General features: G+C 41.7%; 42 protein-coding genes. 13 read left to right on the forward strand and 29 right to left on the reverse strand.

Annotated elements, in window-relative coordinates; translation table 11 throughout:
- Positions 1–125: 125 nt before the first annotated feature.
- Entirely contained in the window at positions 126–1,430 is a 1,305-nt protein-coding gene (eno, locus tag HMPREF2918_RS07350) for a surface-displayed alpha-enolase (RefSeq protein ID WP_049475342.1), read from the reverse strand.
- Between the two features lie 211 nt (positions 1,431–1,641).
- Here eno and HMPREF2918_RS07355 point away from each other — a divergent pair, with 211 nt between their 5' ends.
- Positions 1,642–2,094 (forward strand): DUF1694 domain-containing protein, encoded by a 453-nt coding sequence (locus HMPREF2918_RS07355; protein ID WP_070595049.1) that lies wholly within the window; start codon positions 1,642–1,644, stop codon positions 2,092–2,094.
- A gap of 42 nt (positions 2,095–2,136) precedes the next feature.
- Here HMPREF2918_RS07355 and HMPREF2918_RS07360 read toward each other — a convergent pair whose 3' ends face one another.
- From HMPREF2918_RS07360 to HMPREF2918_RS07400, 9 genes are all read right to left on the reverse strand, one after another.
- Positions 2,137–3,252 carry a glycerate kinase gene (locus HMPREF2918_RS07360; RefSeq protein WP_070595050.1) on the reverse strand — a complete coding sequence of 372 codons (1,116 nt, stop codon included), beginning with the start codon at positions 3,250–3,252 and terminating at the stop codon, positions 2,137–2,139.
- A 14-nt stretch (positions 3,253–3,266) separates the two neighbouring features.
- Positions 3,267–3,905 carry a phosphoserine phosphatase SerB gene (serB, locus tag HMPREF2918_RS07365; protein WP_070595051.1) on the reverse strand — a complete coding sequence of 213 codons (639 nt, stop codon included), beginning with the start codon at positions 3,903–3,905 and terminating at the stop codon, positions 3,267–3,269.
- A 111-nt stretch (positions 3,906–4,016) separates the two neighbouring features.
- Positions 4,017–5,741, reverse strand: coding sequence for a septation ring formation regulator EzrA (gene ezrA, locus HMPREF2918_RS07370; RefSeq protein ID WP_070595052.1), 1,725 nt, complete (start codon positions 5,739–5,741; stop codon positions 4,017–4,019).
- A gap of 86 nt (positions 5,742–5,827) precedes the next feature.
- The gene (gyrB, locus tag HMPREF2918_RS07375) at positions 5,828–7,777 is read right to left on the reverse strand and encodes a DNA topoisomerase (ATP-hydrolyzing) subunit B (RefSeq protein ID WP_070595053.1); all 1,950 of its coding nucleotides are present in this window, start codon (positions 7,775–7,777) and stop codon (positions 5,828–5,830) included.
- Positions 7,778–7,789: 12 nt separating this feature from the next.
- Positions 7,790–8,353, reverse strand: coding sequence for an HAD-IA family hydrolase (locus HMPREF2918_RS07380; protein ID WP_070595054.1), 564 nt, complete (start codon positions 8,351–8,353; stop codon positions 7,790–7,792).
- Between the two features lie 165 nt (positions 8,354–8,518).
- A complete protein-coding gene (locus HMPREF2918_RS07385) occupies positions 8,519–9,070 on the reverse strand; it encodes a DJ-1 family glyoxalase III (RefSeq protein ID WP_070595055.1) in 552 nt (183 codons plus the stop codon).
- A gap of 19 nt (positions 9,071–9,089) precedes the next feature.
- Entirely contained in the window at positions 9,090–10,319 is a 1,230-nt protein-coding gene (locus HMPREF2918_RS07390; protein WP_070595056.1) for an FtsW/RodA/SpoVE family cell cycle protein, read from the reverse strand.
- Between the two features lie 33 nt (positions 10,320–10,352).
- Complete coding sequence (locus HMPREF2918_RS07395) at positions 10,353–11,333, reverse strand: YeiH family protein (protein WP_061590999.1); 981 nt, start codon at positions 11,331–11,333, stop codon at positions 10,353–10,355.
- 4 nt (positions 11,334–11,337) lie between these two features.
- The gene (locus HMPREF2918_RS07400; RefSeq protein ID WP_070595101.1) at positions 11,338–13,791 is read right to left on the reverse strand and encodes a bifunctional DnaQ family exonuclease/ATP-dependent helicase; all 2,454 of its coding nucleotides are present in this window, start codon (positions 13,789–13,791) and stop codon (positions 11,338–11,340) included.
- 118 nt (positions 13,792–13,909) lie between these two features.
- Between HMPREF2918_RS07400 and HMPREF2918_RS07405 the strand changes: the two genes are divergently transcribed.
- Positions 13,910–14,551, forward strand: a complete 642-nt coding sequence (locus HMPREF2918_RS07405) for an MBL fold metallo-hydrolase (RefSeq protein ID WP_070595057.1) — start codon at positions 13,910–13,912, stop codon at positions 14,549–14,551.
- A 70-nt stretch (positions 14,552–14,621) separates the two neighbouring features.
- Here HMPREF2918_RS07405 and ftsX read toward each other — a convergent pair whose 3' ends face one another.
- The 3 genes from ftsX to prfB all read right to left on the reverse strand — a co-directional run bounded on the left by ftsX (position 14,622) and on the right by prfB (position 17,373).
- Complete coding sequence (gene ftsX, locus HMPREF2918_RS07410) at positions 14,622–15,548, reverse strand: permease-like cell division protein FtsX (RefSeq protein WP_042759907.1); 927 nt, start codon at positions 15,546–15,548, stop codon at positions 14,622–14,624.
- Positions 15,541–16,233 (reverse strand): cell division ATP-binding protein FtsE, encoded by a 693-nt coding sequence (ftsE, locus tag HMPREF2918_RS07415; protein WP_003008021.1) that lies wholly within the window; start codon positions 16,231–16,233, stop codon positions 15,541–15,543. Before ftsE ends, ftsX begins: the two co-directional genes overlap by 8 nt.
- 44 nt (positions 16,234–16,277) lie before the next feature.
- Positions 16,278–17,373, reverse strand: a protein-coding gene (gene prfB, locus HMPREF2918_RS07420; protein ID WP_100209015.1) for a peptide chain release factor 2 whose coding sequence is annotated in 2 segments (ribosomal slippage) — positions 16,278–17,300 and positions 17,302–17,373 — 1,095 coding nt in all. Because the reading frame shifts where the segments join, the coding sequence is not laid out codon by codon here.
- A gap of 175 nt (positions 17,374–17,548) precedes the next feature.
- On the opposite strand from prfB, the gene HMPREF2918_RS07425 reads away from it, so the two are divergent.
- Positions 17,549–18,406: a metallophosphoesterase gene (locus tag HMPREF2918_RS07425; RefSeq protein WP_070595058.1), complete on the forward strand. Its 858-nt coding sequence runs from the start codon at positions 17,549–17,551 to the stop codon at positions 18,404–18,406.
- A 29-nt stretch (positions 18,407–18,435) separates the two neighbouring features.
- Here HMPREF2918_RS07425 and HMPREF2918_RS07430 read toward each other — a convergent pair whose 3' ends face one another.
- The 3 genes from HMPREF2918_RS07430 to HMPREF2918_RS07445 all read right to left on the reverse strand — a co-directional run bounded on the left by HMPREF2918_RS07430 (position 18,436) and on the right by HMPREF2918_RS07445 (position 22,498).
- The gene (locus HMPREF2918_RS07430) at positions 18,436–19,104 is read right to left on the reverse strand and encodes an MIP/aquaporin family protein (RefSeq protein WP_045759670.1); all 669 of its coding nucleotides are present in this window, start codon (positions 19,102–19,104) and stop codon (positions 18,436–18,438) included.
- 121 nt (positions 19,105–19,225) lie between these two features.
- Positions 19,226–21,910, reverse strand: coding sequence for a cation-translocating P-type ATPase (locus HMPREF2918_RS07435; RefSeq protein WP_070595059.1), 2,685 nt, complete (start codon positions 21,908–21,910; stop codon positions 19,226–19,228).
- 204 nt (positions 21,911–22,114) lie between these two features.
- Positions 22,115–22,498 (reverse strand): YwiB family protein, encoded by a 384-nt coding sequence (locus HMPREF2918_RS07445; RefSeq protein WP_024055047.1) that lies wholly within the window; start codon positions 22,496–22,498, stop codon positions 22,115–22,117.
- A gap of 115 nt (positions 22,499–22,613) precedes the next feature.
- Between HMPREF2918_RS07445 and HMPREF2918_RS07450 the strand changes: the two genes are divergently transcribed.
- From HMPREF2918_RS07450 to HMPREF2918_RS07465, 4 genes are read left to right on the forward strand one after another with little or no spacing between them, the layout of a single operon-like run.
- The gene (locus HMPREF2918_RS07450; RefSeq protein WP_013903868.1) at positions 22,614–23,924 is read left to right on the forward strand and encodes an HD domain-containing protein; all 1,311 of its coding nucleotides are present in this window, start codon (positions 22,614–22,616) and stop codon (positions 23,922–23,924) included.
- On the forward strand, positions 23,914–24,720 hold the full coding sequence (gene yidA, locus HMPREF2918_RS07455) for a sugar-phosphatase (protein WP_070595060.1): 807 nt from the start codon (positions 23,914–23,916) through the stop codon (positions 24,718–24,720). The genes HMPREF2918_RS07450 and yidA overlap by 11 nt, the downstream gene beginning before the upstream one ends.
- 3 nt (positions 24,721–24,723) lie before the next feature.
- Positions 24,724–25,935 (forward strand): aminoacyltransferase, encoded by a 1,212-nt coding sequence (locus HMPREF2918_RS07460; RefSeq protein WP_070595061.1) that lies wholly within the window; start codon positions 24,724–24,726, stop codon positions 25,933–25,935.
- A gap of 5 nt (positions 25,936–25,940) precedes the next feature.
- On the forward strand, positions 25,941–27,176 hold the full coding sequence (locus tag HMPREF2918_RS07465) for an aminoacyltransferase (protein WP_070595062.1): 1,236 nt from the start codon (positions 25,941–25,943) through the stop codon (positions 27,174–27,176).
- A gap of 76 nt (positions 27,177–27,252) precedes the next feature.
- On the opposite strand, the gene tpiA is transcribed toward HMPREF2918_RS07465, so the two are convergent.
- From tpiA to ftsW, 4 genes are all read right to left on the reverse strand, one after another.
- On the reverse strand, positions 27,253–28,011 hold the full coding sequence (gene tpiA, locus HMPREF2918_RS07470; RefSeq protein ID WP_070595063.1) for a triose-phosphate isomerase: 759 nt from the start codon (positions 28,009–28,011) through the stop codon (positions 27,253–27,255).
- 164 nt (positions 28,012–28,175) lie between these two features.
- Positions 28,176–29,372, reverse strand: a complete 1,197-nt coding sequence (gene tuf, locus HMPREF2918_RS07475; protein ID WP_003008055.1) for an elongation factor Tu — start codon at positions 29,370–29,372, stop codon at positions 28,176–28,178.
- Positions 29,373–29,651: 279 nt separating this feature from the next.
- Complete coding sequence (ppc, locus tag HMPREF2918_RS07480; RefSeq protein WP_070595103.1) at positions 29,652–32,477, reverse strand: phosphoenolpyruvate carboxylase; 2,826 nt, start codon at positions 32,475–32,477, stop codon at positions 29,652–29,654.
- Between the two features lie 38 nt (positions 32,478–32,515).
- A complete protein-coding gene (gene ftsW / locus HMPREF2918_RS07485) occupies positions 32,516–33,757 on the reverse strand; it encodes a cell division peptidoglycan polymerase FtsW (RefSeq protein WP_070595064.1) in 1,242 nt (413 codons plus the stop codon).
- 249 nt (positions 33,758–34,006) lie between these two features.
- On the opposite strand from ftsW, the gene HMPREF2918_RS07490 reads away from it, so the two are divergent.
- From HMPREF2918_RS07490 to HMPREF2918_RS07500, 3 genes are all read left to right on the forward strand, one after another.
- Positions 34,007–34,882 carry a GH25 family lysozyme gene (locus HMPREF2918_RS07490; RefSeq protein WP_070595065.1) on the forward strand — a complete coding sequence of 292 codons (876 nt, stop codon included), beginning with the start codon at positions 34,007–34,009 and terminating at the stop codon, positions 34,880–34,882.
- Positions 34,883–35,022: 140 nt separating this feature from the next.
- The gene (locus tag HMPREF2918_RS07495) at positions 35,023–35,496 is read left to right on the forward strand and encodes an aminoacyl-tRNA deacylase (protein ID WP_049507671.1); all 474 of its coding nucleotides are present in this window, start codon (positions 35,023–35,025) and stop codon (positions 35,494–35,496) included.
- A gap of 22 nt (positions 35,497–35,518) precedes the next feature.
- Positions 35,519–36,142: a histidine phosphatase family protein gene (locus HMPREF2918_RS07500; protein WP_049497414.1), complete on the forward strand. Its 624-nt coding sequence runs from the start codon at positions 35,519–35,521 to the stop codon at positions 36,140–36,142.
- 36 nt (positions 36,143–36,178) lie between these two features.
- Here HMPREF2918_RS07500 and lysS read toward each other — a convergent pair whose 3' ends face one another.
- The 4 genes from lysS to HMPREF2918_RS07520 form a co-directional block, all read right to left on the reverse strand.
- Positions 36,179–37,669, reverse strand: a complete 1,491-nt coding sequence (lysS, locus tag HMPREF2918_RS07505) for a lysine--tRNA ligase (RefSeq protein WP_003016025.1) — start codon at positions 37,667–37,669, stop codon at positions 36,179–36,181.
- A gap of 271 nt (positions 37,670–37,940) precedes the next feature.
- Positions 37,941–39,278, reverse strand: a complete 1,338-nt coding sequence (locus HMPREF2918_RS07510) for an ABC transporter permease (protein ID WP_070595066.1) — start codon at positions 39,276–39,278, stop codon at positions 37,941–37,943.
- The gene (locus HMPREF2918_RS07515; protein WP_003002759.1) at positions 39,278–39,973 is read right to left on the reverse strand and encodes an ABC transporter ATP-binding protein; all 696 of its coding nucleotides are present in this window, start codon (positions 39,971–39,973) and stop codon (positions 39,278–39,280) included. The genes HMPREF2918_RS07510 and HMPREF2918_RS07515 overlap by 1 nt, the downstream gene beginning before the upstream one ends.
- Entirely contained in the window at positions 39,957–41,114 is a 1,158-nt protein-coding gene (locus HMPREF2918_RS07520) for an efflux RND transporter periplasmic adaptor subunit (RefSeq protein ID WP_070595067.1), read from the reverse strand. Before HMPREF2918_RS07520 ends, HMPREF2918_RS07515 begins: the two co-directional genes overlap by 17 nt.
- A 179-nt stretch (positions 41,115–41,293) precedes the next feature.
- On the opposite strand from HMPREF2918_RS07520, the gene gorA reads away from it, so the two are divergent.
- On the forward strand, positions 41,294–42,643 hold the full coding sequence (gene gorA, locus HMPREF2918_RS07525) for a glutathione-disulfide reductase (RefSeq protein ID WP_070595068.1): 1,350 nt from the start codon (positions 41,294–41,296) through the stop codon (positions 42,641–42,643).
- 193 nt (positions 42,644–42,836) lie between these two features.
- Here the strand turns inward: gorA and HMPREF2918_RS07530 are convergent, their stop codons facing one another.
- The 3 genes from HMPREF2918_RS07530 to HMPREF2918_RS07540 form a co-directional block, all read right to left on the reverse strand.
- Positions 42,837–43,568 carry a cyclase family protein gene (locus HMPREF2918_RS07530; RefSeq protein WP_013903883.1) on the reverse strand — a complete coding sequence of 244 codons (732 nt, stop codon included), beginning with the start codon at positions 43,566–43,568 and terminating at the stop codon, positions 42,837–42,839.
- Between the two features lie 12 nt (positions 43,569–43,580).
- Positions 43,581–44,723: a 5-methyltetrahydropteroyltriglutamate--homocysteine S-methyltransferase gene (locus HMPREF2918_RS07535; protein WP_049515358.1), complete on the reverse strand. Its 1,143-nt coding sequence runs from the start codon at positions 44,721–44,723 to the stop codon at positions 43,581–43,583.
- Between the two features lie 161 nt (positions 44,724–44,884).
- Complete coding sequence (locus HMPREF2918_RS07540; RefSeq protein ID WP_049515359.1) at positions 44,885–45,097, reverse strand: YdbC family protein; 213 nt, start codon at positions 45,095–45,097, stop codon at positions 44,885–44,887.
- A 90-nt stretch (positions 45,098–45,187) separates the two neighbouring features.
- Between HMPREF2918_RS07540 and HMPREF2918_RS07545 the strand changes: the two genes are divergently transcribed.
- The gene (locus HMPREF2918_RS07545) at positions 45,188–45,520 is read left to right on the forward strand and encodes a hypothetical protein (protein WP_013903885.1); all 333 of its coding nucleotides are present in this window, start codon (positions 45,188–45,190) and stop codon (positions 45,518–45,520) included.
- 13 nt (positions 45,521–45,533) lie between these two features.
- Here the strand turns inward: HMPREF2918_RS07545 and HMPREF2918_RS07550 are convergent, their stop codons facing one another.
- Together HMPREF2918_RS07550 and HMPREF2918_RS07555 are read right to left on the reverse strand one after the other, a co-directional pair.
- Positions 45,534–46,820 (reverse strand): peptidase U32 family protein, encoded by a 1,287-nt coding sequence (locus HMPREF2918_RS07550; protein ID WP_003002878.1) that lies wholly within the window; start codon positions 46,818–46,820, stop codon positions 45,534–45,536.
- A 96-nt stretch (positions 46,821–46,916) separates the two neighbouring features.
- A complete protein-coding gene (locus HMPREF2918_RS07555) occupies positions 46,917–47,846 on the reverse strand; it encodes a peptidase U32 family protein (RefSeq protein WP_045759685.1) in 930 nt (309 codons plus the stop codon).
- Positions 47,847–47,975: 129 nt separating this feature from the next.
- Here HMPREF2918_RS07555 and HMPREF2918_RS07560 point away from each other — a divergent pair, with 129 nt between their 5' ends.
- Entirely contained in the window at positions 47,976–48,287 is a 312-nt protein-coding gene (locus tag HMPREF2918_RS07560) for a DUF3270 family protein (protein WP_070595069.1), read from the forward strand.
- Positions 48,288–48,447: the final 160 nt, after the last annotated feature.

Raw genomic sequence — 48,447 nt, forward strand, 5'->3', positions numbered from 1 at the left:
CTTGCTCGACAATCCAAAAATAATTGAGAGGCCAGGACTTTTGTCCCAGCCTCATTTTTGTTTACCCCAATCGCAAAAAAAATCCTTGAGAAAACTCAAGGATCTTTTTAGTCTAGTAAACTAGATTATTTCTTAAGGTTGTAGAATGATTTCAATCCACGGTATTCAGCTACTTCACCAAGTTGATCTTCGATACGAAGCAATTGGTTGTATTTAGCGATACGGTCTGTACGTGAAAGTGAACCAGTCTTGATTTGTCCTGCGTTTGTTGCAACTGCGATGTCAGCGATTGTTGAATCTTCAGTTTCACCTGAACGGTGTGATACAACGGCAGTGTAACCAGCTTCTTTCGCCATTTCGATAGCATCGAATGTTTCAGTAAGAGTACCAATTTGGTTAACTTTGATAAGGATAGAGTTAGCACATTTTTCTTCGATACCACGTGAAAGGTAGTCAGTGTTTGTTACGAAGAAGTCGTCACCAACCAATTGAACTTTACCACCAAGACGTTCAGTAAGAGCTTTCCAACCGTCCCAGTCGTTTTCATCCATACCATCTTCGATAGTGATGATTGGGTATTTGTTTACCAATTCTTCAAGGTAGTCGATTTGTTCAGCAGCAGTGCGGACAGCAGCTCCTTCACCTTCGAATTTAGTGTAATCGTAAACTTTGCGTTCTTTATCGTAGAATTCTGATGATGCACAGTCAAATCCGATAAATACGTCTTTACCTGGAACATAACCAGCAGCTTCGATAGCAGCGATGATAGTTTCTACACCATCTTCAGTTCCGTCGAAACGAGGAGCAAATCCACCTTCGTCACCAACGGCTGTTTCAAGACCACGACCTTTAAGGATTTTCTTAAGTGCGTGGAAGATTTCAGCACCCCAACGAAGAGCTTCTTTGAATGTAGGTGCACCAGCAGGTACGATCATGAATTCTTGGAAAGCGATTGGAGCATCTGAGTGAGATCCACCATTGATGATGTTCATCATTGGAGTTGGAAGAACTTTAGTGTTGAATCCACCAAGGTAGCTGTAAAGTGGGATTTCAAGGTAGTCAGCAGCAGCACGAGCTACAGCGATAGACACACCAAGGATTGCGTTTGCTCCCAATTTACCTTTGTTAGGAGTACCGTCAAGAGCGATCATAGCACGGTCGATAGCTTGTTGATCACGTACATCATAGCCGATGATTGCTTCAGCAATAATGTTGTTTACGTTGTCAACAGCTTTTTGAGTACCAAGACCACCGTAACGAGATTTGTCACCGTCACGAAGTTCAACTGCTTCGTGTTCACCAGTAGAAGCTCCTGATGGAACCATACCACGTCCGAAAGCACCTGATTCAGTATATACTTCTACTTCAAGTGTTGGGTTACCGCGTGAGTCTAGGACTTCGCGAGCGTAAACATCAGTAATAATTGACATTTCTTACTCTCCTTATTGAGTTATATTTTTTACTCCTCTATCATATCGTAATTAGGCTATTTTTTCAAGAAAAAACAAGGAAATCTACGAAAATTGAGAAGTTTTTAACAAGAAAACGGTTCCACTATCTTATTTTCTGCCATTTCCCCTCCTTATTTAATTTTTTAGCATTCTTCTATTCTTCTACTGCGCTTTATGCTATACTAAGCTTATGACAGATATTAATAAAACAATTTTAGAAAAAGCTGCTGGTCCTACTCGATTCAATCCGGATGAGCAGCGTCGATTTTTGGAGACTTATGAGGAGCGGGTGATTGCTTCATGCACCTTGGAGGAGGCAAGGGACAAGATGTACCTGGAGCAGTATTCGACAATCCTCACTGATATTTCAGATCGCTTTCATCCTGTTTTGGTCAAGATCTCCCCAACTTTAGATGAAGGCAGCCAGCTACAATATTTGAAAAAAACCAAGGATCTTGGACTTGTGGCAAGCATCGTTTCGGATGACTGTCGTCATTCTCCCTTTGGTCTCATCATCCATACTGACCACCCATCTGGAATTTCACCAACAGACATGAATCTCCAGTATCCAAATTTATTTGAAAAGAAAGAAGAGACTGCCAGTCCAGAAAAGAAATCATTTTGGAAACGTCTCTTTAGCTAAAGAAAAACCAATGGAAGGCAACATCTCCTTTCCATTGGTTTTTTAGTTTGCTTTTATTTTTAAAAGGTTCCCAATATTTCGAGCACAGGAAATCAGATTCCTTTCAGCATGAGCGAGTGCATCTGCTACCTCACAAGGACCAGGTACGATAGAGAAGGCAGCTTCAATGTGATGACTAGGAAAAGCAGGCAAATCCTCCTCTAAGCTACCACAAATAGCTATCACTGGGATCTTCTCTGGTGTTCGTTTGGCCACCCCGACAGGTGCCTTCCCAGAAAGGGATTGGAGGTCCATCCTACCTTCCCCAACGACGACCAGATCAGCTTTTTGTACTTTGTGATCAAAGTCAATCAAATCGAGGCTTTTTTCTATTCCTGATGAAATCTGACCTCCCGCAAAAGCAACCAAGCCAGCAGCCATGCCACCTCCAGCTCCGGCGCCAGCCATAGACAAAATTCGTGCATCAGCTAGCTGGTAAAAATCCTTCATGGCCTGATCAACAGCTGGAAACAGAAGGGGATTTAATCCCTTTTGCCCACCAAAGATATAGGTCGCTCCTTGACTGCCACAGAGAGGATTGGTTACATCCGTTAAGACTTGGAGCTCGATGTCTTCTAAAACTTTTGGAACCGCACTGGTATCTATTCTAGCCACACGACCGAGCGAAGCCCCGACAGGACGAAGCAGATGGCCTTGATCATCATAGAAGGCTACCCCTAATCCGGCTGCCATCCCAATCCCACCATCATTTGTTGCAGAACCGCCAATTCCCACACAGATCGTTTTAACCCCTTGGTCAACCAATTGCAAAATAAGTTCACCAATTCCTCGTGTTTCCAGTTCAAGAGGATTTCGTTTTTCAGCTGGAATGGAGCCTAAACCGACAAGTGAGGCCATTTCAAAAAAAGCCATCTCATCTTTTTGGTAGTAAGACATTGAAACAGGCTGTCCAAATGGTCCGGTTACTTGAGTTTGGTACTCCGTTACATCCAGAACTCCAGCTAGAGTTTCCATGGTGCCTTCGCCACCATCCCCAATTGGAAGGAGGTCAAAAGTTGCATCTGGTAGAGCCTCTTGAAATCCTTTTTTCAAGGCTTCTGCTACTTGTTTGGCAGATAAGGATTCTTTAAATGAATCCGGGGCTAGTAGGATATGCATGCTGTTTCCTTTCTTTACTGGTCTAGAATTTCAAGAACAAGGCTTAAATCCCTCTTCTCGATACAATATGGGGCTAGCTCAGCGACGATTGGCTTTGCCATAAAGGCAATTCCGATACCGGCTGTTTCAATCATCGGAAGATCATTGGCACCATCACCCATCGCAATCGTCTGACTTTGTGGGACATGATTTTCTTTCGCCCAGGTCAGGAGAGACTCTTTTTTCCTTTCAGGAGTTATAATTTCACCAAGGACTTTCCCTGTTAAATGGCCATCAGAAACTTGCAAACGGTTGGCTCGGACAAGATCAATTCCTAAAGACCTCGCGATGGGGTCAATGACTTCATGAAATCCCCCGGAAACAAGGCCAACCTTGTAACCTCTTTGATGCAGTTCCGTGATTAAGCTTTCAGCACCCGGCGTAACTTCCATCTGCTCCATAATTTTCGGAAAGATAGAGGTCTTTAATCCCTTCAATAAAGCAACACGCGCCTGTAAAGATGCTTTAAAATCCAACTCTCCATTCATTGCTTGTGCCGTAATCTCTGCTACTTTTTGTCCCACGCCAGCTTCTTGAGCTAGTAAATCAATTCCTTCTTGTTGGATCAAAGTTCCATCTACATCCATAACGAGAAGACCTGTTACTTCTTTCATCGCTTTCCTTTCTTATTTCTCCCTTACTATACAAAAATAGGGTTTAAATTTCAAGTTTCAATGATGATTTGAAGATAAAAAAATGACCTCCTGAAAGGTCATTTTCTGTTATTAGAAGCGAATTTGCTCCCGGGTTTTTTCATAGGAAGTAACAAAGCGATCAGTTACACCAGCTTCTACCATTTCCAAAGCATCTGAGATGACTTTGAAGGAAGCCGCATAGTCATATTCTCTTTCGAAAATATAAAGGGACTCATCAAAGGCTGCCTGTACATGATCATCAAATGAACGGTAACGGTTCGAGTATTGCAACAATTGTTCTGTCAATGTCGCATTTTGAACAATTCGATACGCCGCTTCTTCCAATTCATTCATATCATTGGTCAAGATTTCCAACAAACGATTGGTTGATTCGATGTTGATTTTATCCCCTTCCAACTCATCCATCAAAGCTTCTGTATTGTTACTTGCAGTGAAGAAAATTTCTAAGAATTCTTGAGGAATTCCTGGCAAGTTCCGTTTGTCCATATAGCGTTTAATGGCATGCAAACGGTTGGCATAGATGTTAACTTTTTGGCGAGCATTGGCATCGTCTTTTTCAACTTTTGAAAGGGAATCACTCAAGCCGATTTGCTCATCTTCGATTTCTTTCAAGCGAGCCTCAATAGCTTCTAACTCTTCTTCTACGATAGAATAAGCTTTTTGTGTTTCAGATGAATCTTTCAAGGCATCTTCTACCACATTTTCTTGTGAAGATAGCTCAGCTTCCAACTCTTTTAACTGTTGGCTGAAAGCTTCATTCAAGACGAATGTTTTACCAAGGCGTTCCACTTCTGCTGCAAGGTTGCTATTGTTATCTTTTGCGTGTTTCAAATAGCCAGGCAGTTGTTTCACTAACTTCTTCACAACTTTTTGTGATTCAATTTCACGAGTAAAGATGTGATACAATGCATCGATTTCTTCTTGAATTTGTTCATTTTCGTAAATGGCATTGTCCAATTCAAGGGCGGATACATTTGCCATATTGTTCTTCAAGGAAGCATGCAACTGTTGGAAACGAGATTCAATATCTGTTTCAGTGAAGTGGTAGCCAGATTCCAAAAGCTTGCGGTAGCCACTTTCCAAATCCTCTAATTGGTCTGGAAGTTTTGACTGAAGAGCGGTGACAATTTCTGGCACTCGCTCAACAATTTGTTTTAAGGCCACAATATGGTTCTCAGCTGTATCAAGGATTTCAGCTGCTTCAACAGGGTCACCTGAAGAATTCAAGGTGACAAATTGTGAAAACTCAGATTGAATATTTCCAATTTGTTTTTCAATTTCAAGAAGCGCACTGCCATAACGATCTGGGTCTGAAGTGACTTCTTTTTGAAGTTCCTCAAACATATCCAAGGCATGAACCACGCGTCCGCTATTCTTTTGTTCCTGCTCTTCCAGATCAGAAAGGGCTTTGCGAATCGCCTTGATATCTTCGTCGATCAATTGGATCTGACTTTCGATATTGTCAATGGCTTGTTTAGCCTTCATGAAACGGAAAGAATTATTATAGCCTTCCGCTTCAAACAGATTGTTTTCAATATCAGCAAATGAATTTAAGGATAAATCTACCCATTTTTGATTCCATTCACGAAATGCAATTTGACTTTGACCAATCAAATGCATGTTTTTTACGGCCTCTACTTCATCGTTGACCGGAAGGTTGTATAACTTTTCTTTTCGTTCTTCCAGTGCTGCCAGTAAGGCTTCATTTCGTTTTCTCAAAATGACTGCAACCACATATCCTACAATCAAGATAAGGGCGACAATAAAGATGAGAACAATTAGTCCACTAGACATATAAAAACTCCTTCATCGTATTACTTGAACGTAATCCTAGTAATTATACCATAAAATATCCATTAATGGGAAGCGTTCGGTGAATTTTATACATCGAGTGTACTATATTCAGCGTTTTCTTCGATAAATTTACGACGTGGTTCCACGCGGTCCCCCATCAACATATCAAAGATCTTATCTGCTTCCGCAGCATCGTCTACTGATACTCGTGCCATCAAGCGGTGTTCTGGATTCATGGTTGTTTCCCATAATTGGTGATCATCCATTTCTCCAAGACCTTTATAGCGTTGGATGGTTGGTTTTGAGCGACCTTCTGAATAACGTTCCAAAGCTGCAGCTAATTCGGCTTCTTGGTTGGCACCAGGTTGGATATATTCTTTGATTTCACTACCGACTTTGACCCCATAGATTGGTGGTTGCGCAATATAAACATATCCCGCTTCCAAGACTGGTTTCATATAGCGATAAATCAAGGTCAATAAAAGGGTTCGGATATGAGCGCCATCGACATCGGCATCGGTCATGATGACTAATTTTTGATAACGCGCTTTTGTAACATCAAATTCTGCACCAAATCCAGTTCCCATAGCAGTAAATAAACTACGGATCTCTTCATTGGCTAGAATTTTGTCCATACTTGCTTTTTCAACGTTCAAGATCTTACCACGGATTGGTAAAATCGCTTGGAATTCCCGATTTCGACCAGATTTTGCAGATCCTCCGGCTGAATCCCCTTCAACAATAAAGAGTTCTGTTTCTTGTGGATTATTTGAAGAACAATCTGCCAATTTACCAGGTAGGTTGGAAATCTCAAGCCCTGATTTCTTACGGGTCACCTCACGCGCTCGCTTAGCAGCTACGCGAGCTTTCGCTGCTAAAATCCCTTTTTCGACGATTTTCTTAGCAATTTGCGGATTTTCCAAAAGGAAATCAGAAAAGGCATCACTAAAGAGTCGATTGGTAATCTTAACAACTTCTGAATTTCCAAGTTTGGTCTTGGTTTGTCCTTCAAACTGCGGATTTGGATGTTTAACCGAGATCACTGCTGTTAAGCCTTCTCGAACATCTTCCCCAGTTAGATTGTCTTCGTTTTCTTTTAAGAGTTTATTTTTTTTAGCGTAATCATTGATCACACGAGTGAGAGCTGTACGGAAGCCCTGTTCATGTGTCCCACCTTCATGGGTATGAATGTTATTCGCAAAACTCATGACCGTCTCATGGTAGCCTGTGGTATATTGCATAGCTACTTCAACTGTAATATCATCCATTTCACCATCTGTGTAGATTGGTTTTTCAAAGATGACATCTTTGTTTTCATTGATGTATTCGACGTAACTAGAGATCCCACCTTCGTAGTGGTAATGCTTTTCTTGCTCTAAGCCTTCTCGCTTATCCGTCAAAGAAATACGCAAGCCACGATTCAAAAAGGCTAGTTCTTGAATTCGTTTATTTAATTTTTCAAAATCATACTCGGTGGTTTCCGTGAAGATTTCTGGGTCTGGAATAAAGTGAACAGTTGTCCCCGTCCGATCTGTCTCTCCGATGACTTTCAAATCATCCACAACGTGTCCACGTCGATACTCTTGGTAATGGATACTACCATTTTTATAGACGCGAACATCGAGGGATGTGGAGAGGGCATTGACAACGGATGACCCTACCCCGTGAAGACCACCAGATACCTTGTAGCCGCCTCCGCCAAATTTTCCTCCCGCGTGAAGCACTGTAAAGACAGTTTCGACGGCAGGTCGACCTGTCTTTTCTTGGATATCCACTGGGATCCCACGACCATCATCGACAACCGTGATCGAATTATCTGCTTCAATGAAAACTTCAATATGGCTAGCAAAACCAGCTAAGGCCTCGTCAATCGAGTTATCTACGATTTCCCAGACCAGATGATGAAGACCTTCTTTTGAGGTAGAACCAATATACATCCCCGGACGCATCCGAACGGCTTCTAGTCCTTCCAAGACCTGAATCTGACTGGCATCATATTCTTGCGCTTGAATTTCTTGCTGTTTATCCTCTGTCATAATTTCCCTTTTCTATTCAAATATAAACTGGTGTATGTGGGGCATGGTATCAAATAAATAGGTTGAAAGCCCTGCAGCCTTCCCAGCTTCAATATCGATCGGACGATCTCCGATGACCAGACCGTCTTGAATGCCATATTTTTCCTTCAAATAAAGCATAGAGGCTGGGTCTGGTTTTCGTGGAAAGCCCTCGTCTGCTGTTACAATCTCCGTAAAGTAGGGTGCAATGCCTGTCTGTTCAATAAGGGTCAAAACTTGGCGATCCCGATGAGATACCAAAAAATGGCGTCCTCCATGTGCTTGGATCTCTTCTAGTAACTCTTTTGCTCCCTCAAATAAGACCGGCTCTTGCAAGCCCAAGGCTTCTTTTTTCTTGTATTCCGTACGAAAATTGGAAATATGAGGGGCAAAGGTTTGAATTGCATCCTGTGTTGAGATTTTTAATGCTGCATAAACAGAATCATGATCGGCTTGGATGTGAAAGTCCTTCAATGTCGCTACAAAGGCATTTGTGGACGTTTCGTAATTATCCAATAGCGTCCCACCAAGATCCCATATAAAATCATGATAATTCATAGTCAATATTATACCACAAATGGACAAAAAAAATAAGCTAAAACCCTCATTTAGGGGGGATTTTAGCCATTTTTTACGGTCATTTCATTTTAAATCATAGAGAAGTCATTTTCCGTCATAGAATGGGATTTTTCACCAGAAAAAATGGTGTCCAAAAGAGCTTTGTTAAGCATCTGCAAAGACATCTTGATAGAGCATTCCTTGACGAAGGCTTTGGGCATCTCCTCCAAATTGCTCTACCAAGGCGTAGGCTAAGGCAAGTGCAGTTGAAGGACCACGACTGGTCAAGAGATTACCGTCTTTCACCACTGTTTCTTTCTGATAGTACCCATCTTGAATCTCTTCTTCAAAACCATCGTAACAGGTATAGTGTTTATCTTTTAAGAGGCCGGCACGTGCCAAGACAATTGGTGCTGCACAAATCGCAGAAATGATTTTTCCTTTCCTACTTTCTTCTTGGAGAGCTGCAATCAATTCCGGATTATCCCGCAAATTCGCAGCTCCTGGCATCCCACCTGGTAAGAAGATTCCATCATAATCTGACAGGTCCCCATTCCAGAGGCGATCGACTTCCACTGTGATCTGGTGAGAACCTGTGACCGTTTCTTCCATGCCAATAAGGTCACAGTCGATCCCAGCCCGTCTCAAAACATCGACAATGGTCAAGGCTTCAATTTCTTCAAAACCGTTTGCTAAAATCGTTGCTACTTTTTTCATTTTCATTCCTTCTTTCTATCTATTGCGCCTTTTTAAGGACTACTTTTTTACGGATTAGAGGCACTTCTTCTGGCTCTTTCTTTTTGCTACTATGATTATATATTGAGAGGACCAGACCAATACCAATCAGATTACTTATAATAGAGGACCCACCTTGTGAGATAAAGGGGAGGGGAATCCCCGTCAAGGGGAGAAGACCCGTTACTGCTCCAACATTTTCAAAAATATGAAAGACCAGCATCATAATAAATCCAATGGAAATATAGGTATAAAATTGGTTATTGGACTGGAGGGTAATTTTTAAAATGCGGTAAATCAGGGTCACATATAAAATCAACAGCACCAGAGCTCCAACAAAACCAAAGTCCTCTGCTACGACCGTAAAAATCATATCACTCTCCCGTACGGGAACCAATAAATTGGAGACATTAAAGCCTTGCCCAAAGAGACCACCACTTGCAATGGCTAGCTGTCCCTGCGCCTGCTGGTAGGTGGTGGTTTGTGCATAGTCAAAAGGATTTAACCAGGCTAAAATACGGTTCATCTGATAGGTTGGCATCCCTACTTGCTGGTGCAGAAAAGCCCGACCCCCTTCTGATAGAAAGAGGAAGAGAAAGCCTGCTAACCCACCTGCTAGAAGCAAGATGACCGGCAAGATAATTTTCCAGGAAACTCCTGAAACGAGCACTAAGCCCGCAAAGATGGCCAAGAATACTAAGGCCGTTCCCAAGTCCTGCTGGAGAGCCAATAAGGCAAATACCGGAATCGTATAGATGGTCAACTCTAGAATCAAAAACCAATCTTGTCGTAATAATCGCTCACGCCCCTTATTTCTTTGCAAAAATCGGACAATAGAGCGTGACAGCATCAGGATGAAGGGGATCTTCATAAATTCTGAAGGCTGAAATAAGGTGATATTTCCATAAGCCACCCAGTTTTTAGCTCCAGTCGAAGCTACCAAGTTGGGATTATAAAAAACAAGGGGAAGAACCATCAAGGCCAGGCCAAGCAGGTAAAGAAAGGGAGTGATTTTCCAAAGAAATTTCGTGCTAAAAATCGTCACAATCAGGCAAATGACACATCCCACACCAATCCAGGCCAATTGCTGCCCTAAAAAAGGCCACACCATTTGGGGATAGTCATGAGAAACTGCTACATAAACAGATAAAATCCCAATCATGAGAAGGGCGAAGACAATCCCAATGATCGAATAATCCAGGTGAATCGTCAAAAAATGATGTTTCTTCATTCACGTTCCTTTCTGTGAGAATCATCAAATCAATTAATAGAACAACATTTGTAGAATCAAGCTAGATCCTGCTACACAAAACCAAGCAATCAACCCTACTAGAAGGGGGGCTGCTCCTGCTGCACGGAACTGTTTCCAAGAAACCTTGCTTCCGATTCCGACCAAGGCCATGGCCATAAAGAGATGAGAAAGGTCCTTTAGGTAAGGAAGAACCACTTTAGGTACCAAGCCGATAGATGAAAGAATAGAAGCCACAATAAACCAAATGATGAACCAAGGAATAATTTTCTTTAACATTCCTTTGTTTCTTCCTTGTTGCTTGCTCCGATACCATTTTAAACCGATCAAGCCCAAACAAACTGGTACAATCATCAGGGCGCGTGTCAACTTAACAATGGTCGCCATTTCACCCGCCGCCTTACTATAAGAAAACGCTGCTGCTACAACTGATGACGTATCGTTAATAGCTGTTCCTGACCAGAGGCCAAATTGAAAATTAGACATATGCCATACATGCCCTAATACTGGAAAGATAAAGACAGCCAGAATGTTGAAGAAGAAGATAGTTGACATAGATAAGGCAATTTCCTCTTCGTCTGCTTCAATGATCGGAGCAGCTGCTGCGATAGCTGATCCACCACAAATAGCCGTTCCAAATCCAATTAAGGTCCGTAGGTGAGATTTCAGATGGAAGACTTTCCCAAAGATCATCGCTGCAAGAAAGGCAACTGTTATCGTTGGCAGACTAATCTTCAAAGAAGACAAGCCTGTAGAGGCAACCGTCGCAATCGGCAAGCTAAATCCCATGAAGATAATCGAATACTGCAATAATTTCTTACCGGACCAGTTCAGTCCTGGTCGTGAATTCTCCGGCAAATCTACTAATTCATTGAGGACAATTCCTAAAATCAAAGCAAAGACACTGGAGCCAATGATGGGAAAGAAAGTTCCCAAAAACATGGCGCAAAGAGCCAGTACAAATGCAATTGCAAGTCCAAATCCTTTATTTTTCATTCTCTCAATTCCTTTCAAAAAAGGCAGCTGCTTGCTCAACAAGCCGCTCTCTCACTGTCGTGTGAAGGGGCAACACTTGCTGCAAACCATCTAAAATTTGTTTTCCATATCGTTTGGTCACCACCCGCTGGTCCAATAAGAGGACCAACGATTCCTGGTCTTGAAAACGGCTGGTTCTCCCAATAGCCTGTTTGAGCCTTAAAATTGCGACTGGAAGGCTATAGTCATAAAAGGGATTTTTCCCCTGTTCTCTGAGTTGGGTATTCAGCTTTTGAACCATATAATCTTTAGGGTTGTCAAAAGGAAGGCGCGTGATGATTTGAATCACTTCTTTTTGTTGGGAAAAATCGACTCCCTCCCAGAAGCTTCCTGTTCCCAATAAAATAGAGCTTTCTCCTCGGTCAAATCGTCGCTTAATATTAGCTGCATCGCCATTTCGATACTGGGCCAAATGAGGAAACTTAAAGGCATTTGACGTCTCCAGTAACAATTCTTTTGAGGTAAACAAAAGAAAAATTGGTTTTCTTAGAGGAAGGAGTTCATCGATGAGCTGACAAATCTCTCCTGCATACTCCACGGAAGATAAAGAAACGACATCTGGAAAATCTATCGGCACCAACAATTCCTGGTGTTGTTTGACTGTTATTGGCACCCGGTAGATTTGCTGCTCTTGGTATCCCAAAAGGGCAGGTAAATGCACCTTTTTACTGATCGCGATCGTCGCTGATACAAAGAGCACGGGCACTTCTTCAGGCACAAACTCCTTAAAGGATAGCAAGTCCTCAACTCCTCCATGGAGACGAAGAATCTGGTGGCTTTCGACCACTTCCTTGTCCATCCAAAAAATCTGGTATCGCTCATCAAACAATTCCCTTAGATTCTCTAAAGATTCGTTTTTTAATTCCGATACATCCTGTCGAATTTTTGCCACTGTTTGATCTGATAAGATCGCTGTTTTTCCTTGTACAACTTCCTTAGAGCAGGCATTTAGTTCAAATTGAATACTCTCCAGCAACCGTCGCTGCAGAAGATCTTTTTCCTCTTCGATGGCATGTTGCAAGCTTAGAAGAAGAGATTGCAAGGTTTCTTCTCTCTGTGAAAACTGCTCTAAAGCAAAGAAGAGTTTTTGCGCTTCATCCACTACCAGAACAGATTCTTGAAGTAGACTCTTATCATACTCTAGACGAGTTAACAGATAGGCATGATTGGTCAGAATTACCCGGCTGGTTTTCACTTTTTCCTGGCCGAGGCGCCAAAAATCTTCCTGATAAAAAAGTGAACGCTTCGACAATTGACCATCGTGGCAAATGTCAGCTACAAAATGAAGATGACGATAGAGTTGGCCAATTTCACTGAACTCTCCCGTTTCTGTCATCGTCAGCCAAACCAAGAGTTGCATTTTAAAGCGTCGAATCATCCCGTTATCTGACTCACTCTGTAAGGCCTCATAAAATTTATCGAGTTGGATGTAATCCTTGGGACTTTTCAGGCTATGAAAGGGAATTTGGAAAAGATCTTGGATGGTCTTTCCTTCCTTCTTCATAATTTGATCCTGAAGAATTTTAGTGGGAACACTGACAAGAATGCGCTTAGAGGTTTTCGCCAAAAGCGTTAATAGATAGGCATAGGTCTTCCCGATACCCGTTGGCGCTTCAATAAAACTTGGAAGTGGCTGTTGCAAACTATCTTCGATATAGGCAACAAATTCTCTTTGTTCCGGATAAGCCTCCATTCCCAACAGCTGCATATTGAGTTCAAACTGTTCAGACAAATGACGACTTTCTAAAAACTGCTGTGGCTTGCGCAGATAGAGACCATGAACTTCTACTAAATGAGCTGGTAAAAAAAGGCTACTGTCTTCAAGCGCATCTTCTATTAAGAGTCGTGATTCATAAATCAAACAATCTGCCATCGAAAGAAGTTTTTCGATCAATCCTCTCGGTAAGCTCGCAATTTTCTCTCTCAATTTCAACAGTAGCTGGGCTGTTGCCATAGCATCCGCTAAAGCGGAGTGAGCATGGTGCAACTCAATTTCCAGTTCAGCTGCAAGCGCTCCTAAATTGTAGCGTTCTAAAGTCGGATAGAAAATTTGAGACAATTCAACCGTATCAATCCGAGGAGTCGTTAGCTCAAATCCTTCCCAAAAGAGGGCTTCTGCTAATAAATTCGCATCAAATTTGACATTATGGGCCACAAAGACGGCATCTTCTATTAATTCAAAAATTTCTTTTGCCACTTGTGCAAACTCTGGTGCTTTTTTCAAGCGAGCATCTGTCAGGCCAGTCAATTGTTTGATATGCTCATCCAATCGTTCATGGGGATTCACATCCGTCTCATAGGATTGCATAATCCTCCCATCTTCGATGATGACAATCCCAACCTGAATGATCTTAGCATTGCTTCCAGCACTGGTCGCTTCCAGATCCACAATGGCATATTTCCGTTTCTGTCTTGTCATAATACTTAAAATTATATCACGTTTGAGCAAGCTCTGCAGATTTTTTTCTCCTTTCAGGCTGACTTCAATCCTGTTATTTTCCTTACAATTTGATACACTATTCTAGAAAGGAGTCCTTATGAAAATCTATCGTACTGTTAATCCTATAGCTTATGAAAACACCTACTACCTTGAAAATGATCACTCCCTCATTCTTGTCGATCCAGGGAGCGACTGGGCGACTATTCAAAAACAAATAGATCGCATCGGAAAACCAATCGTAGCAATTCTTTTAACCCATACGCATTATGATCACATTATGAGTCTTGAAAAGGTTCGTCAGACCTATCATTTCCCACCTGTTTATGTCCATTCAGCAGAAGCCAGTTGGTTGTCTTCTCCTGTCGATAATTTATCTGGTTTGGATCGTCATGCGGATTTAGAAGATGTTGTATGCAAGGAGGCCGACTTCCTTTATGACATTCGCTCCGATTACCAAATAGCTGGTTTCCACTTTTATGTTCTGGAGACACCAGGCCACTCTGCCGGAGGGGTTTCCATCGTCTTTCCTCAGGATCACCTGGTTCTATCTGGTGATGCCCTTTTTCGCGAAACCATTGGACGGACCGATCTTCCAACAGGGAACGCAACACAGTTACTTAGCAGTATTAGAGAAGAACTCTTTACCCTTCCATCTTCCTATACCGTCTATCCTGGCCATGGCCCTGAAACTTCTATCGGTCACGAGAAGATGTTCAATCCCTTCTTTAGACAATCTTAAAGAATCATGTATCCTCCTTCCTGTCCTAATAAAAGGATACAAAAAAAGCAAGTGCGAACTTGCTTTTTTATTATATCTTAAGAAAACGTCTCATGGAGATTGAAGAACCAATCGCCCCAATCAAAATTCCTAATCCAAAGAGGCCACCGACCATGATCGGTACCAAGAGATGAGGGCTATAGAGATACAAGTTTTGGTCTGCCAAGTTATTGTTCATAGATGTATAGACAACATTATAAACATAAAAGACCAAAGCTGAAGGAACCAAGGCTCCCAAGAGACCGATCCAAGCACCTTCTAAAAGGAATGGTGCACGAATATAACCATTTTTTGCTCCTACCAGTCGCATAATCTTAATCTCACGACTACGTGAAATGATGGTAATCCGAATGGTATTTGAAATCAAGAAGACTGCGATGAAGATCAATAAAGCTACACCAATCAAGCCCCAGTTTCGGATAAAGGTTCCAAGAGCGAACAAACGTTGGGTATCGACCCCACCATCTTTAACCTCAGAAACTCCTTCAATTTTTTTGGCATCAGCAGAAACTTGCTTTACATATTTAGGAGCCGTTGTCTCTACATAATAAGCATCATAGAGAGGATTGGCATCTCCATCAAAAATCTTCCAGTTGTTTCCAGCCGTTTTGATCAGTTTATCATACTGTTCTTCCTTGCTAGAAAAATCAACCTTGTCAACATGCTTCATGGCTGTCAGAGCATCGTAGACCTTATGGTAGTTTTCATTGGTCACGGTTTGACCGTCTTTTTCAATCTGCTCGCTCTGATCTTGAATATCCTTGCGCATGTATACTACAACCCGCACACTGTTTTGAATATCATCTGAAAGCTTAATGGTATTGGCAATAACTGAGGCGAAAATAGCAACCAAGCTAAGGGTAATCATAACCGAGCTGACCGCTGCAATCGTCATCCAACCATTTCGTTTCAAGCTTTTAAGCGATTCGATTAAGTGTCGGAAAAATCTTCTAATCATCGTATCCGTACTCTCCTTCCGCTTCATCACGCACTACACGACCATTTTCAATCGCGATGACACGGTGACGTAAAGTATTTACAATTTGGCTATTGTGGGTCGCCATCAATACTGTGGTCCCTTGCAGATTAATCCGCTCCAAAAGATTCATAATTTCCCATGAATTATCTGGGTCCAAGTTCCCCGTTGGCTCATCCGCAATCAAGACTTTCGGATTGTTGACGATCGCGCGAGCAATCGCAATCCGTTGTTGCTCCCCACCGGACAATTCATTCGGGAATGAGCGGACCTTGTGTTTCAATCCGACAAGATCCAAAACTTCCATCACACGCTTTTTAATATTGCGACGGCGCTCACCGATAACTTGCATTGCGTAGGCAATATTTTCATAAACGGTTTTCTTTGGAAGCAATTTATAATCTTGGAAGACCACTCCCACATTGCGTCGCAACATAGGAATATCGCGTTTTTTGATTTTATCCAAATCAAAATCAGCTACTTTCAAACTTCCTTTATCGTGTTTGACTTCACGGTATAAAAGTCGAATAAAGGTCGACTTCCCTGCACCAGAAGGTCCTACGATGTAGGCAAATTCTCCTGGTTCAATTTGGACAGAGACCCCGCGAAGGGCCGTCGTCCCGTTGTCATACTTTTTGACAACATCTTTCATTTCAATCATTGACATGTAATGAAATTCCTTTCATTCTTTTCTGGTTGATTCCCTCGAGGTTATTGGAGACGCCATTTAAGGTAGGCATCGATAAAGCCATCGATATCTCCATCCATCACCTTGTCTACCTGCGCTACTTCGTAGTTGGTCCGGTGATCCTTAACCATGGTGTAAGGGGTAAAAACATAGGAGCGGATTTGACTTCCCCAGGTGATTTCTTTTTTATCCCCTTTTAGAGAATCCACTTCTGCTGCTTTTTTCTCTTGCTCTAATTGGTAGAGTTTAGCCTGCAACATCTTCATCGCACGATCACGGTTCCCGTATTGGGTTCGATCCACGGTGGATGCCACTACAATCCCTGTCGGAATGTGGGTCAAGCGCACCCCTGTAGAGACCTTGTTGACGTTTTGTCCACCAGCTCCACCAGAGCGGAAGGTGTCCATCTTGATATCATCATCACGAACTTCGACTTCGATAGTATCGTCTAATTCGGGCATGACCTCAACAGACGTAAAGGAGGTATGACGACGTTTAGCGGAATCAAATGGAGAGATCCGAACCAAACGGTGAACCCCCATTTCAGATTTCAGAAGACCGTATGCATGTGGCCCTTCAAAGGATAGAGTTACAGACTTGATTCCAGCCTCATCTCCAGCCTGATAGTCCAAGACTTCAACCTTGAAGCCATGAGCATTCCCAAAACGAGTATACATCCGAAGAAGCATGTCGCCCCAGTCCTGAGCTTCTGTTCCTCCTGAACCTGGGTGGATTTCTAGGATGGCATTATTATTGTCATAGGGTTCAGACAATAGCAAGGTCATCTCATAGCTGGTCATACGTTTATCCAGCTCCTCCAACTTCTCGATCAATTCTTCCTTGACCGAATCGTCTTCTGCCAAAAAGTCCAGTAAGATTTCTGACTCATCAAAGAGATCCACCATTTGATGGAAATTTTCATAAGTCTGCTTGAGTTCATTTAATTCTTGAGATGTTTTTTGCGCAGCAATGTTATCATCCCAAAAATCAGGTTCTGTCATTTTATTTTCTAAAATGGCAATTTCTTCTTCCAACGCCTCTAAGTCAAAGAGACCCCCTGAAAGAAGCTAATTTTTCACGATTTGCGTCAATTTTTTGACGAATTTCTGAAATGTCCATAAGTACCTCTTTCTATGTATCTAGTCTATTATATCATAACCTTCACTATTTTCCCACCTTCCAATATTGGATCTACTGGTTGACCACTGCCAAGCCAGCTGATTTTCAGCATTTTTTCTATTCATTTGTAACCTAATTGTTAGAAAAAAAGATCCTCTTATGCTAGACTGGTAGCATGACAACAGTAGCTTTTATGTCCGATTTACATATTGATTCAAACAACTTCGGCAAAGAAGAATTAGAGACCCTGATCACTCTTTTCAAGGACAAAAAAATTCAACATCTCCATATTGCAGGAGATATTGCCAACGGCTTTGAAAAGACGTCACAGGAATTTTTAGACCAACTCCGATGTCACCTTCCAGTGACCTTTAGCCTAGGAAATCATGATATGCTGGGCCTATCAGAAGAAGCCATAAGACCTTTTGAATTTCAAAAGATTCCCTTCTCCAATCATACGCTTCTTGCTTTTTCGGGCTGGTATGACTACAGCTTTGTTCCTACCGTCTCTCCCCAAAAACATCTCCAAACCAAGAATCTATTTTGGTTTGACAGACGCCTCCAACGAATGGGATCCGATCCAGCCATTACCCAACGTCTGTTGCAAGAGCTGGAACAAGAGCTCATGCGTATAGATCAACCCCTGATCATCGCCATGCACTTTGTGCCTCATAGTCATTTTCTTATGCGCCACCCTTATTTTGAACGCTTTAATGCTTTTCTAGGGAGCCAAGCCTTTCATGAACTGTTTAGACAATATCCTGTCAAAGAGGTGATTTTTGGTCATAGCCACCATCGAATGCCAGCAACAACCATTGACAACATCACCTATCATGCTAGACCTTTAGGCTATGTCCGAGAATGGGAGCTCTGCAAACAATTTTTCGAAGCTTTTCCTGAATATGATTTTTCAAAACGATACGATCCCTACAAACGCTATCGCAGAATCAAAGACCTCCCCGAATTTAAAGCATACAAGAAAAAACAGCTCGCTCATGAATTTTCTCAAGCCATGACGATCCTTGAACTATAAAAAAATTGGTTCCTTCGGAACCAATTTTTTTACTCTTCTGTATCCAAGAGATTTTTTGCAACGATTGCAGCCAGAACACCACCGACAATTGGAGCCAAGATAAAGATCCAAATTTGTTGAAGGGCTGCACCACCAACAAAGAGGGCAGGTGCCAAGCTACGAGCTGGGTTAACAGAAAGTCCTGTAATGTTCAAACCAACAAGAATAATCAAAGTCAAGCTCAAACCGATCACAAGACCAGCGATCTTGCCATTACCTTTGGTAGCTGATGTCACTGTCATGATGACTAAGATAAAGATAAAGGACGCAATCACTTCAAACAAGAATCCGCCAAATGGAGTCACACCCTTCGCTAGGGCATTTTCACCAAGACTAGCTGTTGACATACCTGAATTTGACAAGAGGAAGAGTACTGTTGCAGATGCGAGAACCGCCCCCACTACTTGAGCTGCAATATAATTAACCAAGTCCTTTGAAGACAAGCGTTTGTTCACAAACATGGCAATCGAAACAGCCGGGTTCAAGTGGGCACCCGAAACAGTCCCAATTGAGTAAGCTGCTGCAACAATGGATAAACCGAATGCCAAGGCAATTCCTAAATGTCCCAGACCTTCTGTTCCATTTCCAAAAACAACTGCGCCAGTCCCGATAAAGACAAGCATAAATGTGCCGATTACTTCAGCAAAAAACTTTTTCATAACTAAGTTTCCTTTCTTCAAACTGTTGACTAGTTTATCAAAAATCCACACGTACCTCAAGAAATATGCCCAGTCTATTTTGCCCGCAAAAAAAGCCATCCGAAGATGACTTTTTTTATGCTTAAATGGCATTTTTATCTTTTCCAAGTGCACGTTGAACGGCTTTGACAATCTCAACGAGAACAACAATCAAGAGCGAACCAATCATAACAGCTAACCATTGTGTCAAGCTTAAATGAGACACATGGAAGAGTTTGTTAAATCCAGGGACAATGATGGTCGCCATCAAGAGAACAAAGGCAACTGGAATCGACCAGTTAAAGGTCTTGTTCTTGAAGAGTCCCACTTTAAAGATGGATTGGTAAACCGATTTAACGTTAAAGGCATGGAGCAATTGGATCAAACCAAGAGTTGCAAAAGCCATAGTCAAAGCATCTGCATGGATTTCGGCACGAGTCGCATGTTCTGGATAGAGTATGGCCCAGCCATAAACACCAAGAACCAGCATGGTTTGGAAGACACCTTGATAAAGAATAGCTCCGAAGACTCCGCCATCAAAGAAGTTGGATTTACGTCCACGAGGTTTGTGGGTCATGACACCTGGCTCAGCTGGTTCCACACCAAGAGCGATGGCTGGAAGAGTATCGGTAACCAGGTTAATCCAGAGAAGATGTACTGGTTGAAGAACATCCCATCCAAAGAGGGTTGCAAAGAAGATGGTGAAGACTTCAGCCATATTGGCAGACAAGAGGTATTGGATAGATTTTTGGATATTTGAGAAGACCTTACGTCCTTCTTCTACCGCTACGATAATGGTTGCAAAGTTATCATCTGCAAGGACCATGTCTGAAGCTCCCTTAGAAACTTCTGTACCAGTGATCCCCATACCGATACCGATATCAGCTGTCTTAAGTGATGGCGCATCGTTAACTCCGTCACCTGTCATGGCAACAACTTTACCTTCTTTTTGCCATGCTTTTACGATCCGAACCTTGTGTTCAGGTGATACACGAGCATAAACAGAGTATTGTTTGAAGACCTTTTGGAATTCTTCATCAGAGAGTTCATTCAACTCAGCTCCTGTAAAGACGTGATCTTCTGTGTCATTTGGATCGATGATACCGAGACGTTTGGCAATGGCTTCAGCTGTATCTTGGTGGTCACCCGTGATCATGATTGGACGGATACCTGCTTCCTTAGCGACACGAACAGCTTCTGCTGCTTCTGGACGCTCAGGGTCAATCATGCCGACCAAACCAGAGAAGATCAGGTCAGACTCAACAATTTCAGATTCCAAGGTAGGGATTTCGTTGCTTGTCTTATAAGCCATCATCAAGACACGAAGGGCTTGTTTAGCCAAGTCTTTGTTGGTAGCAAGGATAGCTTTCTTATCTTCATCTGTGATAGGACGAACTTCCCCATTGACTTCAATACGTGTCACACGTTTGAGCAATTGGTCAGGAGCCCCCTTGACAGCGATAAAGTAAGAACCGTCTGCTTCCTTATGGATAGTAGACATAAGCTTACGGTCAGAGTCAAATGGCAATTCTGCCACACGTGGCTCATCCTTCAAAATTTCGCGAACATCAAAATTGTGGTCCAAACCAAACTGTACAAGGGCTGTCTCAGTTGGGTCCCCAATCAATTTACCAGATGGGTCCACCTTGGTATCATTAGCAAAGTTCATGATGCGAAGGGTATTGTTGCTAGCAGCAATCTCAGCTGCTGAGCTTTGCAATTGACCGTTTGTATATACTTTTTCAACTGTCATTTGGTTCATGGTCAAAGTACCTGTTTTATCAGATGCGATGATTTCTGTTGAACCAAGTGTTTCCACGGCTGGCAATTTACGAACGATTGAATTGCGTTTAGCAAGGGTTGTCGTTCCCAAAGAGAGAACGATGGTCACAATAGCAGGAAGTCCTTCTGGAATGGCCGCAACCGCAAGGGCAACTGCCACCATCAAGCCTTCCAATGGATGTTCCCCACGGACGAAGACACCAACCAAGAAAGTGATAATCGCAATCACAACGATTAAGTAAGTCAAGGCTTTAGAGAGTTGTTCCAAGCTTTGCTTCAATGGTGTTTCTGTCTCATCGGCATTGGCCAACATATCCGCAATCTTACCAACTTCAGTATACATACCGGTGTTAGTCACGACCCCAATCCCACGACCATATGTTACGTTTGAGTTTTGGTAACCCATATTGACGCGGTCTCCGATACCTGCATCTGCTTCGACAAGTCCAGTCACATCTTTTTCAACTGGGACAGATTCCCCTGTAAGAGCTGCTTCTTCGATTTTGAGGGAAGCTGCTTCAAACAAGCGCATATCAGCAGGCACAACGTCCCCTGCTTCTAGCAAGACGATGTCCCCAGGAACTAATTCTTTTGAATCAATCTCAATAACGTGGCCATCCCGACGAACACGAGCCATCGGGCTAGACATATTTTTCAACGCTTCAATGGCTGCTTCAGCTTGACCTTCTTGGTAAACACCAAAGGCAGCATTCAAGACAACTACGGCCAAGATGATCATGGCATCCGTTAAACCGTCCATCCCTTCTGTAAGCACAGAAAGTGCCGCTGCCACAAGCAAGATAATAATCATCAAATCCTTAAATTGATCAAGGAATTTAGCTAGTAGGCTACGTTTTTCGCCCTCTTCCAACTCATTTCGACCATAAGTCGCTAGGCGTTCTTGAGCTTGAGCAGTTGACAAACCTTCGATAGATGAGTCCAAATTCTTTAGGACTTCTTCTGCAGTTTGCGTGTAAAACAAGTCTTTATTTTGTTCTTTTGACAAAATAGTCTCCTCCTTTTTGGCCTCTTTTTACAAAAAAAGAGACCTGTTTTTTAAAAAAACAAGTCTCGCTGTTTAATATAGTGCCGGAAATAATTCGGAATGACGACACTATCGCGGGAAAACCGCCAGCTACTCCCTTGAGTGGTTTTATTATACCATTTTTATAGAATAAAGCAAGCTGGATCTCTAATAATTTAATGAAGTCTATTCTTCCCATTCAACCAGTAATTGATAATTGGCAAATTCCTGTTCTCCATCGAGAGTTAATAAGCGATAAGAAATTTGCAAATGACCTGCTTCTAATTGAAAGAGATCTGTTGTAATCAAAAACTGCTGAATGCCCATTGGAGTTGGGATGATTGCCCCACCATCTTCATTTTTGTAGAAACGCATGATGGATTTAGGTGTTGAAAAGCGTGTCATAACCAATTCATCGTTAGAGAATTTCAAAGCAACCTTTTCATCTTCTTCATTGGTATACAAGAGATATTGAAAACCTGCTTTTTCCTTCCATTCACCTTGATAGTACTGATCAACGATTTCCATTTCTTCTCCAAATCGAATGGTATTTTGAATGCGAATCTGCATCTTTGTCTCCTTCTCTTCTTTTCTTGCCTTACTATTCTATCAAATTTTACGCATTTTGACTGCCCCTATTAGCCTCTAGATCGCAAAATAGGCTTTTTTTTGCTATAATAGACCCATGAATGAAAAAGTCTTTCGCGATCCCGTTCATGATTACGTTCATGTGGATCATCCCATCATTTATCAATTAATTAATAGTAAAGAATTTCAACGACTACGCCGCATCAAACAACTGGGGACATCTGGTTTTACCTTCCACGGTGGGGAACATAGTCGTTTTTCTCACTGTCTTGGCGCCTATGAAATTTCAAGACGGATTCTGTCCATTTTTGAGGAAAAGTATGCAGAGCAATGGAATTCTGATGAAAACTTACTGACCATGACAGCCGCCCTTCTTCATGACATTGGACATGGTGCCTATTCCCATACCTTTGAAGGACTGTTTGGGACCGATCATGAAAAAATGACCCAGCTGATCATCACCAGTCCAGAGACAGAGGTCAATCAGATCCTCTTACAGGTAGCTCCTGATTTCCCAAATCGTGTAGCCAGCGTCATTGATCATACCTATCCCAATAAACAAGTGGTGCAATTGATTTCTAGTCAAATTGATGTGGACCGGATGGATTATTTACTGCGGGATGCCTATTTTACGGGTGCTTCCTATGGAAAATTTGACTTGACCCGTATTTTGCGCGTCATTCGACCGATTGAAAATGGCATTGCCTTCCAACAAAATGGCATGCACGCTGTCGAGGATTATGTGGTCAGCCGTTACCAAATGTATATGCAGGTCTACTTCCACCCGGCTACTCGTGCCATGGAAGTCCTCCTTCAAAATCTACTCAAACGCGCTAGAACCATTTATCCAGATCAGAAAGAGTATTTTCAACTGACTTCACCTCGCTTGATTCCATTTTTTGAAGAAGAAGTCACTATCCAAGACTACTTAAATCTAGATGACGGTGTGATGAATACCTATTTCCAAGTCTGGATGGATAGTCCGGATACCATCTTGTCTGATCTTGCTCAGCGCTATATTAATCGGAAAGTCTTTAAATCGATTCTATTTACAGAAGATAAACGAAAAGACTTAGCAATCCTTGAAAAACTGATTAAAGAGGTTGGGTTTAATCCAACCTACTACACCGCTATTCATCAAAATTTCGATCTGCCCTACGATATTTATCGACCAGAGCTTGAAAAACCGCGGACCCAGATCGAGATGATCCGAAAAGACGGGAGTCTCGCTGAATTGTCTCAGTTGTCTCCACTCGTCGCTGCTTTAGCAGGAACTCGCTATGGGGACAACCGCTTCTATTTCCCCAAAGAAATGCTGGAGGTTAATGGACTTTTCAGTAAGCAAGTAGAGGAATTCACTTCCTATATTACCAATGATTATTTTACAGGAGAGACGGATGTCCATTAAATTAGTGGCGATCGATATCGACGGTACACTTCTCAATTCAAAAAAAGAGATCACACCTTCCGTATTTGAAGCCATTCAAGACGCTAAAGCCGCAGGCGTTAAAATTGTGATCACAACCGGTCGTCCTATCGCAGGGGTCTCAAAACTTTTAAAAGAACTCCATTTGATGGATCCTGGAGACTATGTCATTACCTTTAATGGCGGTCTGGTGCAAGAAACTGCTACTGGAAAAGAACTCATCAAAGACCTTTTAGATTATGAGGACTATCTCGATATCGAGTCTCTTGCTAACAAACTCCAAATCCACTCTCATGCGATTACTAAAGACGGCATCTATACCAGCAATCGAGATATCGGACGCTACACCATTCATGAATCCCGACTGGTCAATATGCCCCTTTATTACCGGACGCCTGAGGAAGTTCGTGAGAAAGAATTTGTCAAGGCCATGTATATCGATGAACCAGATATTCTAGATGCTGCGATTGCAAAAATCCCTAAAGAATTCAAGGATCGCTTCACTATGGTCAAATCAGCCCCTTTTTATTTAGAAATTTTAGGGAAAACAACCAATAAGGGATCAGCCGTTCTTCATCTAGCTGAACGACTTGGAATTCAGCAAGAAGAAACCATGGCCATAGGAGATGAGGAAAATGACCGTTCCATGCTAGAAGTCGTGGGACATGCCGTCGTTATGGAGAATGGCAATCCAGCTCTTAAAAAAATTGCTACAACTATTACCAAATCAAATGATGAATCTGGCGTTGCATACGCCATTAGAAAGTGGGTATTATAAGAAATGTACCATTACCAGCTAGGAATTTCTGCTAGTGAGCATGATGACTTTGTTATTCAGAGTGACCAAACCAATCTCTTACAAAGCAGCTCATGGGCAAAAATCAAAGATAATTGGGGAAATGAACGGGTTGGTTTTTATCAAGAAGACCAATTAGTCGCTGTTGCAAGCATCTTGATTCAACCCCTGCCACTTGGCTTTTCCATGCTTTACATTCCTCGAGGCCCAATCATGGATTACCAAAACAAAGAGCTGGTTTCATATGTGATCCAGTCCCTTAAAAAAATTGCCAAACAATACAAGGCCTTGTTTGTGAAATTTGATCCAAGTCTTTTCTTGAGTAAACACTTGATTGGACAAGAAAAGACGGAAGCTCCTGCTGTGCAAGCGGTGATCGATACCCTAACGACAGAAGGGATTGAATGGACTGGCCGAACCAGTGATATGGCAGAAAATATCCAACCACGCTTTCAAGCAAATATCCACAAAGAGTTTTTCACCGAGCAAGATCTTTCAAAATCTACTCGACAAGCCATCCGAACTGCTCGAAACAAAGGGATCCAAGTCCAATTTGGCGGGACTGAATTGTTAGAGGACTTTGCTTCTCTCATGAAAAAGACTGAGGCTCGTAAAAGCATTCATTTACGTGGAAAAGACTACTACGAAAAACTACTCACAACCTACCAAGGACAATCCTACATTACTTTGTCTACTCTAGATCTCGAGAAACGGAAAAGCTCCCTTATAAAAGATCTTGAAAAAAACAAGGCAGAGGCTGAAAAATTCACAGAAAAAACAAAGCCTGGCAAGGTTGAGAACAACCAAAAAGAAAAAGAGCGGATAGAGGAAGAACTGCAATTTCTTGAACAGCATCTCCAAGCAGGTAAACAGGTCGTTCCTTTATCTGGGACCTTAACCCTTGAATTCGGTGGAACGTCTGAAAATGTTTATGCAGGGATGGATGAAGAATTCCGCCGTTACCAACCTGCTATCCTCACTTGGTATGAAACTGCCCAACACGCTTTCGACCGTGGTGCTTCTTGGCAAAATATGGGGGGCATTGAAAATTCACTCGATGGTGGTCTCTATCATTTCAAATCTAAATTTAATCCTGTCATTGAAGAATTTGTTGGGGAATTCAACCTCCCAACCAGTCCACTCTATCCACTTGTAAACAAAGTCTACAAGATCCGGAAAAAATTAAGGAGTAAATAAGTTACATGACTCTTACGACAATTTCAAAAGAAGAATTTACCTCATTTGCAAATACTGTCTCCCATCGCTCTTTTATCCAGTCTGCTGAAATGGCAGATCTGCTTGAAAAGCGAGGAAACACGGTCCAATTTATCGCTTGGAAACAAGAAAATCAAGTCCAAGTGGCAGCAATCTTGTACAGTCTTCCTATGACAGGTGGTCTCCATATGGAAATCAATTCTGGCCCCCTTTACCAAAAGGAAGCTATGCTAGAACCTTTCTATGCAGCTTTAAAAGACTATGCGAAAGAAAATGGGGCTATTGAACTCGTTATTAAGCCCTATGATACCTATCAAACCTTTGACAGTGACGGGAATCCAACCAGTGAAGAGCAAACTCATTTTATGGATACCCTAAAAAAATTGGGCTATCAGCATGATGGTTTAACAACAGGTTATCCAGGAGGAGAAGGTGATTGGCATTATGTGAAAGATATGGAGGGCATCACCGAAAAAAATCTTCTCAAGAGCTTCAGTAAAAAAGGAAAGCCACTTGTCAAGAAAGCTAAATCTTTCGGTATTAAACTGAAACGATTAAACCGAGATGAACTGCAACTCTTTAAGGATATTACTTCCTCAACCAGTGACCGTCGCGACTATCAGGATAAGACCTTGGATTATTACCAAACTTTCTATGACAGTTTTGGCGACAATGCAGATTTCATGATCGCAACACTGAACTTCCACCATTACTACACGAATCTTGAAAAAGACCAAGGAAAACTAGCACAGAAGATTGAGAAATTACAGAAAGATCTTGAAGTCAACCCACATTCAGAGAAAAAACAAAATCAACTTCGTGAATTCTCTAGCCAGTTTGATACCTTTGAGGTGAGAAAGAAGGACGCGAAAGAATATATTGAAAAATATGGAGATCAAGACGTCATTCTTGCAGGTAGTCTCTTTGTCTATATGCCACAAGAATCCACCTATTTATTCAGTGGCTCTTATACAGAATTTAATAAGTTCTATGCTCCTGCTGTTCTCCAAGAATATATGATGCTTGAAACCATCAAACGTGGTATCCCAAAATATAACTTCCTGGGTATTCAAGGAATCTTTGACGGGTCAGACGGTGTGCTTCGTTTCAAACAGAACTTCAATGGCTACATCGTCCGTAAGATGGGGACCTTCCGTTATTACCCAAATCCTCTGAAATACAAAATGATTTCTCTCATTAAGAAACTATTAGGACGTTCCTAACTCAAAAGACCAGCTTTGAAGCTGGTCTTTTCTTCTATAAAAAAAGACGAGAAACCTCTCGCCTTTTTATATGTCATTATTTAACAAAGTCAAGCAATGCCAAGAAGCTTTCTGGATCAAGTGATGCACCACCCACAAGAGCTCCATCAACGTCTGGACAAGCCATGTATTCAGCAACGTTTTCAGGTTTCACTGAACCACCGTATTGAACACGTACTTTGTCAGCCACTTCTTGACCAAAGTCAGCAGCTACAACGTCACGAACAACTTTACACATTTTTTGTGCGTCGTCTTGTGAAGCTGATTTACCAGTACCGATCGCCCAGATTGGTTCGTAGGCGATAACTGTTGAAGCGACTTGTTCTGCAGTCAATCCAGCAAGAGCAGCTGATACTTGAGCCCCTACGAATTCTGCTGCTTTACCAGCTTCGTAAGTTTCAAGGCTTTCACCACAACAGATGATTGGAAGCATACCGTTCGCAAAGATTGCTTTTGCTTTTTTGTTGATATCTTCATCAGTTTCATGGAAGTAGTCACGACGTTCTGAGTGACCGATCACAACGTAGTCAGTACCGATTTCTTTCAAAACTTGTGGGCTAGTTTCACCAGTGAAGGCACCAGCATTTTCAAAGTAAGTGTTTTGGGCAGCAACTTTAAGGTCTGAACCTTTAGCAGCAGCAAGTACAGCTGTCAAGTCAACTGCAGGAGCTGCGATACCAGCTTCAACAAGATCAGCTGAAGGAAGTTTTGATGCTACAGCTTCAACGAATGCTTTTGCTTCTTCTGGATTTTTGTTCATTTTCCAGTTACCAGCGATAAATGGTTTACGTGACATTTCACATACCTCTTTTTTCTAATTTTATACTATCTATTTTACCATAATTTTCGCGATAATGAAAGTTTGCACAAGCTCATTTTACTTTTTACCAAAATAAAAACCCCATCTTCACGGGGTTTTCTGTCTGTCTATATAATTGTTAATCTGGGAACTAGATCGAATTAAGCTTCGATTTCAGTAACCATACCTGAACCAACAGTACGTCCACCTTCACGGATTGAGAATGTAGTACCTTGTTCAACGGCGATTGGGTGGATCAACTCAACGTCGATAGTCACGTTATCACCAGGCATTACCATTTCAGTTCCTGCTGGAAGTTCGATAGATCCAGTTACGTCAGTTGTACGGAAGTAGAACTGTGGACGGTAGTTGTTGAAGAATGGAGTATGACGTCCACCTTCTTCTTTAGTAAGGATGTAAACTTCACCTTTGAATTTAGTGTGTGGGTTGATTGAACCTGGTTTAGCGATAACTTGTCCACGTTCGATTTCATCACGTTGGATACCACGAAGAAGCACACCAACGTTATCCCCTGCAAGACCTTCGTCAAGTTGTTTACGGAACATTTCAACACCAGTAACAACTGCTTTTTGGATTTCGTCTTTGATACCAACGATTTCGATTTCGTCGTTGACACGAACAACACCACGGTCGATACGTCCTGAAGCAACTGTACCACGTCCAGTGATTGAGAATACGTCTTCGACTGGAAGAAGCAATGGTTTGTCAGTATCGCGTTCTGGTTCTGGGATGTACTCATCAACAGTATCCATCAATTCCATGATGATGTCTTCATATTTAGAGTCACCTTCAAGAGCTTTAAGAGCTGAACCTTGGATAACTGGAAGGTCATCACCTGGGAAATCGTATTCTGAAAGAAGGTCACGGATTTCCATTTCAACCAATTCAAGCAATTCTTCATCGTCAACCAAGTCAACTTTGTTCATGAAGACGATCAAGTGTTTAACACCAACCTGACGTGAAAGAAGGATGTGTTCACGTGTTTGTGGCATTGGTCCGTCAGTTGAAGCTACTACAAGGATAGCTCCGTCCATTTGAGCGGCACCAGTGATCATGTTTTTAACGTAGTCCGCGTGTCCTGGAGCGTCGATGTGAGCGTAGTGACGTTTAGCAGTTTCGTACTCAACGTGTGCAGTGTTGATGGTGATACCGCGTTCGCGTTCTTCTGGAGCAGCATCGATAGACGCATAGTCTTTAGGTTGGTTAACTGATGAAGGCAAGCGACGTGCCAAAACAGTTGTGATTGCTGCAGTTAGGGTAGTTTTACCGTGGTCAACGTGTCCGATTGTACCGATGTTAACGTGCGGTTTACTACGATCGTATTTTTCTTTTGCCATTTGAGTAAAAGCCTCCAATAAAATATATTTTATAGATAGACAGTAGGCAATACAGTCTAACTTTCCTTACTATTCTATCGAATTTTAGATAAAATTGCAAGCCTTTTACCTATATTTTCTTAATTATTCCTCTTCTTTTCTTTTATTTTATCAGCTTGCTGAAAGATCCTGTTCTAGCTTTGAAAATTCTCATTTAAAATCTGCTATTTAAGCCTTTCTGTACCTTTTGCTCCTTTGGGTTCAGGGAATAAAAAAATCGGAACAGTCGTTCCGATTTTTTTAACCTGAATTACGTAATCCTGTAGCCACTCCATTGATCGTAATATGGATTAGCTTGTCTTGATCGGCTGGTAATTGGCCGGTCCGTTGACGTCGAATCAGTTCTAACTGAATATAGTTCAAGACGTTAAAGTACGGCATCCGATAGTCCAAACTTTCTTTCAGATAAGGGTTCTCCGCGAGCAACTCGTCTTGTTCCTCAATCATCAAGATGATGTCCTTGGTCAATTGCCATTCATGTAAGATAATCTGATAGATATTGCGAACTTCTTCTTCTTCACACAATTGAGCGTACTCAAAGGCAATATCCATGTTGGCTTTGGATAAGACCATGTCCACATTTGACAAGAGAGATTGGAAGAAAGGCCAGTTTTTATACATGTATCGAAGGGTTTCGATATTCTCAGGATCCTCATCGATAAATTCCTTAAAGCTAGAACCTACTCCGTACCAACCAGGGAACATCACCCGACTTTGTGACCATGAGAAGACCCATGGGATAGCACGCAAACCACCGATTTCTGTAATGGTCTTACGAGCAGCAGGACGTGAACCAATATTAAAGCTTGAAATTGCTTTGATCGGACTTGATTCAAAGAAGTAGTCATAGAAGTGCTCATTTCCAAAGACCAAATCACGATAGATATCGTAACTGCGATTCACGACTTTATCCATGACTTCCCCGAAACGATCAAACATAGAGAATGGACTCTTTTGTTCGGCAATCATTCGGTTAATGGTTGCAGAGACGAGCATCTCAAGGTTGTAGTAAGCAGCATCTTTATTTCCATATTTATTGCCGATTACTTCCCCTTGCTCAGTTAAGCGGATACGGTCATTAATGGATTTCAATGGTTGAGACGTGATGGCTTCATAAGTAGGACCTCCACCACGACCAACAGTACCACCACGACCATGGAAGAAGGTAATCTTCACTCCAAACTCATCTCCGATAGCGGTCAATTGTTGTTGAGCTTTAAAGAGGGTCCAGCAAGAAGACAAGTATCCACCATCTTTGTTGGAATCAGAATAACCTAACATAATCTCTTGGTAGTTGTTCTTAGAAGCAATCCAACGTTTGGCAATCGGAAGAGACAAGTAACTTCTCATGGTTTCTTCTGAGTGATCCAAATCTTCGATGGTTTCAAACAAAGGCACGATTTGCACACGAGCTTTTTCCGTATCGACTAAGCCCACTTCTTTCAACATCACAGCCAATTCCAACATATCTGACACACTGGTTGCATGAGAAATGATGTTTTGACGAATGACTTCTTCTCCTAAACGATCCTTCAATTCACGGGCCGTTTGGAAAATCGCTAATTCTTTTTCAAGCAGTTCAGATTTTTCAGCATGAGTTGCTGATAAAATACGTGGGTCTTCTAAGAGTTCTTTCAAGAGAACTTGACACTTTTCATCCTCTGATAAATCAGAATAATGGTCATTAATTCCAGCTGATTTCAACAATTCAGCCACACAGGCTTCATGCACACTAGAATCTTGTCGCATATCAATAGAAGCTAGATAGAACCCAAAAACATCGATAGCTTCTAGAAGTTCTGCAAACTCACCAGAAATTAAATACTCTGATTTGTTTTCTAACAAGGAATCTTTGATCTTTTCAAGGTCTTCTTTAAATTCTTTAGCTGATGCATAAGCTGGAGCTTCTTTCTCAGAAATTTTCTTTAGAGCTCCAGAGATACGATTGCCGATATAATCAGAAACTGGCCCTTGTTGATGAGCGTTTGCCCCTAATAATCTCTCAACAGCATAACGATCTTCTCTGGTTTCTCCCACCATCGTCCATTCTTTTAAATTGACCAAGGTTTGGATCATTTTTGATTGGATATAGTGGAAAGCCCGACGGTAAGGTTCTTTTTCACGAAAGACGGATGTATCACTGGATAGGGCTGCCATTTCAGCTACTGCTTCACTTGTTTTAGAAAGACTCGTTGAAAGGGAGAAATGACGGTATAATTTAGAAATCTTTTCGATGTAATAGTTCAAAATGACTTCACTTTGGATAGTCGCTGAACGCTTCAAGGTCTCAGCTGTTACAAACGGATTCCCGTCCCGGTCTCCCCCAATCCACATGCCCATTGTGATCGGACGTGGTTGTTCAAGCTCCAATCCATGCTCTTTTGCCAAGCGTTTGTATTCCAACATAAGATTTGGAACAGCTTGTAAGAAAGAGCTATTGTAATATTCCATGACATTGGTGATCTCATTGGTAACCTTCAATTTTTTGTCACGAATCATATCCGTTTGCATCATGATTTCGATATTACAACGAAGGTTGTTATACCACTTATTCTCATTCATTAAACCAGCTTTAACATCCCGGTGCTGACGAAGAAGAGCATGAATATGATTGGTTAGATCCAGCATGGTTTTTCGTTGCACTTGAGTTGGATGGGCTGTTAAAACAGGTACAATATTGAGATTTTCAAGAATTTCTTGTGCATCTTCATTTTTCGCAACTTCTTTAATGGTTGAAGAAAGTTTTCCGAGGTATTCACCATCCACATTATTCAAATGATTGATTTCATAGGCCAAATCGACATCTTCTGAGATGTTAATCAAGAGTGGTAAAATGGCAAAATAACGTGAAATCACTGTCATTTCTTCATTTGTCAATTGTTCCACTATTTGATTCAACTCACGATAGTTCTGTGTTTTTGATAGATCCTTCAACTGCCTAATTTTATCAAAGGTTTCCGGACGAACCAAATTTTTCGTAATATCATCTAATAAATTGGTTAAGATTTCGGCTTCTTCTTTGATAATATCTTTATTTGTGAAGTTCTCTAATTTTTGTAAGACCATTTTTTCTCCTTTTTGAATAGCCATTTAACAATTCCCTTTTAATAATAAGGTTTGATTTTACCTTTTTCTTCAAAAACCATGCCTTCTTGTTCCATCTTAGCCCGTTTTTCACTAGCGTCGATATTCAAAACGAAAGCAATCGCTACGGATAAGACCCATAAGCTATTTCCCCCTTGGGATAAGAAGGGGAAAGTCACTCCTGTAGACGGAATCAAACCAGAAATTCCTCCGATGTTAATGAAGGTTTGCACTAAGATCATCCCACCGATCCCAATGGCCATCATCGAATTAAAAGGATTCTTTGCTCGAATACCGACTAAAATGATCCGAAGAATTAAGAAGAATAAGAGAGCAAGGATCAAGCTAGCTCCAACAAAACCTAATTCTTCAATCACGATCGCAAACACAAAGTCTGTGTGCGCTTCTGGTAAGTAACCTTGTTTTTCAATGGAATTTCCTAGCCCCAAGCCAAACCAACCACCATTACTCATGGCATAGTAAGAATTAGCTAATTGGTGACCTGCGCCAGACAAGTCATTAAAGGGGTTAAAGAAGGCACTAAAACGTTTGGCCACATAACCAAAGACTGGAATTTTAGCGACACGGTCCACACCGATGATCCATATTGAACCAAGGACAATGGTGGAGGCTCCAACAACTAAACCAAGTAAAGAGGTAAACCAACGGTAGCCCACTCCACTAGCCGTAATCATGATCAAGACCGTTAAGGCCAAGATCGTCGCATTTCCCAAGTCCGGCATAATCACAACGATTCCAATCAGAATCAAGGTCAGCCAACGCCAATCGTTTAAATTCCTTGGAATCCATTCATTGTGGGTCAAGGCTTGATAATCATAATCGCGTATCTCGTCTTGTCGTTTAGAAAAGATCAAGGCTAGATACCAGACTAAGATCACCTTGAGATATTCTGCTGGCTGGATACTAAACCCTCCAGGAATTGTCAACCAACCGTGAGCCCCATTGACCGTATCTGTGATAAACCTAGACAAAATCAACAAAATCACTTCAGCAAAAATGACAACAGCCAGTACTTTTTTATTTCGAAGGAAATCTAAGCTAAATTTATAAATCAGGGCGATGGTTAGGAGACTAAGGATAAAAAAGAGTCCCTGTGTCCGTACCATCCGAATCGAACTCACTCCACTTTGAATTGCCAAGGCACTTGTTGTCGAATAGACAACAATCAAGCCAATGATGGATAAAATCAAATAGGGAATGAGGATGGAATAATTTAAAAGATGTCTTTTTTTAATTTTCATAATTCACCATATTCCTAATATTCAACCTTCATTATATCATTTTTAAGAAGCAAAACCAAGGAAAGGCCAGAAAAGATTCGGCTTCTTCCCCATTTTCAAGAAATATTCTAATCATTCTTCTTATTTTCATATATTTTTATCCTTTTTCGATGAAAAGATTCCTTTTTTTTTGAAAATAATGGCTGAAATCAGCATCTTTTAAGCATTAAGTTTTGCCTTTTCGTTTTTTTTACGGTAAAATGTTTCTGTATGAGAAAAAGGATAAAACCCGTTGTTCTCTTGGTCTTTTTTATCGGTATCATTTCTTTTCTCGTTCTCTCACGAACGATTGCCGATCTGCAAGCCAGAGAGCGACAAGAAACAACCAAAACCATTCCGAACTCCAATACACCTAAAAAAACAACCACTGCAAGCTCTTCTTCTAAAAAAGAAGAAGACATCAATCCAGAACTGGTTGGCCGTCCGATCATTGATATCTCAGGCTGGCAATTGCCTAGTGAAATTGATTACGATGTCCTTTCCCAAAATGTGGGAGGTGTAATCGTACGTGTCCATAGTGGGGCTCAAGCTAAAAAGGAAAATGCGGCAACCTACTTAAATGGTCTGGATAAATCTTTTAAAACTCATATCCAAGAATTCCAAAAACGAAATATCCCTGTCGCAGTCTATGCTTATGTCGCTGCTAAGGATAAAAAAGAAATGGAAAAAGAAGCAGAAGAATTTTACAAGGCTGCTTCTCCTTACAAACCGACCTACTATTGGTTAGACGTTGAGGAAAAAACCATGAAGGATATGAATGCAGGTGTTGAAGCTTTCCGAGCAAAACTACAAGCTTTGGGTGCAAAAAATATTGGACTCTATATCGGAACTTACTTCATGGAAGAACATAGTATCTCCACTGATAAATTTACGGCTCTTTGGATTCCTACTTATGGATTTGATGACGGCTACTATAATGCCGCGCCAGATACCAACACGGAATACGACTTGCATCAATATACCTCTCAAGGGCAATTAAATGGATTCTCACACTACTTGGATCTCAACCAAATTGCTCCGACGCAAGACCAAGAAGCGATTTATCGGAAACTTTTCAAAGTACAAAAAGATAACTCTTCCTCATAGCCTTAAAACAGCAGATCAAGTGATCTTCACTTTTTCTGCTGTTTTCTATTTTTAAGGAGAAGACAATATCGTCGCTATTATATGTTATAATGGTCTAATGAAATCTGATTTTGTAGAGAAAAAGAGAAAAGGAGAAAGCCATGGCAAAAAAAAATAAAGTGAAAAAAACCTTAGTCGAGCAGATCTTGACTAAAGCAAAAATTGAGCACGTAGGCTTACAAATCAACGCTTTAGAAGGGATCTTACCAGAAGGGATTGATCGCTCTACTATTTTCAAAACCCTAGCTCTCAAAGGAGATAAAACGGGTCCTGTGATTGGGATCATTCCTATTACGGAACATCTTTCAGAGAAAAAATTGGCCAAATTATCGGGAAATAAGAAAGTCGCTATGATTCCTCAAAAGGATCTCGAAAAAACCACAGGTTATATTCATGGTGCCAATAATCCGGTGGGCATTCGTCAAAAGCATCCTTTCCCAATCTTTATCGATGAATCAGCCCTTCAGTTAGAGACCATGATCGTATCTGCCGGGGAAATCGGCCATAGTATTCAAATCAAACCACAACTTCTAGCAGACTTCGTACAAGCGACTTTTGCAGATATTTTAGAATAATGACAGAGAAGGAGACAAGATTGTGAAACTATATTTTATTCGACACGGACGGACAGAATGGAATGAAGAAGGACGTTTTCAGGGATCAAATGGCGATTCTCCGCTGTTACCGGCCTCTATTCATCAGCTTGAAAAATTAGGAAAGCACCTAGCTAGTGTTCCTTTTGATGCAGCCTTTGCAAGTGATCTGCCACGAACAGTCCATACCGCAAAGATCATCCTCGATCAATTGGAGACACCTCTAGAATTGCAAGCAACGCCTGCTCTTCGTGAGTGGAATTTAGGAAAACTGGAAGGTGCTAAAATTTCTACCATTTCAGCTATCTATCCCCAACAAATGGATGCCTTTCGCCATAACCTAGCCCGCTTTCAAAATGAAATCTTTGATGCAGAATCTGTCTATGAAACGACCAAACGTACCTGTGATTTTGTAAAAAGCCTGAAAGGAAAAGAGCTCGATACTGTTCTCATCGTTGGACATGGGGCTAATTTGACAGCTTCTATTCGAACCTTGCTTGGTTATGACACAGGAGAACTCCGCAAAAATGGCGGACTAGATAATGCCAGCGTGACGATTCTGACAACAGATGATTTTGAGCACTATCACTTAGACACTTGGAACGACACCTCTTATATGGAAGACTAAAAAACACTGATCTTGCGATCAGTGTTTTCTTTTAGCTTATTTCATAGTTGGGAAGAGTAGGACGTCGCGAATTGTTGTTACATTGGTCAACAACATAACGAGACGGTCAATACCAATTCCAAGTCCACCTGTTGGTGGCATACCATATTCAAGGGCTTCAACATAGTCATAGTCGATGCCTGTAGCTTCGTCATCTCCCAATTCTTTGGCACGCGCTTGCGCTTCAAACCGTTGCAATTGATCGATTGGATCATTCAATTCCGTGAAGGCATTGGCATACTCTTTGGTCATGATAAAGAGTTCGAAACGGTCAGTGAAGCGTGGATCTTCTGGATTTTTCTTAGCCAATGGAGATACTGCTACTGGGTGACCGTAAACAAAAGTTGGTTGTGTCAAGGTTTCTTCAACGAATTCTTCGAAGAAGGCATTGATAATTTGTCCCACTTCTGTGTAGTGTTTTTCAACTGGTACATGTTTTTCGTTTGCAAGTGCTACAGCTTCTTCAAAGGTCATGTCTTGCCAGAAGTCAACACCTGTGATTTCTTTAATCGCATCAACCATGTGAACCCGTTTGAATGGTTCATTGATTTTGATTTCTGTTCCTTGATAGTCAATTGGACCATCACCATGGACCGCTTTCGCAGCATGTTGGATAATGCCTTCTGTTAAGTCCATGATATCGTGGAAGTCAGCGTAAGCTTGATACACTTCGATCGAAGTGAATTCAGGGTTGTGAGTGGCATCCATACCTTCGTTACGGAAGATCCGTCCGATTTCGTAAACGCGTTCCATCCCACCAACAATCAAACGTTTCAAGTGAAGCTCAGTCGCGATACGAAGCACCATGTCAATGTTTTGTGCATTGTGGTGAGTGATAAATGGTTTAGCAGCCGCACCACCAGCTTCATTGTGAAGCACTGGTGTTTCCACTTCAAGGAAGCCTTGACCATCTAAATAACGACGGATTTCAGAGATGATTTTTGAACGGGTTACAAAGCGTTCGAAGCTTTCACGGTTTGAAATCAAATCCAAATAACGTTTACGATAGATGGTTTCAACGTCTGAAAGTCCGTGGAATTTTTCAGGCAAAGGACGAAGGGCTTTTGACAAGTGAGTGATATGAGTTGCTTTAATCGAAAGTTCACCCATATCTGTGCGCATGATTTCCCCTTCAACACCAAGGAAATCACCAAGGTCTGCTTTTTTGAAGATCTCGTAGTTTTCTTCTCCAACAGCATCCTTACGAACGTAGATTTGAATTTGACCTTCACGGTCTTGAAGATGGGCAAAGCCAACCTTTCCTTTTCCACGTTTTGTTACAAGACGACCGGCAATAATAGCTGTTTCGTTCAAGTCGTGGAGTTGTTCTTTATCTAATTCTGAATATTTTTCTTTTAATTGACCTGAATTTGCAGTACGTTCGAATCGCTTCCCAAATGGATCGATTCCTTGTTCACGAAGGGCCGCCATTTTCTCACGACGGACAATCTGCTGGTCATTTAATTCTTCCATATGTTCAGTAGTCATTTGGAACCTCCTAAGTTATTCTTCCCTATTCTATCATATTTAGACCAGAAATTCACTAATATTTGCCAATTAAACAAAAATAAGATGGAAGAAAAAATGCAGCTTCTTGAATGAATACTCAAAAACATCTGAAGACCGTCGTTGACTGTCCAAATAGTTTGACCTGTATAAGACGAGATGATTGAAAAGGTTTCGACAAGCTATTCCACAACAGCATCAAAAAGGAGCGTGGAGAATCTTGAACCATTCATCCTGACTCGCTCCTATTTTTTTATTCATAACGAAGGGCTTCGATCGGGTTTAACTTAGAAGCCTTATTCGCTGGTAAAATTCCAAAGATGATGCCTACAAAAGCAGAGAAAATAATACTGCCGATGGCGACATTTAAGGAGATAATCGGTGGTCCTTCTAGGGAGGCTGCTGCGAGTGTAGTAATCAAGCTATTCACACCATAAGCAAGGCCAAGTCCAATTAGTCCACCAATGATGGTTAAGACCATCGACTCAATCAAAAATTGAACCAGAATCTTACCTCGGGTTGCTCCCAATGCTTTGCGAAGACCGATCTCTCTCGTCCGCTCTGTCACAGAAACCAACATGATATTCATTACTCCAATCCCGCCAACCAAAAGGGAAATCCCTGCAATGGCACCGATCACTGACGTCATAATTCCTACTACTTTATTGGTTTCCTCTAGGATGCTATCCAAATTAAAGATTTGAAATTCTCCCTGGCGAACACCTGAAAGCTCTGTTAGCTTTTGAGCAGCTTCGATCCCAACAGATTTGATTTCTTTCACATTTGGAACGTGAACGACAATATTTTGAATTTCATCCGTTCCGAATTCAGAGGCGAGTTGGGTATTGGCCATCAAGGCACTGCCACCTGAAGAAGCTCCATAGAGGGCTGTCCCTGCATTTGGATCCTTGAAAATTCCAACGACGCGATAATTATTGTCCCCAACAGAGACCACCTGATTCAGTGGATTCTCCGTTCCAAATAATTGTTGAGCCAATCCTTCATCAAGGAGCACTACCCGTGAGAAATTACTATAGTCTGAAGGAGTTAATTTTCGTCCAGATAAGAGCTCAACCTTTTTGACAGAAAAATAGGTTTCATTTACCCCTTGGATGTTCACACCGTCTGCTTTTTTCTTTTGAAAAGCAATGGTTGCATTGGAGGTATTGCTAACATAGTAACCATCGATGCCTTGAATCTTGGTTAATTCCTTGACCCAAGATTCTTGCACAACTGGTGGTGCTTCTTGGATTTGACCATCAACATCTTCAGCATTTTCCCCATCAATATCCGATGGAGCAGCCATCCCTCGGTCTTCAGCTGCAGGGCCACTTTCACCTCCGCCTTCTCCTGTATCTTCAGAAGGGCCAATATTGATTCCTGTCACATAGCCACTCTTGTTCGGAGAATAAGAGATTTGTACATACTCTTGGTCCTTGGTAAAAGTCTTGGTGACACCAGCTTTCATTCCATCTCCAAGAGCCATGATGACAACCACAGAAGCAACCCCAATAATGATCCCCACCATGGTCAAGAAAGACCGTAATTTATGGCTCATAATCGAGCTGATCGCAAATTTCCAATTTTGCATTAGGTCCCCCTTTCCAGCTTGCTATCTGAGGAGATCACTCCATCACGAATGACGATGCGACGATGCGCAAAGGCTGCAATTTCTGGCTCGTGTGTAACCATGATAATGGTTTTTCCTTCTTGGTTTAGCTTGGTTAACAAGTCCATTATTTGCTCCCCCGTCTTGGTATCTAGGGCACCAGTCGGCTCATCTGCTAAGACGATGGCTGGCTGATTGACAAGGGCACGGGCAATCGCAACCCGCTGTTTTTGACCTCCTGAGAGTTCTGAAGGCAAATGGTGCATGCGAGAATGGAGCTCTACCTTTTCAAGGTACTGCTCAGCTAATTCCTTCCGTTTAGCAGGATGAACTCCTGCATAAATGAGAGGCAGTTCCACATTTTGAAAGGCATTGAGCTTAGAGAGAAGAAAGAATTGTTGAAAGACAAAACCGATCTGTTCATTACGAACACGTGCTAATTTTTTCTCACTGAGATTTCCAACCTCCTGACCTTCTAGGAAATACTCTCCACTGGTCGGGCGGTCCAACAAGCCAATGACGTTCATCAAGGTCGATTTCCCTGAGCCCGATGGACCCATAATGGCCACAAATTCTCCCTCTTCGACTTCTAAATCGATGTCTTTTAAGACACGAAGTTCCTGGTCCCCATTTTTATAGGTTTTATTGATTCCTTTTAGTTCAATCAATTTTGTCATATTTTCCGATCTCTTTTCCATCTTCCAGTTTCTCATTAGGATTTACAATAACTTGAGCATCTTTCTTTAAACCTGACAAAATTTCCTGGTTTTCAGCATCGGCGTTACCAAGAGTTACTTTTACTTTCTTAGCCTTGCCATTTTCGACCGTCCATACATAACTCGTATCCCCATCAGCCATGACACTTGTCACGGGAACAAGGGGATGTTGAGTAGAACTTTTGACTTCAATATTGACAGAAAAGCCCTGTTTGAGTTCCCCAATCTCACTGGTAATTTCTACTGTGAATGGGTACTTGGCTCCTCCGCTTCCTTGTGTTCCACCTGCTGCATTGGCACCTGCTTGACCCGCGTCGGTCGGATAGTTGGCTACATAAGAAATCTTTCCTGTCCAGGTTTTATCCGGATATACCTTGGAAGTGAGGACCACTTCCTGACCTTCAGAGATATTGGCCAAATTGTATTCAGACAATTCCCCTTTGACTTGTAAATTTCCGTTGCTCACAATGTGAACCAAAGTTTGGTTGGTCCCTGTAGTCGATTTTGAAACATCTTTATTGACTTCGACCACGGTACCATCTGTATTACTCCTAACTGTTGTCGCATCCAGAAGAGCCTTAGCCTTGTTCATATTATCGACCGCATCTGACTTAGCATCTCGTAAATCGCTAGCTTGAGAATCGACTGTTCGTTGGGTCTGCGAAGCTGATTTGGCATCTGCTTCTTCATCTCCTGTCGTATCAATGGTCACACCATTTGTCAGTAAATCATTTAACTGACGATCTGCCTTATTGACAGCACGAACGGCTGCATCATAAGCGGTTTGGGCCTCTGTACTGCTATACTGAACAATCGGCTGACCGGCTGTTACTTGATCTCCTACATTGACCAAAATTGACTGCAAATCCCCTTTGGTTCCATCAAAATAGACATACTGTTCCTGGTTGGCAGTGACTTTCCCAGTTAACAAGACCGAAGAAGCGATCGATCCATCCTTGACCGTTTGCACCATTGGAGTTTCTTTCGTGACTGCTTGATCAAGTGTACTTGGGTGCGAAAACATCATCACACTTCCTGTTCCAATCACCACAATTGCTGCACCTGCAGCTGTAAATAGTTGCCATTTTTTCAATTTCTTCATCGTTTTTCTCCATCAAAGAAAGCGTTTTATTCTATACCATAGTATACCATATTTCCTTACTTTTCTATCTAAAATTGACACGGCAACATGAAATTTAAATGCTTGGTAACATGCTAAACCCTTGACTTTTGTAACAGTTGATATTACAATCAAACTGAAGTCCCATTTAGGAGGAAAACATGAAAGAATTTGATATTATTTCAATCGGTGGAGGTAGTGGAGGAATCGCTACGATGAACCGGGCTGGAGAGTACGGAGCGCGCGCTGCTGTCATTGAAGAAAAACAATTGGGTGGCACCTGTGTCAACAGAGGATGTGTGCCTAAAAAGATTATGTGGTATGGTGCACAAATTGCAGAAGCAATTCGCGATTATGGACCAGACTATGGATTTACTTCTGAACAGACAAAATTTGATTTTGCAACCTTAAGAAAAAATCGCGAAGCCTATATTGACCGTTCCCGTAATTCCTATGATGGCAGTTTCAAACGCAATGGGGTTGAACGAATTGAAGGACGTGCCCGTTTTGTGGATGCTCATACGGTTGAGGTAAATGGAGAAACCATTAAGGCCAAGCATATCGTAATTGCGACCGGTGCCCATCCCTTTATTCCTTCTGTTCCTGGAGCTGAATTTGGCGAAACTTCTGATGATGTCTTTGCTTGGAAAGAACTTCCTACATCTGTTGCCATTATTGGAGCTGGCTACATCGCAGTGGAACTAGCCGGTGTGCTCCATGCCCTTGGTGTTCAGACCGATCTCTTCGTTCGCGGTAATCGTCCATTAAGAAAGTTTGATTCCTACATTGTCGATGGCTTAATGGAAGAAATGGAAAAACAAAACCTTCCGCTTCACAAACACAAGGTTCCCATGAAGCTTGAAAAATTAGAAGATGGTCGTGTGAAGATTTATTTTGAAGATATGACCAGCCACGTGGCAGATCATGTTATCTGGGCAACAGGACGAAAACCAAATGTCCAGGATCTCAATCTAGAAGCTGCAGGCGTCACCTTAAATGAAAAAGGATTCATTGCAGTGGATGAATACCAGAATACAGTTATTCCAGGAATCTATGCTCTTGGGGATGTCACAGGAGAAAAAGAATTAACCCCTGTCGCTATTAAAGCTGGACGCACTCTTTCTGAACGACTATTCAATGGAAAAGTCAATGCCAAAATGGATTATACAAATATCCCGACTGTTGTCTTTTCTCACCCCGCTATCGGAACCGTTGGCCTAACGGAGGAAGAAGCCCAGCAAACTTATGGAAAAGAGCATATCAAAGTCTATACTTCTCAATTTGCTTCCATGTACACTGCTGTTACCCAACACCGCCAGCAAGCAAAATTCAAACTCATCACTGCTGGTCCCGAAGAAAGGGTCGTTGGCCTTCATGGTCTTGGCTACGGAGTCGATGAAATGATCCAAGGATTTGCAGTTGCTATCAAGATGGGAGCGACAAAAGCCGATTTCGATGCAACTGTCGCCATTCACCCAACCGGATCCGAAGAATTTGTGACAATGAGATAAAAAATAAGAGCGTGGGACAGAAATCGGTAATTCGTTAGAATTCGATTTCGTCGTCCCACCTCCGCACAGTTGAGTAGGGCTGTAAAAGCTGATGAAATCAGCGTAGTAGAGCCCACTCAACCACTGCGTCTTGCCCTACAATCAAAAAATAATTGAGAGGCTAGGACTTTTGTCCCAGCCTCTTTTTCTTTGTTTATGGTAAGATGGCAATGGCACGGACAGGTGAACCAGTTGCCTTGTCCCAGTGAGGGAAAGCAATCGAAATCAAGGCACCTACAGCTGGAACTTGGTCCAATTGGTTCAAGACTTCAACTTGGTAGATATTTTGTTCCAAGAGGTAGTATTCATTGACCAAACCATGCTCTGCTGCTGGAATACCTGCATCGGTATCAAAGGTTTCATGACCCACAGCCTTGACATGGCGTTCATGAATCAAGAATTCCAAGGCTTCACGGCTCCATCCTGGACTTTGTTGAACACCATTTTCATCTAGGTTACGCATAGCATCTTGATCTGGCCAACGTTTTGACCAATCACTACGGAAGGCAACAAAAGCACCCTCAACAATTTGTCCATGCTCTGCCTCAAAGTCTAAGATATCTTGTTTGCTCAAGATAAAGTTTGGATTGGCTGCAACTTCTTTAGACTTGTCGATAACATAAAGTGGCAAGAGAAGATCTTTGAGGTCAATCTCATCCAACCAACGACCCCCTTCTACAAAGTGAATCGGTGCATCAATATGCGTTCCGTATTGACCAACCACTGTAAATTTTTGAACATGGAAACCATCTTTTAATGTGAAAAGATCTTCTTGTTGCAAGGCAGGAAGGGCTGGGAAGTGTGGACTTTCCGCATTGATTTGGTGACTCAAGTCCACCCATTTTTTAGCTTGCAATTCTTTATAAATACTTAGTAAATCTGACATGTTTCTTCCTCCTTATTCGCCCCAAACTTCAGCGACAATTTCTTTAATCAAACCGATTTTTTTCCATTGGTCTTCTTCTGTCAAAATGTTTCCTTCTTCTGTCGAAGCAAAGCCACACTGAGTAGACAGGTAAAGATTTTCCAACGGTACATACTGACTCGCTTCTTTAATACGAGCAATCACTTCGTCCTTGTTCTCCAATTGACCACTCTTAGATGTCAAGAGGCCTAACACCACTCCTTTACCAGGGGTTACTTCTGCAAGTGGTTCAAAACCACCAGCTCGATCAGTATCAAACTCTAGGAAGTAAGCATTGACGGCTTCTTCTCCAAGGAGTTCTTTGGCAATCGGCGCATAGCCACCTGATGAAGCCCAAGTAGAATGGAAGTTCCCACGACAAACGTGCGTATTGACGGTCAAACCAGCTGGAACATTTTGGTAGACATCGTTGTTAAAGGTCAAGAAGAGATCAGCGAGTTCTCGGCGAACCTCATCTTTTGACTTGCCTTGAGCTGCTCCCCAAGCCGTCAAGAAATTATCATCTACCAAGACACCCCACGTACAGTCATCTACTTGAAGGGTCCGAAGTCCTGCATCATACAAATCTTGAATCACTTGAAGATAGGCTTGCTTGATATCTTCACGAACAGCCGCAAAATCAGGATAGATGGTATTCAATTGTTCTACATGTTCTGCATCACGGATCAATTCAAAATAGAATTGCGCAGGCGCTGGAATGGTATATTTAGCCTCTACACCATCTACATCTGCCACAAGATCCCTCAAAAACTTGTAATGCTCTACAAATGGATGATTGGCTCCTGTGATTTTTCCAACGACAAGTGCTGAGTCCGCCTTGGTTGTTTTATCATGGAATTGATAACCTTGAGCAGCTTGGACATGATCAATGCCACCAAAGCCCCAGAAGAAATCCAAATGCCAATAAGCACGGCGGAATTCTCCATCTGTTACTGACTTCAGACCAGCAGCAATTTCTTTTTCAACAAGGTCACGAATCGCCTGATCCTCTACTTTTGTTAAGTCAGACTGACTGATTTTTCCAGCTGCGAAATCTTCACGAGCTTGAACCAAAGCTGCTGGACGAAGAAATGAACCAACATGGTCTACGCGATAAGGTGCATGTGTATGTGTCAATATGATTCCCTCTTTCCTATAAGTTTTACATTAATTCATCAATGCAACCATTATAGCAGTCCAATACCTGATAAACAAGGGTTTGGGATAATCTAATATCTTTGATATCTATATAGCCTTAGACTATAACAAAAAAAGAAGTCCTTGAAGGACCCCTTTTCTTAATTTTTAAATGCATCGAGCATGACTTGGAACTCTTCGTTCGTGAGTGTAATGCCTTTTCCCATCTTTGTATGGTCGGGACTCCAGGTCCGGATATCATACTTAGCAGGAGCACCATTAAAACTCACACGGTTCAATTCTTTGGTCCAACCCTTGTCATTTTCTGACAAGACCAGTAAATGTTCTTCGATTTGGAATGAAAATTCTGTCATTTCACGACTCCTTTCTTGCCTTCTCATCTCTAATATTCGTAAATCATTTACAAAATCGTTGAAATTATCTATAATATATTGTATCAAGTTATGGAGAATTTAGCTATGAAAAAATTTCTCGAGATCGTTAAAGACCGAGCAAATGAATTTTTCAATGGAAAAGTCAGTACCCCTGCCCCATTAGAAGATGAGAGAATTATTGAAATCATTCAACAAGCATTGCGAAAAAAACAAGGGGTACATGTTATTTTTTCAAACAAGAGTTTTACAGGCGATATTGTCAAGTATGACCAAGAACGCCGACAACTGATCGTGAAAAATTTTAAAAAGAGTATGTCCACGATTATTCGGATTTCTGAGATCCAGAAAATCAGTTTGGTCCCCAATAACATTCGCATCGCCCAACAAAAAGGAGAGGTTTAACCCTCTCTTTTTTTTATACTCGAACGGTTTTACTTGCCCCATCTTTTGAGTAGAGATTGATTAAACCTTCCTGGCAAGAACGAATCATATCTCCTGGCTTGACTTCTTGTGGGACAGTGATCGTGAGAAGCTCCATCGGATTTGGTGCGCGATCAATCTTCACTCCATCCTTATCATGCAAGTCTTGGATCTGGCATTCAAAATGACGGAAGCCTGGTCCGTAGAATTCCACTTGGTCGCCTTCATTGATGACATTCCGTTGGCGAATCGTCGCAGTCATGGTAGATGGATCAAAGTCCACTACTTCCCCTACAAATTTGTATTGAGGAATCTTACGACGTGCCCCAAACAATTGTTCGTTTTCAGTCGGTGTTTGGTAGTAGAATCCAGTTGCCAATTCACGTTGAGCAACTTTCCACAATTCATTGATCAAATCATCCTTGATGGCATAAAAGGCTTCTGGACTTTCCATATAAGCATCACAAGCTGCCTTGTAACAGTTGGCTACTGTTGATACGTAATGGACAGATTTCATCCGGCCTTCAATCTTCAAGCTATCAACCCCATTGTCAATCATGTCTGGAATATTTTCGATCATACACATGTCCACGGCTGACATAGAGTATTCTTCTGGGACTTGCCCTTTGATACTCTTGCGTTCTTGGCCAAATGGCATATCGTAGAGATCGTATTTCCAACGACAAGATTGAGAACAACCACCACGGTTGGCATCCCGGTCAGACATGTGGTTAGAAAGGGTACAACGTCCGGAATAAGAAATACACATGGCTCCATGAACGAAGGCTTCGATCTCAAGATCGGTACGCTTACGAATCTCAGCCAACTCTTCCATGGATACTTCGCGGGCCAAGACCACACGGGTCAAGCCATATTCTTTCCAGAAATGGAAGGTCTCCACATTAGTCGCAGAAGCTTGCGTAGACAAGTGGATATTGAGGCCAGGTGCATAGGTTGCACAGATTTCAATCAAGGCCGGGTCTGAGACGATCACAGCATCAAGGCCCATATCCCGCAATTCACGGAACCATTCTCCAGCCCCTTGTTCATTTCCTTCATGAGTTACCATGTTCGAAGCCACGTGCACATCCACTCCACGGGCATGCGCATATTCAATACCTTCACGAAGCTCATCCATAGTGAAGTTTCCGGCACGGCTACGCAACCCATAGGCTTGTCCACCAACGAACACGGCATCAGCCCCATAATTAACGGCAACTTTTAATTTTTCTAATGTTCCAGCAGGTACCAAAACCTCTGGACGTTTTTTTGTATTTGTCATGTTTTCTCCAATTTACAAGATTGTCGATATGATGAATAGCCTCTTCGTTCCCTGAAAAAGGAAAACTCACAAACGAAGAAGCCCTAGTATTATTTGTTATTTTACACGATCTGGTTCATAATCGTAGAAACCAGTATCCAAACCACGATTAGCTGGATGCAATTTGCGGATTTCTTCATCAAACAGATAGGCTTGATCCTGTGTAAATGTTCCTTTTTGAATCAAATCACGGGCCTTGACAAAGTACTCTGTAATCTTGACAAAGTTTTCACCCGGACAGTAGACACCATCAAGTTTCCAATGATCAAAGCCATGTTCTACCAACTCAGACAATTTGGTCATCATATTCAAGTCATTATTTGAGAAGATATGGGTTCCATGTTTGTCCTCGTAGACAGAGTAATGAGAATTTGGATCTCCTGGCTCGGCCAAGAACAGATCCCGATCTTTGGTCACAGACTCTTCTGTCTTGATAAAGTTGTAATAGTTCTGAAGAAGCGGTCGTTTCGAATGGTGAATAATGCTAGCGCCATAGACCAAGACTTCTGCTGGAATCTGAAGATTCTCAGCCATTACGAATAATTCGGCAGACGGAATCTCACGAGCCAAAACAGCTTCAGAAGCCCCTGCTTGTTTTCCCCAGAAATTGATCTGGCGGCTAGAAGTGACCATGGTTGAGGCATCGTAAATCGTTTTGAATGGATAGCCATCTCGTTTCAAGACATAAAAAACGCCCGCATCTCCGACAGTAATATAATCAGCCTGAATTTCCTTTAGAAAATCTAGGAAAGGCTTGATTGAATCCATCATCGATTGGTGCATCAGTGCATTTACAGCTACTGTCAATTCTTTGCCAGCAGCATGGACCAGTTGGGCAATTCGATTTATTTCGTCATAGCTTAAAGTTTGAGGCAATCGTAATCCGTAATCTTTTTCACCGACATAGATTCGGTCAACCCCTGCATCAATCAGGGCTTGCGCTTGCTCAACACTCTCTGCTGTTGCTGTAATAATAATATTTTTCATAGAACCATTATAACAAAAATTCCGATATTCTAGAAAAATTTATTTATTTTGTAAAATTTGTAACATTTTTGTAACATTTATATACCTGAATTCATGATAGAATAATAGAGTACTGTTAGGAGAGAGAAAATGCCCGTAAGAAATTTAAGACACTATGAAGAAGAATTCGATTATATCGAATTAACTAAACAAACCCAAGAAACCCCTATTCAGGACTATGCTCCTGAAGTTGAACCCGCACCTCAATTAAGTGAATTGCTATATTTTTTAAATATCGCTGTTTTCTGTGTGTTGACGGTTGTATTTAGTTTTATCTTTTTAGCAACAAAAATGAATACCTTCTTTGCGTTTGCTTTAGCGATTGGTTCTAGCTTTGCTAGTATTCAAGGGTTCCGAATTTACTACAATAAACGAAAAAAAATAAAAATCAGGTTCGCCTGATTCTTTTATTTTCCTCGAATTTTTTTAATTGGAATAACAATTGGAAGACAAAACTTAACTGCCAATTGCTATCTTACCTTCCATAAAAAGAGACTGGGACAAAAGTCCTAGCCTCTCATTTGTTTTTTGATTGTTGAGCAAGACGCAGTGGTTGAGTGGG

Source organism: Streptococcus sp. HMSC065C01, from assembly GCF_001813525.1.
GTDB classification, from domain to species: Bacteria; Bacillota; Bacilli; order Lactobacillales; family Streptococcaceae; genus Streptococcus; species Streptococcus parasanguinis_V.

Excerpts from the sequence above, each read along its gene's own strand:
- eno (WP_049475342.1), bottom strand. The coding sequence starts at position 1,430 with ATGTCAATTATTACTGATGTTTACGCTCGCGAAGTCCTAGACTCACGC.
- HMPREF2918_RS07355 (WP_070595049.1), top strand. The coding sequence starts at position 1,642 with ATGACAGATATTAATAAAACAATTTTAGAAAAAGCTGCTGGTCCTACT.
- HMPREF2918_RS07360 (WP_070595050.1), bottom strand. The coding sequence starts at position 3,252 with ATGCATATCCTACTAGCCCCGGATTCATTTAAAGAATCCTTATCTGCC.
- serB (WP_070595051.1), bottom strand. The coding sequence starts at position 3,905 with ATGAAAGAAGTAACAGGTCTTCTCGTTATGGATGTAGATGGAACTTTG.
- ezrA (WP_070595052.1), bottom strand. The coding sequence starts at position 5,741 with ATGTCTAGTGGACTAATTGTTCTCATCTTTATTGTCGCCCTTATCTTG.
- gyrB (WP_070595053.1), bottom strand. The coding sequence starts at position 7,777 with ATGACAGAGGATAAACAGCAAGAAATTCAAGCGCAAGAATATGATGCC.
- HMPREF2918_RS07380 (WP_070595054.1), bottom strand. The coding sequence starts at position 8,353 with ATGAATTATCATGATTTTATATGGGATCTTGGTGGGACGCTATTGGAT.
- HMPREF2918_RS07385 (WP_070595055.1), bottom strand. The coding sequence starts at position 9,070 with ATGAAAAAAGTAGCAACGATTTTAGCAAACGGTTTTGAAGAAATTGAA.
- HMPREF2918_RS07390 (WP_070595056.1), bottom strand. The coding sequence starts at position 10,319 with ATGAAGAAACATCATTTTTTGACGATTCACCTGGATTATTCGATCATT.
- HMPREF2918_RS07395 (WP_061590999.1), bottom strand. The coding sequence starts at position 11,333 with ATGAAAAATAAAGGATTTGGACTTGCAATTGCATTTGTACTGGCTCTT.
- HMPREF2918_RS07400 (WP_070595101.1), bottom strand. The coding sequence starts at position 13,791 with ATGACAAGACAGAAACGGAAATATGCCATTGTGGATCTGGAAGCGACC.
- HMPREF2918_RS07405 (WP_070595057.1), top strand. The coding sequence starts at position 13,910 with ATGAAAATCTATCGTACTGTTAATCCTATAGCTTATGAAAACACCTAC.
- ftsX (WP_042759907.1), bottom strand. The coding sequence starts at position 15,548 with ATGATTAGAAGATTTTTCCGACACTTAATCGAATCGCTTAAAAGCTTG.
- ftsE (WP_003008021.1), bottom strand. The coding sequence starts at position 16,233 with ATGTCAATGATTGAAATGAAAGATGTTGTCAAAAAGTATGACAACGGG.
- HMPREF2918_RS07425 (WP_070595058.1), top strand. The coding sequence starts at position 17,549 with ATGACAACAGTAGCTTTTATGTCCGATTTACATATTGATTCAAACAAC.
- HMPREF2918_RS07430 (WP_045759670.1), bottom strand. The coding sequence starts at position 19,104 with ATGAAAAAGTTTTTTGCTGAAGTAATCGGCACATTTATGCTTGTCTTT.
- HMPREF2918_RS07445 (WP_024055047.1), bottom strand. The coding sequence starts at position 22,498 with ATGCAGATTCGCATTCAAAATACCATTCGATTTGGAGAAGAAATGGAA.
- HMPREF2918_RS07450 (WP_013903868.1), top strand. The coding sequence starts at position 22,614 with ATGAATGAAAAAGTCTTTCGCGATCCCGTTCATGATTACGTTCATGTG.
- yidA (WP_070595060.1), top strand. The coding sequence starts at position 23,914 with ATGTCCATTAAATTAGTGGCGATCGATATCGACGGTACACTTCTCAAT.
- HMPREF2918_RS07460 (WP_070595061.1), top strand. The coding sequence starts at position 24,724 with ATGTACCATTACCAGCTAGGAATTTCTGCTAGTGAGCATGATGACTTT.
- HMPREF2918_RS07465 (WP_070595062.1), top strand. The coding sequence starts at position 25,941 with ATGACTCTTACGACAATTTCAAAAGAAGAATTTACCTCATTTGCAAAT.
- tpiA (WP_070595063.1), bottom strand. The coding sequence starts at position 28,011 with ATGTCACGTAAACCATTTATCGCTGGTAACTGGAAAATGAACAAAAAT.
- tuf (WP_003008055.1), bottom strand. The coding sequence starts at position 29,372 with ATGGCAAAAGAAAAATACGATCGTAGTAAACCGCACGTTAACATCGGT.
- ppc (WP_070595103.1), bottom strand. The coding sequence starts at position 32,477 with ATGGTCTTACAAAAATTAGAGAACTTCACAAATAAAGATATTATCAAA.
- ftsW (WP_070595064.1), bottom strand. The coding sequence starts at position 33,757 with ATGAAAATTAAAAAAAGACATCTTTTAAATTATTCCATCCTCATTCCC.
- HMPREF2918_RS07490 (WP_070595065.1), top strand. The coding sequence starts at position 34,007 with ATGAGAAAAAGGATAAAACCCGTTGTTCTCTTGGTCTTTTTTATCGGT.
- HMPREF2918_RS07495 (WP_049507671.1), top strand. The coding sequence starts at position 35,023 with ATGGCAAAAAAAAATAAAGTGAAAAAAACCTTAGTCGAGCAGATCTTG.
- lysS (WP_003016025.1), bottom strand. The coding sequence starts at position 37,669 with ATGACTACTGAACATATGGAAGAATTAAATGACCAGCAGATTGTCCGT.
- HMPREF2918_RS07510 (WP_070595066.1), bottom strand. The coding sequence starts at position 39,278 with ATGCAAAATTGGAAATTTGCGATCAGCTCGATTATGAGCCATAAATTA.
- HMPREF2918_RS07515 (WP_003002759.1), bottom strand. The coding sequence starts at position 39,973 with ATGACAAAATTGATTGAACTAAAAGGAATCAATAAAACCTATAAAAAT.
- HMPREF2918_RS07520 (WP_070595067.1), bottom strand. The coding sequence starts at position 41,114 with ATGAAGAAATTGAAAAAATGGCAACTATTTACAGCTGCAGGTGCAGCA.
- gorA (WP_070595068.1), top strand. The coding sequence starts at position 41,294 with ATGAAAGAATTTGATATTATTTCAATCGGTGGAGGTAGTGGAGGAATC.
- HMPREF2918_RS07530 (WP_013903883.1), bottom strand. The coding sequence starts at position 43,568 with ATGTCAGATTTACTAAGTATTTATAAAGAATTGCAAGCTAAAAAATGG.
- HMPREF2918_RS07540 (WP_049515359.1), bottom strand. The coding sequence starts at position 45,097 with ATGACAGAATTTTCATTCCAAATCGAAGAACATTTACTGGTCTTGTCA.
- HMPREF2918_RS07545 (WP_013903885.1), top strand. The coding sequence starts at position 45,188 with ATGGAGAATTTAGCTATGAAAAAATTTCTCGAGATCGTTAAAGACCGA.
- HMPREF2918_RS07550 (WP_003002878.1), bottom strand. The coding sequence starts at position 46,820 with ATGACAAATACAAAAAAACGTCCAGAGGTTTTGGTACCTGCTGGAACA.
- HMPREF2918_RS07555 (WP_045759685.1), bottom strand. The coding sequence starts at position 47,846 with ATGAAAAATATTATTATTACAGCAACAGCAGAGAGTGTTGAGCAAGCG.
- HMPREF2918_RS07560 (WP_070595069.1), top strand. The coding sequence starts at position 47,976 with ATGCCCGTAAGAAATTTAAGACACTATGAAGAAGAATTCGATTATATC.